This is a genomic window from Helicobacter bilis (genome assembly GCF_900198365.1).
GTDB lineage: Bacteria > Campylobacterota > Campylobacteria > Campylobacterales > Helicobacteraceae > Helicobacter_A > Helicobacter_A bilis_B.
In genome coordinates this window covers 1-48,383 of record NZ_FZMS01000072.1, presented here as the reverse complement: position 1 = coordinate 48,383, position 48,383 = coordinate 1, and the positions used below count along the sequence as shown (strand labels likewise).

Genomic DNA, 48,383 nt, shown 5'->3' with positions numbered 1-48,383 from the left:
TAGGATTCTTAAAAATGCGTCTGGGTTAAGAATACAGAATCTAAGCTAGGATTTCGAACAAACTGCTTAAGATTCTAACCTAAAAGCCATATTGAAAATCTAATCAACCACCACTCATAAATTGCAAAAGCTCTAGCTTATCATGTTCTTTCAAATACACTTGTGTCCATGTGTCTTTTTTAACTACATTTGCATTTAGAGAAATTGCTACGATTTTATCTTCTACTTCTAATTGCTCTAAAAGCTGTGTGATTGTGATGTTATCCGCTATATTTTGATGTTCGCCATTAATAGAAATTTGCATGATATTCTCCTAATAAAAAGATAAAAAACGCTTCATTGTAACATACTTCTGTCAAACTCACCTAAGATTCTATGTATATTTATAGCGATATGCGTTAAGTTACGATACAAAGTTACATTCTTATAGAATCTTAGAAAAATATCACGGGATTTTTGTGCTATCATTTTATAGAAACTAAACACATTAAAAAGCAAAAAAATGACAATTATTAATGATTTTACAATTAGAGAAGATGCCTTTTTTATAGCAGATTCACACTTTAAAGAAAATGATGTGAATCTTTTAGAATATTTTGATAATTTTCCCCCGCAACGACAGATTATTTTAATGGGTGATATATTTCATTTTCTTATCGGTAGCGTTCATAGTAGTTGCGTTGCAAATAGGGGGCTTATAGAAAAGATTGCCAAGCTAACTTTTAGCAATGAGATTATAATAATAGAGGGAAATCATGATTTTGGATTAGATTCTGTATGGAGAGGTTATGATTATAATGCCAAGAATCTAAAGATTTATGCCTATTGTATGCAGCCGCTTATCATAAAAGGCAGTAATGAGACAATATATATATTAGCCCATGGTGATTTATGGATTAATAAAAATTATGATTCTTATCGTAAGTTTATTACTAAACCTTATGTCTTATTTATTTTTCGGTTACTTGATACACTAAGTTGTGGTATAATTTACAAAGCAATTGCAGCTCGTATAAATCAAAAACTGATTGCAGAATTTTCATTTTTTCGCACTGATTTTCTACATTTTATGTCTGAAAGGATTGTAAAATATAAATCTCATGTTATTCAGAAATTAATTAATGATGGATTTGCCACAGGTATTACAAAGTTTTGTATTATAGAGGGACATTATCATTTAGGACAACATGTAAAGGAAGAAAATGTTTTTTATAACGCATTGCAATCGTGTTATTTTCACAAAGATTATCTTAGTTTTAAACAGGGCAGCTTGTTTATAGAGGTGGCGTATGGAACAGAAAAAAGCATATCAGACAAAAATATCCTCCAATGAAATAGAATTGGTAGATTTTAGAATCAATGAGCAAACTAATGGCGAAGTATATGAGGGTATCTATGGTATAAATGTCGCAAAAGTCCAAGAGATTATACAAATGCCAGAAACTTTTGAATTACCAGCTAGTCCAGATTATGTCATCGGTGTATTTGATCTTAGAGGCATTATTATACCGCTTGTAGATTTAGCAACATGGCTTAATATTAAGGACAGAGAGGCAGATTTGCCCCTACACAAAAAGCGAGTGATTATCACTGAATTTAATAATTTAAAGATAGGTTTTTTAGTGCATGAAGCAAAGCTTATTAGACGCATAGGCTGGGATAATGTCCAAGCAGCACAATTTAGCTCAAATAGCCATAATTTAGAACGCGGTAAAATCACAGGGACAACACGCATAGAAGATGGCAAAACGCTTTTAATCCTTGACTTAGAGGGCATTGTTGATGATCTCGATTTTTATAGTGATAAACAAGATAAAAAAGAGTTGCAAGAAGTAACTAAGAAGTTTAGCGGACATGTATTAATTGTAGATGATAGCACTATTGCTCGCTCTTTATTGAAAAAGAATCTCAAAAAAATGGGTTTTACTGTGATTGAAGCACATGATGGCGAAATGGCATTGCAAACGCTAAATGATTTGTATGTGGAAAAAAATGGAAATCTCACTTCATTTATACGCTTTATTATATCTGATATTGAAATGCCTAAAATGGATGGCTTCCATTTCGCAGAAATCATTAAAAGCGATGAAAGATTCCAATCTATACCATTTATATTTAACTCGTCTATCTGTGATAAATTTAGTGAGCAAAAAGGGCGAGATATTGGTGCGGATGCCTATTTAGTAAAGTTTGATGCACAGACTTTTTATGATGAAATTATAAAAATTTTGGAATAAACCAAAAATATTTTTTTTTATGTTATAATTGGCAGTTATGAAAAAGCATGGATAATGCAATACATATTTATAGTTATTTAGAGGTGTTAAATGAATGATGATATGCAAGAGATAATGGAGGACTTTCTGATTGAAGCCTTTGAAATGGTCGAGCAACTTGACCAAGATTTGGTTGAATTAGAAAACAACCCTGAAGATTTAGATTTGTTAAACAGGATTTTTAGGGTAGCACACACTATAAAAGGTTCAAGTTCATTCTTAAATTTTGATGTTTTAACACATTTAACACACAATATGGAAGATGTGCTTAATAAGGCTCGTAGGGGTGAGCTTAAAATCACACCTGATGTAATGGATGTGATTTTAGAATCAATTGATTTAATGAAAGCTCTTTTAAGCGTTATCCGTGATAATGGGACTGATGCAAATAGCGGTATTGATGTAAGCGATTGCGTGAAGCGTTTGCAAGCTATCTCAAAAGGTGAAGCGATCGATGAAGCAACCGCAGAATCTCCAGCTACGGAGGCAGCACCTACACAAGAAGCACAACAGGCTAATACAGAATCTAGTAGCACAGAGAGTGCAGAATCTGCGTCAGCAGATTCTGAAGAAGAGCCAGATTATGCTAATATGTCGCCAGAAGAAGTAGAAGCAGAAATAGCAAGATTGCTTGCAAAAAGACAAGAAGAAGATAAGAAGAGAAGGCAAGAGAAAAAGCAAGAAGAAGCACAAGCAAAAGCCACAGAACAAAGGGTGGCACCTGCTGCAGCCCCAGCCGCAAAGGCAGCACCTAAAGCGGAAGCAGGTGGGCAAAAAGCACCTTCTGTTGCAGTAGAGCCAACCGTGCGTGTAGATGTAAAAAGACTTGATCACCTTATGAATCTTATCGGGGAATTAGTTTTAGGTAAAAACAGACTCATTAGAATCTATGGTGATGTTGAAGAGCGATATGATGGGGAGAAATTCCTTGAAGAGTTGAATCAAGTCGTAAGCTCAATTAGCACTGTAACGACAGATTTACAACTTGCGGTTATGAAAACAAGAATGCTTCCTGTTGGTAAGGTGTTTAGTAAATTCCCAAGAATGGTGCGAGATCTAAGCAGGGAGCTTGGCAAAAACATTGATCTAATCATTAGCGGTGAAGAAACAGAGCTTGATAAATCCATTGTAGAAGAGATTGGCGATCCGCTTATCCACATTATTAGAAACTCATGCGACCATGGTATCGAAGTGCCAGATGTGAGAAAAGCAAATGGTAAAAGTGAAGTTGGTAAAGTCGAGCTTAAGGCTTATAATGAAGGAAATCATATCGTCATTGAGATTAAAGATGATGGTAAGGGGCTTGATGCTGAAATGCTGAAAAAGAAAGCTATTGAAAAAGGGCTTATTAATGAACGAGATGCTGAAAACATGAGTGAAAAGGAAGCATTTGGTATCATTTTTAGACCGGGCTTCTCAACTGCGGCAAGCATTACGAATGTAAGCGGTCGTGGTGTAGGCATGGATGTTGTGAAAACAAATGTTGAAAAGCTTAATGGTATCATAGAAATAGATTCTGAACTTGGCGTAGGCACGACACAGAAGCTAAAGATTCCATTAACACTAGCTATTATGCAAGCCTTGCTTGTTGGAGTGCAAGAAGAATACTATGCTATACCACTTAGCTCGGTATTAGAAACCGTGCGTGTATCACAAGAAGAGATTTACACGGTTGATGGTAAAAGCGTATTGAGACTAAGAGATGAGGTGTTAAGCCTTGTGCGATTAGCAGATATTTTCAAGGTAGATTCTGTTTTAGAAAGTCTTAATGAAGTCTATGTTGTTATCATCGGTTTAGCGGAGCAAAAAATCGGTGTAATTGTAGATTATCTCATCGGGCAAGAAGAAGTTGTTATTAAAAGTTTGGGCTACTATCTCAAAGGCACAGAGGGCATTGCTGGAGCAACTGTTAGGGGAGATGGTAAGATTACCTTAATCGCTGATGTTGCCGCAATGATGGATATGGCAAAAGATGTTAAGGTAAGTGTGAATAATCTTATTTCTCAAAGCACTGCGGCAAAAGCTAAAAACTCACCAAGCGATTACATTGTATTAGCAATCGATGATAGCACAACAGATAGAACAATTATGAAAAAATGCTTGAAACCTTTAGGTGTTACAGTGCTTGAAGCAAGCAATGGACTAGAGGGACTTGAGATTGTAAAAAGTGGCGATCATGACCTTGATGCTGTGCTTGTTGATATTGAAATGCCTAGAATGGACGGCTACACTTTTGCAAGTGAAGTAAGAAAATACAATCGCTTTAAAAACTTGCCACTCATCGCAGTAACAAGCAGGACAAGCAAAACAGATAGAATGCGTGGTGTAGAATCTGGTATGACAGAATATATTACAAAGCCATATACGCCTGAATATTTGTTGAATGTCGTAAAACGAAATATTAACTTGCAAGTAGATGGAGAATAAGAATGGATAATAACGCGTTAAAAGATGTATTTGCAAAACAGCAAAAGCAAAATGTGGGAGAAGAGTTGCATAGTGATTCTGAACATATCGTGCAATTAATTGGTTTTGTGGTAGGAACTGAAGAGTTTGCAGTGCCTATTTTAAATGTTAAAGAGATTATAAAACCTATTGATTTCACTCGTGTGCCGGGTACTCCAAATTATGTAATGGGTGTATTTAACCTTCGTGGGAATGTATATCCGCTCATTAATCTTAGAATGAAGTTTGGTATCCCACAAACAAAACAGGATAAAGATACACGCTATTTAGTTGTGAATCATAATGATGAAATCGCTGGTTTTGTTATTGATAAATTGACAGAAGCTATAAGAATTGATGAGAATCAAATCGATCCTATACCAGATACTTTCAATGAGCAAGAAAACTTATTATATGGCATTGCAAAGCAAGGTGATAGATTGACTACAATATTACGCGTTGATAATCTTTTGAAAAGAAACTTCTAAGATTCAAAAAATATTTGTTTCTTAATGAAATAAAGAATGATATATGCACTCTCGTTCTTTATTTGATCAAAAAGATGACATACCATTCATTTTAAGATATTAATAGATAGATCTAGGGACTTCATTTGGGGTGTTAGCTCAGTTGGGAGAGCACAACGCTGGCAGCGTTGAGGTCAGGGGTTCGAACCCCCTACACTCCACCAAAACCAAAAAAATGGCAATATGTTGTCGTAGTGCTTTTATATATTGGAGAGTGCGTGAATGCAAGTATGCTTGTAAGGTATATCCTGCAAAGAATAATCATATCAAATCCCCACCAATCATTCCCTCTCACTATCCAAATCACTTGAGAGCAATCAAGCAATAATAAAGATTGATAGAGTAATTGCATTTCCTCTTTTACATATTTGAATGAGATTGCAAGAAATCACACTCTTTGATAGCACAAAAGTAGGCAAAAATACACCCTACGCATACCTACACAACAGGAATCTAAGATCCCTACCATTTTCGCAATACGGAAAACACCAAGCCTAGATAAACCATGCTTGGCTTTTATAATACCAACACAGCAACCCTAATATTATAGCCCTACTTTTAAAAAACTAAGCTTCCATTCTTACTGTGTTCATGCTGGCACGGATACCTTTTAAGGTATCACAAAAATTATTAACACTTTATAGTTTAGCGAATTCATGTATTTTTTAAAATTTAAATTTACCTTAATTGGATATAAACATTGTATTTAGTGTCTATTTGACGCATTGTGCAACAAGGCTAAAGGGTATAACTAGAGGTTTTTTAGGCATAAATAATATATGCTGCCAACATATAAACCGCAAAAGAAATGTTAGTCTAACAGAATTATCATTACAAGCAATCAATAAGACAATACCAAAACTTATAGAAATAAAAATATTCTCATTTCGATCTTTGCAAACACAAATTTAGTATTTGCCAGAGCAAAAGCCACAAGATTCTATATTATTTGAAAAAAAAGGGAGGCAAGATAATGTCAAAACTATAATAGATGACATTATCAAGGTTATATTGAGAGAGCTATAAAAATTTTACAACACTATTTTAATAAGTTTCAAAAATCTTTGCAATAGCGTCTGTTTTGTTTGTTTTTGTCAAAGCAAGCATGAGTAAAATTCGTGCTTTTTGTGGATTTAGATCATGTGCGCCGATAAATCCAAGTTTAGAATCATCACTATTTGCAAGCACAATGCCAGAGCCAACTCTTGAGCTTTGCACGACTACTAAGCCCTGCTGCATAAGACTTTTTAGCACTTCTTTTTGATATTTATGGATACTACCAGCACCAGTTCCAGCTACAACAATGCCTTTTGTCCCAGCCTTAAATAAAGCCTTAGCTGCAACACCAGAGCCATCATTTGCATAAGAATACAATATATCAACTTTTGGCAAAGATTCTATTCTATCTATATTAAAGATACTTTTTCTTGTGTGTGGTTGCAATGGAGCGTAGTTAAAAAATACATTTCCATCAAGGATATAGCCCATATCGCCACTATTTGGGGACTTAAAAGTCTCAACATTTAGGGCATGTGTTTTTGTAGCACCTCTTGCACTCTGAATCCTATCATTCATAGCGATCATAACGCCTTTATTTCGTGCCTTTGGACTTGCAGCAAGGGCTACTGCATTATAGAGATTCTTAGGACCATCAGCACTCATTGCAGTGCTTGGTCGCATAGCACCTACTAGCACGACAGGCTTATCACTCTTAATTGTTAAATGCAAGAAAAACGCAGTCTCTTCCATTGTATCTGTGCCATGTGTGATAACGATACCATCTACATCAGGACTTGCTAAAAGGCTATTTACGCGTTTTCCAAGAGTTAGCCATATCTCATCAGTCATATCTGCACTATCGATATTTGCAATTTGCTCTCCTTTAATGTTGGCAAGATTCTTAATCTCTGGCACAGCATTAATCAATACATCAACACCTACAACACCCGCAGTATAACCAGTCGTTTTGATATTAGAATCAATCGATCCTGCAATAGTCCCACCTGTTGCAAGGATTACGACATTTGGCTTTTTTGAGACTTGTGCCGTCTCAATCGAGAACGCTTGTAACATCACTGCACTTCCTATCATCAGCAAAAAAAAGCATAGAAAAACTTCTTCATACAACACCTTTTAAAGTAAATTTGGAGTAAATCCATAAGGTATTATATCAAAATTTATAATTTTTAGTATGATAAAATTTAATACCTTTTTGCAAGTTTCTTCAATAACTCATGCGTATCAAGGACTATTGTAAGCATTTGTGTATTTGCGATCTTTGTATCTGTGAAATGGAATATAAAGCTAAAACGAGTAGAGCTATACGCATTTTTATACTCCCAATACATCTCCACTCTATCATAGAATCTTGCTTGATAAAAGGGTAATCCCCAATATAGCGACTCCCCATACTCGCTAAAATACTTCATTTGCCCCTGCCCATAATACAAGCTATTTTCAACGCCAAAGCCCTTATATTGTGCTTTTAGCATAAAGTCTAATCCAAGAGAGTTAGAAAAAGGAACAAGCCCACTAGAATGTCGTCTCTTACGCTCCACAGACCCAAGCACACCTAAACTAAGATTTATAGAATCCATATAGGGCATAAATCTCTTTTGCAAGTCAAAGCCAACAAAGGCGTTATAATACAATCTATCAAGCAGCCATACATCTTTTATCGTATTTAAAGGATTGAGTAATTCATCATTTTTTGTATGATAAAGCAGGAATGAAGCCCCAAGAAAGATATTATCATGCCACAAATTCTGCTGCAAGAAGCCTTGAGCTAAAAACTCATCGATTCGTTTTTGCAGATTCCCACCATACCAGTCAAATATAAATTCTGCGTTCAAACCTTTATTTTGATATTGCAGACCAAAGCCATTTGTCATAGGATTTTGCAGTAAAAAGTCCTTGCGATAGTAGAGATTAGGATATACGCCAATCCAGTGTTTTTTTGGAAAGATTCCAAAATAGCCACTAAAATTTTTATAATGCGTATCACAATATAAACTCAAACCTACATTTTGTGGAAATTGCGGGATTTTCTCACCCATATTCATAATGTAGTATCCGCCGACACGAAGATTCTGCCCATAAAAATGCAGTCCTATTTCAGGAAATATACTTGCTTGAAGCAGTGTGCGTGTATCCCAATACGGAAAGGAATCTTCTAAATTATCCGCAAAAAATGTAAAGTCAAAACCATATATGAAATGTAAATCATTAGGGATATTATTAGAATCTTTTTGTTGTGTTATGCTTTGTGTATGTGTAGTGTTAGATTCTTTAGTTTCTAATTGTTGTTTTATGGAATCTTTTAGGAATGTTGGGGGAGGGGTTAAAGATTCTGCATTATTTGCAATTTTTGTATTGTTTAGAGTTATGTCATTGGAATCTGTATCGCTAGATTCTATAAAAGCATACTCTTTTATCTGTTTTGCAGACACTAAGTTGATCGTAGTTAATACACATGAAAATATAAATAATAATTTATACATTATGTTGTCCCATTTAAATATTAAAATCTTTTTATCTCTAAGCTTCAAAGATACTAAAAGCTTGAGATTATACCCTACTTTTTATGCTTTATTGCCATTAGATTAAAATCTAAATTTAGTCTTTGTGGAGAAAAATATCTAAAAATCTCAATAAAAGTTTTACAATACACTACTAACAACACTCACACATTTTCATACAAACTAAATAAAGTTTATATACATAAACTCATATTGTATGCTATAATAACACTAAAAGTTTTACGAGGTATATATGGCAAAAAGTTTATATCAAACATTAAATATTAGTGAAAATGCAAGTGCTGACGAGATTAAAAAAGCATACAGAAAGCTTGCAAGACAATATCACCCCGATGTGAATAAATCCGCAGAAGCTGAAGAAAAGTTTAAAGAGATAAATGGTGCGTATGAGATTCTAAGCGATCCGCAAAAAAAGGCTGAATACGATCAATATGGCGATAGCATGTTTAATGGGCAAAATTTCAGTGATTTTAGCCGCTCTTATCAAAGTGCTGATTTAAATGATATTTTAAAAAATATTTTTGGTGCGCGTGGCAGGGGCTTTAATGGTAGTAATTCAGGGTTTAGCTCATTTAACTTTGGTTTTGATAATGGTATGGGTGATGGCATTGACTTAGACATTGAAGCAAGGGCGAGCATATCGCTTAAAAGCGCGTTGTTAGGCGATACTTTGCGTTTGCACTTAAATGGTTCTAGCTTTGAGTTAAAGATACCAGAGGGCATTACAAATGGTTCAAAACTTCGTGCAAAAGGTAAAGGTAAAAAACTTGGCAATATGGTCGGCGATGCGATAATCACCATTGAAATAACACCAGAGGAAGGGTATAGCATTGATGGTTATAATCTCACTCAAGTTGTAGAAGTGCCACTCAAAGCAATGCTTTTTGGAGATAAAGCGAGTATAAAAACACTGCGTGAAGAAATGATTATTAAGATTCCAGCAAATATGCAAAATGGAAAGAAAATGCGTATTAAAAACAAAGGTTTTAAAGATAGAAAGACGGGGCAATATGGAGATTTAATCCTGCAAGTGTATGCAAAATTGCCAGATTCTAATACGCTAAGCAATGAGTTAAAAGAGTTGTTGCAAAAAGAACTATAAGGAAAGGAATAGCATGGATGCAAGTTATGATGAACCGGTTTTTTTGATTAGCGTAGTAGCAAAGATACTTGATATTCACCCGCAAACTTTGCGGCAGTATGAGAAAGAAGGGCTTATTGAGCCTTCACGCACTGATGGGAAAATGCGGCTTTATTCACAGCGAGATATGGATAAGATTAAGACGATTTTAAAGCTTACTAGAGATTTAGGGGTGAATCTTGCGGGTGTGGATATTATCTTGCGATTAAAAGAGAGAATGGATGAGCTTGATAGTTTAAATGATGATTTGCGGAATAATTTGCATAAACAGCAAAGCACAAAGAGTGTATCAGGCGATTTAACGATTATCAAAAGCTCTTATGAGCTTGTTTTGCATTCCAAAAAGTAATGCAAAGAAGTGATGAATAGATTCTAATAAAAAGGATATACATGAAAACTTTATTTGGGAAAATTTTTGGCACTCGTAATGATAAGATTCTAAAAGGCTACAAAAATCGTGTGCGTAAGATAAACGCATTAGAAGCAGAGTTAGAATCTCTAAGCGATGAAGCTTTACAGCAGAGATTTCAAGCGATAAAAGATGAGGTTACACATAAGCTTGGTAGCTTAGATAGTAGTGATTTTTCTATTCAAGTGATAAATTCGCTTTTAGATTCTAAACTTGAAGAAGTCTTTTCTCTCACAAGGGAAGCAAGTAAGAGAATCCTTAATATGCGACATTTTGATGTGCAGCTTATCGGTGGTATGGCTTTGCATGAAGGAAAGATTGCAGAGATGAAAACAGGGGAGGGAAAAACGCTTGTAGCAACACTGCCAGTTATCTTAAATGCCTTGTCTGGTAAAAGCGTGCATGTTGTAACCGTGAATGACTATCTAGCAAATAGAGATGCAGCGACTATGCAGCCACTTTATAACTTTTTTGGCTTTAGTGTAGGCGTTATTACAAATGCGATACAAAGTGATGAAGAGCGTTTAAAGATCTATTCAAGCGATATAGTCTATGGCACAAATAATGAATATGGATTTGATTATTTGCGGGATAATATGAAGTATAACTTAGACCAAAAAGTGCAAAAACACCACTTTTTTGCTATCGTTGATGAAGTAGATTCTATCCTTATTGATGAAGCTAGAACGCCACTTATAATCTCTGGTCCAATTAATCGCAAAATGGAGAATTATCAATTAGCAGATTCTGTTGCAAAGAAAATGCAAAAAGAAACTGATTTTAGCGTTGATGAAAAAAATCGCGTGATTCTAACCACAGAAGATGGAATCAAAAAAGCAGAATCGCTTTTTAATGTAGAAAATCTTTATGCGATTGAAAATGCGTCTTTATCACACCACCTAGACCAAGCCTTAAAGGCGAATTATCTATTTGTAAAAGATAAAGACTATGTAGTCCAAAATGGCGAAGTTGTAATTGTAGATGAATTTACAGGCAGACTAAGTGAAGGCAGAAGATTTAGCGAAGGACTGCATCAAGCCCTAGAAGCAAAAGAGGGCGTAGCAATTAAAGAAGAAAGTCAAACACTAGCAGATATTACATTCCAAAACTACTTTAGACTCTATGATAAATTAGGCGGCATGACAGGGACAGCCCAGACTGAAGCCACAGAGTTTTTAGAAATATATAAACTTGAAGTTGTATCCATACCGACTAACTTACCGATACAGAGAAAAGATTTAAATGATTTAATCTATAAAAGTGAGCAAGAAAAATTCCAAGCAGTGCTAGATAAAATCACAGAACTATATAAAAAAGGGCAGCCAGTGCTTGTTGGCACAGCAAGTATTGAAAAAAGCGAAGTTTTGCATGAATGGCTAAAAAAGGCTAGAATCCCGCATAATGTATTAAACGCAAAGCAGCATGAAAAAGAAGCAGAAATCATCAAAAACGCAGGGCTAAAAGGTGCAGTAACCATTGCTACAAACATGGCAGGTAGAGGCGTGGATATTAAAATCGATGATGAGATACGAGAGTTAGGTGGGCTATATATCATCGGCACAGAGCGACATGAAAGCAGAAGAATTGATAATCAGCTAAGGGGTCGTGCAGGCAGACAGGGCGATCCGGGCGTTAGTCAATTTTATCTAAGCCTTGAAGATTCCCTGCTTAGAATCTTTGGAAGCGATAAGTTGAAAGGCGTTATGGGTAAGCTTGGTATGAAAGATGGTGAGAGTATAGAATCTAGCATGATTACAAAATCTATTGAAAAAGCACAAAAAAAGGTGGAATCTCTTCATTTTGAATCAAGAAAGCACCTACTTGAATATGATGATGTGAGTAACGAACAGCGAAAAGTCATATATAGATTCAGAAATGAGCTATTACAAAAAGATTTTAATATGGCAGAAAGAATCAAAGAAAACCGCGAAACAAGCGCGCATAATCTTTTAGAGAGAAGTCAAATATTACCACATGATGTGCCAGAAAATTACGATATTTCTGGACTTTTAGCCGTATTAAAAGAAGAGTATTTGCTTGAATTGAGTGAATCTTTAGAAGCAAAAAGCTATCATGAAATACAAGAGATTCTTATATCCGCCTTGCAAAATGAATATGACAAAAAGTTTGCAAATACAACACCAGAAATGCGTAACGAGCTTGAAAGAATCATTTATTTACAAGTGGTAGATAATGCGTGGAGAGAGCATTTATACTCAATAGATCATTTAAAAACAGGCATTAGTCTTCGTGGATATAATCAAAAAGACCCGCTTGTAGAGTATAAAAAAGAGAGTTACAATCTCTTTTTAGAGCTTGTAGAAAATATCAAAATTGAAGCCTATCGCACATTGCAAATCATTCAGTTTAATACACAAGATGTGCAGCAAGAAGAAGAAAAGATTCTATCAAACCTAGAGCATGAAAATGAAAATCTTGTGCTAAATCATAGCGGATTAGAAGAAGAGATAAGAGATAAAAAACCAGCAAGAAATGAAATATGCCCTTGTGGTAGTGGTAAAAAATATAAACACTGCCATGGTAAAAGCGGACCAAAACGAGGCGCCCTTGCAAAGCAAAGAGAAGATACCAATGCTTAGTTAAGCATTGGTTATAAGTAATTTTAGATTCTAAAGGTTTATTTTGGAATCTATACATATGCTACATACACCACAAAAATCACAGAATATTTTTTACACTTAACCCATAAAATGAAGTATTATAGCTTTAAATGAGACTATATGATTGTGGTAATGAATGAAAATTTAGAGATTTTAGTTCTGCTAAACATTCTCACTTCACTTTAACAAATCTTAATATAACTATGTCATAATCTAGGATTTATTCTAATTTAGCTTTAATTTTAATTACACATAAGGATACACAATGCAAAATATACGAAATATCGCTGTGATAGCACACGTGGATCACGGCAAAACTACACTAGTAGATGGGCTTTTGAGTCAGTCTGGGACATTTGGCGAGAGAGAGCAGGTTGATGAAAGGGTAATGGATTCTAACGATTTGGAGCGAGAAAGGGGCATTACAATCCTTTCAAAGAATACAGCCATAAACTACAAAGGCACAAAGATAAATATCATTGACACGCCCGGACACGCTGATTTTGGTGGGGAAGTGGAACGGGTGCTAAAAATGGTAGATGGCGTTTTATTGCTTGTAGATGCACAAGAAGGCGTTATGCCTCAAACAAAATTTGTCGTCAAAAAAGCCCTTAGCTTTGGAATCCGCCCCATTGTCGTGGTAAATAAGATTGATAAACCTGCCGCAGAGCCAGATAGGGTTGTTGATGAAGTGTTTGATTTGTTTGTCTCAATGGACGCCACAGATTCTCAGCTTGACTTTCCGGTGATTTATGCGGCTGCGCGTGATGGCTATGCGATTAAGGACTTAAATGATACTAAAAAGAATCTTGAACCATTGTTTGAAGCGATTTTAGAGTATGTGCCACTGCCAAGCGGAAGTGCTGATAATCCACTGCAAATGCAGGTTTTCACGCTTGATTATGATAACTATGTAGGCAAAATTGGCATTGCACGGGTGTTTAATGGACGCGTGAAAAAGGGTGAGAATGTAATGCTTGCAAAAAGCGATGGCGAGAAAGAAACCGGGCGTATCAGCAAACTCATCGGCTTTATGGGACTAGCAAGGACAGAGATAGAATCTGCTGAAGCGGGAGATATTGTAGCCATTGCTGGATTTAACGCCGTTGATGTGGGAGATTCTATTGTATGTCCTAATAATCCTATGCCACTTGATCCTATGCACTTAGAAGAACCCACAATGAGCGTGTATTTTGCGGTAAATGATAGTCCTTTGGCGGGATTAGAGGGCAAACATGTAACGGCAAATAAAATCAAAGATAGACTGTTAAAAGAAATGCAAACAAACATTGCTATGCGATGTGAAGAGATGGGCGAAGGGAAGTTTAAGGTAAGCGGAAGGGGTGAGCTACAAATCACTATTTTAGCGGAGAATCTAAGGCGTGAGGGCTTTGAGTTTAGTATCTCACGCCCCGAAGTGATTGTGAAAGAAGAAAATGGCGTGAAAACTGAACCTTTTGAGCATTTAGTCATTGACACACCGCAGGATTTTAGCGGGGCGATTATTGAGAAGCTTGGCAAGAGAAAGGCGGAAATGAAAGCTATGAATCCTATGAGTGATGGCTACACAAGGCTAGAGTTTGAAATCCCTGCAAGGGGGCTTATTGGCTATCGTAGCGAGTTTTTGACAGATACAAAAGGTGAAGGTGTAATGAATCATAGCTTTTTAGAGTTTAGGGCATTTAGCGGTGGGGTAGAATCGCGTAAAAATGGTGCGTTAATCTCTATGGAAAATGGCGAGGCGACAGGATTTTCACTCTTTAATATACAAGAGCGGGGTGTGCTATTTGTAGCCCCACAAACGAAAGTATATATCGGTATGGTAATCGGCGAACATAGCCGCGATAATGACTTAGATGTTAATCCCATTAAGGCAAAGCATTTGACAAATATGCGTGCAAGTGGGAGTGATGATGCCATTAAGCTTGTGCCACCACGAGAGCTGACACTAGAGAGAGCATTAGAGTGGATAGAAGATGATGAGATTTTAGAGGTAACACCGCAAAATATTAGAATCCGCAAGAAGATTCTAGAGCCAAATATGCGTAAGAGAGCAAAGGCTAAATAATTGCGTTGTTTAAATTTACATAAGGAGTAAGTGATGAATAAGTTTTTAGATTCTATATATTTCCGCCATTCGTGCAAACTTTTTGATGAGAATAAAAAGATTCCAAAAGAAGTGTTTGATGAGATTTTAGAAGTGGGCAGATTATCGCCAAGCTCCTTTGGGCTAGAGCCTACAAGATTACTTGTGTTGCGTAGCGATGAGGCAAAGGCAGCACTTCGTCCATTATGCTGGAATCAGCCTCAAATCACAACAGCAAGTGAAGTTGTAATATTTAAAAGTTTGCAAAATGACTTAGTCCCACCGAGTGAATACACAAAGCAAAATACCTTTAGACGCAAAATGGATTTGGGTGCGTATCAGGCATTTTGTGATCGTTTGGGTGGATACTTGAAAGAGCGGGGACTAGATTCTGGAGAATCTCTAGCACACTGGAGTAGCAAACAGGCTTATATTATGGCAACTTATATGGTAGCCTATGCGAGTTTCTTAGAGATTGATACTTGCTATATTGAGGGCTATGAGAAAAGAGCGGTAGAAAAGCTGTATGGGCTTGATCCATTTAAAGAGCAAGTGAGCATTATTGTGTGTTTTGGCTATCGTGGTAAGGAACAACAGCCTAGATATAGAATCTCGCTTGATGATTTGGTGGAATATAAATAAAGTTGAATCTGACTTATAAAAACATAAAGATTAAAGGCTTGTTATCCACAAGAATAGCACCTTAATATTTTATAATAATATGAACTTAAAGCTAGATTCTATAAATCTTAGTGAGTGGGTAACTACACTGCAAAAACATATTAGCGATACTGACTTGATAGTGCCAGTTATTGGTGTGTTTAGTGCTAGGAAAAGATCACTTTTAAACTCTTTTTAGGAAAAAGATACCTTATAAGTGAGGGCATAACCCCAGAGACAGCCCTAGCTACAGAGTTGCACTATAATACGAGCGAATACATTGAGGCAGTAAGGGAAAATGGCAGTGTAGAGAAATTTAGGCATAAATGATACTGAGATTCTAAAGGATAGGGCAAAGTGAGGGCAGATTCTGTAATTAATGATTTAATACACAGTTCCATTATCTGCGGAATTAAAAGATTCTATGGTGGATATTGCTAATGACATTACAAGCCGAATAGATTCTACTCTCAGCAGCATAAATACTAAGACAGGCAATACGACACAAAAATCAATAATTTATGTCGGTGGGACAGAACTGCCAAGAGGAGCAAAAAAGCGTCCTAAATATCGGTATAAAAATCTTAATAAAACATGGTGATTTGTAGGGGTCTATTGGCGGAGCATTAAGGTTTGCTCTGTCCGTGCTTAATCCTATCGCGGGAATCTTTGTGTTATTACTCCCTAACTTAATTATGGGTATTCTTGGCAGTAGTAAAAACCAGACGAACAAGATGAAATGCGACAAATTAAAAATACAGTCATTTCACAAGTTATACCAGAGAGTAAAAGTGAGTTAGACAAGCAAATATCAGAAATCTTTAATAATTAAGTAGAAGAGATGACAAAAAGAAATAAGTGCTAACCATAAAAACAGAATCGCACAAAAAGCGGTAGAATTAGCACAAAAAGAGATGGAATCTCAAAGCGCAAATATTGAATCTATGGTAGCTACATACAGGGAAGCAATAGATTCTACACAAAAAGAAGTTAAAAGATTATTCTAAGTTAGGGGCTAATATGGAATTTTTACAAAAGATAGCCGATAGACTAGCAACACAGGCAAATAGCTTATTGGCAAATCACGATTTAACAAGTGCTAAGATTCTAAAAAACATTCCACAAAATCCCATAAAGACCGATATTATAGAATCTACTTTTATAATTGCTGTGATTATAGCATAGCAGGGAGTTTGTTTTGAGAGCATTTCTTATCACACGCTGTATTTATTTTTTTAAAAGGTTTTGTTTAGTCTTTTCTGTTGGCTTTATGCTGTGTTGCAATGCAAATGCGTTTGAGAGGCTGACTGAAAAAGAATGGCACTATACATATAATTTTTGTATGCAAAATAATGCGAATGCGTGTGATTATCTCATTGATAATGGCTTAGTTGGTCCGCAAGAATGCCTTGATAAACAATGTGAGATTGTAGGCATGATATACACACTTGCAGGCAGACACGATGAAGCACTAGCCTATTTTGAAAAGCTATGTGAGAGTGGGAATGTAGCAAGTTGTGGTAATGTCGGCGATATTTATTATTTCCATTTACATGATTATTTTCGGGCAAGAGACTTTTATGAGCGTTCATGTAAGCAAAAAAATAGCGCAAGTTGCTATGGTTTAGGCATTATGTATGGTAATGGAGAGGGTGTGAGACAAAGCTTTGATAAGGAAGATAACTTTTATAAACAAGCATGTAATGGTAAGGAGCCGCTTGGCTGTTATAATTTGGGCGTAATGTATCAGCAAAAAACAGATATGAAAAATCATCTAAGCATAGCAAAAGAGTTTTATGGCAAGGCATGTGATTATGGCTATCAAAGCGGCTGTGATAAATACAGAGAGTTTAATGAAATAGGAATTAAATAGTCTTATTATAAGAGAAGCGTTTTGAGACAATATGTAAAAAAATATATCGATAAAAGCACTATTATTTATGGTGTAGTGGGGATTATTAATACCATTGTTGGCTATGGCATTATGTTTGGCTTAACCTTTATGGGTGTTATGCCAGAGGTTGCAAATGCACTAGGTTATGGAATCGCCTTTATAGTCTCATATTTGCTTAATAGGCGATTTACTTTTCAATCGAAGCATACGCATAGAAGAGATTTTACACGCTTTGTGATAGCAAGCACTCTTGCATATATAACGAATTTATTGACACTTATTATATGTTATAGAATCTTATCTTGGAGTGAATATATAGCACTCATAATTGCAAGTATAGTGTATGTCATTGTTGGCTATTTGTTGCATAAATTTTGGACTTTTCGCTAAGATTATAAAGATTAAAATTGCTTTTAGATTCTATATCAAATCTAAAATAAGCTAATAATCTTAGTCCATATAGAGTGAGGGAAAAAATATGCGAGTTGATTTACATAATCACACCATTTACTGCAATCATGCAAATGGCAGTATGGAATCTTACATGCAAAAGGCAAGTAGTCTTGGTATAGATATCTTTGGATTTTCATGCCATGCCCCGATGGGCTTTGATAAAAAATATCGCATGAGTTTTGCGGATTTACCAAACTATCTTGCACAGATTCCAAAATCTTATGAATCTATGGAAGTTTTGCGTGCGTTAGAAGTGGATTATATACTCGGTAGGGAAGATTTACTAGATAAATCTGTGCTAGATTCTAATGTGGATTACTTGATAGGTTCGGTGCATTTCTTAGATGATTGGGGCTTTGATAACCCAGAATTTATAGGTAAATGGCAAAAAATGGGCGTATTTGCCACTTGGGATAAATATCTCTCATCACTGCAAGGCATGGCAAAAACAGGGTATTTTCAAATAGTTGGACATTTTGATTTACCAAAGCTATTTGGCGATATTATGCCGCAGAATCTCTATGCAAAAATGGAAGAAACTCTATATATTATGAAAGATATGGATATAGTGCTAGAGGTAAATGCAGCAGGTTTGAGAAAAGATATAAAAGAGCAGTATCCTTCAAAAAAGATTCTAAAAAAAGCAAAGGAAATAGGACTTGATATAACGATGGGAAGCGATGCACACGATACTTGTCAAGTAGGCTTTGGTTATGAAGAATGTTTAAAGATTCTAAAAGATATTGGCTTTAACAAACTTGCAATTTTTCGTAAAAAACAGAAGTTTTTGGTTGATTTAGATTAATAAAAAATATCACTTGAAGTTTGCTATAATTCACTAAAAACAAGGCTATATAATGGAGAAAATTTCACTATTAAATAACGAACAAACAGAACGCATAATCGCTGGTGATAAAAAGACAATAGATTCTCAAAATGAAAATACCCTGCGACCTATATCATGGGAAAACTATATAGGACAAGACAAGATTAAGAAAAATTTGCAGGTATTTATTGAAGCAAGTAAGAAGCGTAATGAGTGTTTAGACCATATTCTATTCTTTGGACCACCGGGGCTTGGCAAAACTACGATTAGCCACATTATCGCACATGAAATGGGGGCAAATATTAAAGTCAGTGCAGCCCCCATGATAGAAAAAGCGGGAGATTTAGCAGCAATTATGACAAATCTTAGTCATGGCGATATTTTGTTTATCGATGAGATTCATAGGCTAAGTCCTGCTATTGAAGAGATTTTATATCCAGCTATGGAAGATTTTCGCCTTGATATTATCATAGGACAAGGGGCAGCCGCTCAGACTATAAAGATTGATTTAGCCCCATTTACTTTAATCGGTGCGACAACAAGGGCTGGTATGCTCTCAAACCCCTTGCGAGATAGGTTTGGAATCAGTGCGAAACTAGAATTTTACAATGAAGATGAGTTAGCCTTAATCATCACAAAAGCAAGCCTTAAACTAAACACAAAGATTAATGAAATGAGTGCAAAAGAGATTGCAAAACGATCGCGTGGCACGCCGCGTATTGCCCTGCGACTACTAAAAAGGGTAAGGGACTTTGCTGAAGTGCAGGATAAAAAGATAATCGATGAAGTCATCGCAAAACACGCATTAAATGAATTAGGGGTAAATGAGCTAGGCTTTGATGAGATGGATTTAGGCTATTTAAAGATTTTATCACAGGCAAATGGCAGACCTATTGGCTTAAACACAATCGCAGCGGCAATGAGCGAAGATGAGGGGACAATAGAAGATGTGATTGAGCCATACTTACTTGCAAATGGCTATATTGAACGCACCGCAAAAGGCAGAATCGCCACGCCTAAAACCTATACGCTTTTTCCGCATTATGCTAAAAACGATGGTTTAAGTTTATTTTAATAAGTAGGAAAATTGCTTTTATGCACATATTAAAATAAGTATGGTGAATCTTAATTGCAATTTATATTAAAATACAACAAGTTTCACAGCTTTATCTTAATAAAAAAGCGGTGATTTTATAATAAAAGTGTTTCTTAGAATCTGCCGATTTTAAATTTAGCTTATGATAAAGGGCAAAGTATGAAATCAGTTATTCTTTACACAGATGGTTCAAGTTTAGGGAATCCGGGGGCTAGTGGGTATTGTGCCCTGCTTGAGTATAAAGCCCCAAATGGTAGAGTTTTTCACACGCAAGTAAGTGGTGGTGAGGCATATAGCACAAATGGACGCATGGAGCTTAAGGCGGTTGTAGAGGGATTAAAAATGCTTACTGAACCTTGCCGTGTAGTCATTGCAAGCGACTCCAAGTATGTATGTGATTCTATCGAGCAGTATCTTCCAAATTGGCAAAAAAAAGGTTTTAAAGATGTAAAACACACGGATTTATGGGGAGAATATATACATGTAGGAGCAAAGCACACTATAACAACACAATGGGTTAAGGCACATAATGGACATCCACAAAATGAACACTGCGATAAAGTCGCAAGAGAAAATGCAAATCTCTATGCAGAGTAGAATCTTATTTCGTGCTGTAAAATCTCATAGAAAGCTTGAGTATATTAAAAATATCTTCCTTTAACATACATGAATTTTAATATTTTGCTCCCTATGTTATGTTTAAAGTAATTAAGATTTTATATCATTTAAAATCAAAATAAGGCATAAACACACAATGAAAAAAAATCTCACAGCCAAAAAACATACAGAATCCATAGATTCAAAAACAGAATTTCGCACAAAAATAAAAGCAAAAATGCAAAAGAGATTCTGCATTTATGATAAGCTTTGTGCAAAAAAAATATATACACACATAACAAGCTACAAAAAACCAAAAGCCTATAAGATAAAACGCAATAATAAACTTTTCTATATACAATCAAAAGCAAAAGAATGCAATGTCTTGCTCTACATTCCACTATCTACTGAAGTAAATATTACGCATATTTTGGCAAAATTAAAACAGGATAAAAAATATCAGGTATTTGTCCCAAAACTTGAAAAAACAAGCTTTAACATGGTAAAATATCGTTTTCCTTTGGTAAAAACCCATTGGCGACTTTATGAACCAAAAACTTGCAAGATTTATAAAAATATATTAATAGACATTGCTGTTGTGCCAGTGCTTGGCGTTGATAAAAATATGAAAAGAATAGGATTTGGAAAAGGTATGTATGATAGATTTTATGAAACTTTAAAGGTGCGACCTTATAGTATTTTTGTGAGCAGAATGCGGCATATTTCTAGTAAGTCATTGTGTGAATGGCATGATATACAAGCAGATATGTATGTGAGTGCGTATAAATGACTCCTATTGTTTTACTCTCATGCGGGGCGACCGCTATTTGTGTTGCATTTGTCACTTTCTTTGTTGCAAGGAAGCTTTCCTATGCCAAAATGCTTTTGTGTATTGAGCAAAATAATGCAAAAATTAAGGCATTAGAAACCGAAATAGAGCAGTTACTACACAATAAACATGTAAAAATGCAAGAAGAAGAGGAACAATTCAATAAAAAACTTGCAAAGCGTAAGAATGAGCTTGAAAAAATAATACAAGAACATGAGGAAAGCAATAAGATAATAAATCATGCAAAACAGGAAGTATTAAGGCAAAAAGAGGAACAAGCAAAAATATTAGAACGATGTCAGGAAGAAAAAATAAAGCTTTCATCTCTTTTGCAAGATTACACCGCCCTAACAAAAGAGGAAGGAAAAAAGATTCTATTAAAAAATCTAGAAGATGAGCTGATACAAGAGAGGGCTAGTCTTATCCGCCGCTATGAGACAGAGGCAAAGGCTGAAGCAAAACGCAAGGCAAACTATATTATCGCACAAGCGACTACGCGATTTGCCGGAGAGTTTGTCAGCGATAGATTGGTGAATAATGTGCGGTTAGTAAATGATGAGATGAAAGGCAAAATCATTGGCAAAGAGGGGCGAAACATTAAAGCCTTTGAGATGGTTTGCGGTGTGAATCTCATCATTGATGATACGCCTAATGAGATTTCACTTAGCTCATTTAGCCTTTATAGAAGGGCTTTAGCGACAAGGACACTTGAAATTCTCATGCAAGATGGCAGGATACATCCAAGTCGCATTGAAAAAGTGTATGAAAAAGTAAAGGCACAAGCAGAAGAGCAACTCTATCAAGAAGGCGATGAGATTCTATTGGAACTTGGTATAGGCTATGTGGAATCTGAGCTTAAAAAACTCATAGGAAAGCTAAAGTATCGTGCAAGTTTTGGGCAAAATGCTTTGCAGCATTCACTAGAAGTGGCACGACTAGCAGGGATTATAGCAGGTGAGTTAGGTGGCAATGTAAAGCTTGCAAGAAGAGCAGGACTCTTGCATGATATTGGCAAAGCACTCATAGATGAGCAAGGCGGCAGCCATGTGGATTTAGGTGCTGATATATGTTTAAGATATAATGAAGATCCTGTTGTAATTAATGCCATATACGCACATCACGGACACGAAGAGCCTAAAAGCATTGAATGCAGTGCAGTCTGCACGGCAGATGCCTTAAGTGCGGCAAGACCGGGTGCTAGAAATGAAGCAAATGAGAGCTATATCAATCGTGTGAGAGATTTAGAAAAAATTGCTATGGAGAAATTTGGCGTAAAACAAGCCTATGCGGTATATGCAGGTAGAGAAATACGAGTAATTGTAAGGGCTGATTTAGTAAATGATATAGAGAGTGTTGTATTATCTAGAGAAATCGCAAATGAAATCAAACAGCAATTACAATATCCGGGCGAAATAAAGGTTAATGTAATACGAGAAATGCGCGCTGTGGCGTATGCATGATAATATGCCTAGATGATATATAAGATTCTAAAATTTGTTTGGATTGGCAAAGTTATTTATTGCTTTTTATCACATAAAATTCACTTCAATAATATTAAATATTTTATTATTTGCGTCTGTATAATGCAGCATTGTTTTTACATAAAATCACATTTTTGTAAAAATAGCCCTTAAAACAATGCAGTTTTATAGGCTATTTGCCTAGATAATATAGTGTGATAATAGTTTTACACAAAGGATTTAATATGCTAACACTACGCAAGGCAAATGAAAGAGGGCATTTTAATCACGGCTGGCTTGATACTTATCATAGCTTTTCGTTTGCAGGATATTATGATGAGAGGTTTATGGGTTTTAGTGCATTGCGTGTGATTAATGAAGACAGAGTAGAGCCGAGCAAGGGCTTTGGGACACATTCGCACAAGGATATGGAGATCTTAACTTATGTGCTAAGTGGGAGCATCGCACATAAAGATAGTATGGGCAATGAAGAGCGTGTGCCAAGTGGGGAGTTTCAAATAATGAGTGCAGGCAGTGGCGTTACGCATTCAGAGTTTAATCTTTTAGACGAGCCGCTGCATTTTTATCAAATTTGGATTCAGCCAAATGAGCTAGGTATTAAGCCAAGATATGAGCAAAAAGCATTTGACACAAGCAAGGGCAAAACGCTTATTTTGTCCCCAAACGCCGAGCAAGATTCTCTAAAAGTGTATCAAGATATGCGGTTATGGCTGTATAGGGATATTGCGAGTGAGACTTTTAGCTTTGATAGTGGTCGCAAGGCGTATATCCAAGTGGTGCGTGGCAAACTAGAGATAGAATCTAGCCAAACCAAGCCCTTTATCATAGAAACAAGCGATGGTGTGATGTGCTGCTCTGAATCTAGCTTTATTCTCAAAGGTTTAGATTCTAGCAATGAAGTGCTGATATTTGACTTGCCTTAAATACAATTAGTCGTGACATATAATTGCATACCAACACAAACTCGTGATAAAATGCAATATAAACATTTTGTTGCTATGAAATGGCATTAATACAAGATTGGAATCTTTTATGCAAGTATTGTTGGTATGTTTGAATTATATGCAAACAAGGATATATGATCTCAAAGCATGAAATATGGTCTATGATAGATTATTACTTGTTGCATTTTGACTTTAAATGGCAAATAAACTAAACAACATATAATATTAATACCTAATATAAAGCCATTATCACCCAAATCTTCCCGCAATATAATCTTGTGTCTTTTTATCCTTTGGTTTTGAAAAGATCTTTTCAGTATCATCAAACTCTATCACTTCACCAAGCAAAAAGAATGCAGTTTTATCAGATATACGCATAGCTTGCTGCATATTGTGCGTAACGATAATAATCGTATATTCTTTTTTGAGCTTATTGATAAGTTCTTCTATCTTTAGTGTTGATATGGGATCAAGTGCACTTGTAGGTTCGTCCATTAGGATTACTTCAGGATTTACGGCTAATGTCCTTGCGATACATAGTCTTTGTTGCTGTCCGCCACTAAGGCTTAGGGCAGATTGCCTTAATCTGTCTTTAAGATCTCCCCATAAGCCAACATCTTTTAAGCATTCTTCTACGATAGAATCAAGCTTATCCTTATGCTTTATCCCATGTGTTTTTGGACCAAACACCATATTATCATAAATACTCATAGGAAATGGGTTTGGTTTTTGAAAGACCATGCCAACCTTTTTACGCAATATATTTACATCATATTTTTTATAGATATTAACTTCATCTAATAGAATCTTGCCTTTAATTTTACAGCCTTCTACTAAGTCATTCATACGATTAAGACTTTTGAGAAAAGTAGATTTACCACAACCACTAGGACCGATAAAGGCGGTTACTTTACCTTTTAGAATCTGCATATTAATATTTTTTAACGCATGAAAATCATTATAGTAAAGATTCATATCCTTAATACTAAAACATACTTTTTTATCCATTTTATGCCTTTGTGAGAGTTTTTGCTATGTAGTTTGATAAAAGATTGATGATTAGCACAATCACAATGAGAATCATTGCGGTGCTATATGCTTCATTGATATGATGCCCTTCATTTGATATAAGATACATGTGCATACTAAGAGTCCTACCAGAATCAAATAGTCCAGAAACTTGAGCAAATCCACCAAAGGTATAAAGCAATGCAGCACTTTCACCTACAATCTTACCAATGCTAAGAATGATTCCTGCTAAGATTCCGGGTGTAGCAGCAGGTAAAATAATCGCGAAAATAGTTCTAAGCTTTCCTGCCCCAAGTGCAAAACTTGCCTCTCTATACATTAATGGCACAGACTTTAATGCCTCTTGCGCGCTACGCAAAATCACGGGTAAAATCATAATAGTAATGGTAAGGCTGCCTGCTAAAAAGCTAAACTTTAATTGAAAAAATACGACAAATGCAAGGAAGCCAAAAAGCCCATATACGATTGATGGGATACATACAAGCGTTTCAGCTGCGGTTGTAATGACTGCAATGAGTTTATTTTTACTACTACTATATTCTGTGAGAAAAATCGCCCCAAAGATTCCAAAAGGCATAGCAATAGCAAGGGAGAAAAGTATCATATTAATGGTATTTATAATGGCTGGCATCATAGAGACATTTTCGCTATTATATTCCCATTCAAAAAGGCTTGGTGTGAGATAAACAACACCTTTTATAAAAATAAAACCAATTAAAATACAAAATATAGCAAGTGTGCTAAAAATAGATAGTCGCATACACCAAAATAATAGACTAGATAGCCCATCTCTTCTCATCTTTATCCCTTATTAGTCATTTAGAAAATTTGCTTGAAAGTGTAAAAAATGTATGTAAAATCGCAAAACTAGATTGTAAAATATTTGTAAATTATTGCTACAACTAACTCTTAGGGCATTAATTTTCTTGCTTTGATTCTAGGATACTTCATTTATTCTTTGAAATGTATTTTTACACCAAATACACGCTAAAAACATGAAATATTTATAGAATCACATACAAAAATATCTACAAAAACAAACATAAATATCATATAATTTTCATTATTTTTCACAATGTCTTATTAGGACAAAATAGCACAAGGAGTTATCGTGCGATTACATAAGATTCTCATATTTTCTGCACTCAGCCTTTCTATGCTGTATGCAAGACAGAATGAGATTGCAATCATGGAGCAAGAGCATAAAGACACAGAATCTACGATAGAGCAAGAAAATGGCGTATTTTTACATGGTGGTTTAGAAGTGTTTAATAAAACTGCATTTAGCACGAAACAAGCATTGCCAAATAATAGCTATGGCTATGCGTTAGGGCAATTAGGCGTGGGGTATAAATATAATGATTTTCAGGTTATGATTGGAGCGGTTGCCGCTGGGCTTACTTACGATTCTACAAAAGGGTTAGGATATAACTATGTGGGGGCATATCGGGGCTATCTCAATGATAAAGACGCAACAGCGGACAATACCCATAATGCGTTCGTGCATAATGCTTATATACACTATCAAATAGATTCTCTAAATATTAAAGCAGGGAGATTTGAGCAAGAAGATGATGATTGGTTTGATAGCTATGCTGAGGGTATAAATGCAGTGTATAAATTTGCGGATAACTTTCATGTAAAGCTTTTTGGCTCAAGCACAGTGGCACTTGTAGGGAATGGTTGGCTTACAGATTTTAGCACAACATATTCTACTTATGGAATCGTAAATGCTGAAGTCGGCTATAATAACGACTTTTTAGATGCAAAGGCTTATGTGTATTATGGTGCAAAAGAGTATGTTGCACCGGGGCTTAGCATAAATGCTAGTTTTGGCGATAAAGAGAGTATCAGCTATACTACAAAGCTAGTCGCACTTTTCCCTATACATGGTAAAAGCATTAATGATTTAGGTAATCACTTTTTCGCTGACTTTAAAGATCCCACCGGCTTTACTTCAAGCATTCTTGTGAGACAAGATATTGACATTTATGATACTTATAAAATCGCACTTGGAGTCTATAAAAATATAGGTAATGCAAATGCTAGAATGGGTATGTTTGGTAATCCTATCGGCATAGATATTTGGGATAATAGCGTGTATGGCACAGGCAGCTCGCTTAATGCCTCTGTAGCTCCAGATGCCCTTAGCGTATTGCTTTTCACAGAAGCTAGATATGAAAAGTTAGCAAAATTTGTAGAATCTTTGTCCTTTGGACTTGATGGGAGATATACCACTGCCCCGAGTGCGACAGAGTATTCATTGAAGTTTATTATTGATTGGCAGATTATAGATTCTGTAAGTTTGGGCTTAATTGCTAACTATTACACACATATCATGCAAAATGATGCGTGGAATGATTCTGATATTACAATCAGCGGTCGCCATGTCCTTGATAGAAGCTATCTTACGTCATCTGTAACCTATGCGTTTTAGTTTTTTTACTCTTTTTCCAGATTTAATTATGCCTTATTTTGGGCATAGCATTATGCGAAATGCTATACATAATAAAAAGATTGAAGTAGAATGTATAAATATCCGCGATTTTGCTTTCAATAAGCATAAAAAAGTGGATAATGCCCTTATTGGCGGTGGAGCGGGAATGCTACTTGATCCATTTGTGCTTGATTGTGCTTTACAACAGGCAAGAGATTCACGCATTATATTTCTTAGCCCTTGTGGTGCGAAATTTAGTCATAAAGATTCTGTCCGCCTTAGCAAATATAGCCATATTAGTTTTGTGTGTGGGCGATATGAGGGCTTTGATGAGCGAAGTATTGAATTGCATGCAACAGAGATTTTTAGCATAGGCGATTTTATCTTAAGTGGTGGCGAGTTAGGGGCATTATGTATGGCAGATTCTATTGCTAGGCATATACATGGTGTGCTTGGCAACGAGCTGTCTTTACAAGGCGAGAGTTTTGAATCTGGCTTACTTGAAGCACCAAATTTCACAAAATCAAAGCAGTTTGCTAAAAAAAATCAAGAAAATTTACCAACTTCAGCATATTTAAATGGAAATCACGCTATAATCAGCGATTTGAAACTTACCATGTCTAAGATGAAAACGCAATATTTTAGACCGGATTTATTACATCATAAGTGAGGAAATCATGAAAAATCGATATATCGAGCAATTTGAAAAAGCACAACTTGAGAATAAGTCTGTGCCACAATTTAAAGCAGGTGATACTCTGCGTGTTGGGATTAAGATAAAAGAGGGTGATAAAACAAGAGTGCAAAACTTTGAGGGTGTCTGTATAGCTATACGCGGTAATGGCGTGGATAGGACTTTTACTGTGCGTAAAATGGGTGCTAACAATATAGGTGTTGAAAAGATTTTTCCACTTTATAGCGACAGCTTAGAGAAAATAGAAGTGTTGCGTATTGGGCGAGTCCGCCGTGCAAAACTTTATTATTTGCGTAACAGAAGAGGTAAAGCCGCAAGAATTAAGGAATTAAGAAAAGAGTTGAATAAAAAAGAAGCATAATAGCTTTATTGTTTTCACACAATCTTTACTTCAATATGCTGGTTGTATTGTGTGGATCGTGCGGAATTTACCGCAAGATTCTAACACCTGAGATTCTAGAACTTTTTATGGATATTTAGAATCTGCCAACTCTCATCAAACACTTGAATACTTTATGTGGATAGTATTGAGATATTTTTGAAATAATCTTATACAAGTAGTTTTGTTATATGAATAGTAAAGAAACCAAGAATTTTCTCCTTTTGGTAGATACAGGCACATAGGGTGTAAAATGTGAAGTTTAGATTCTATAAGGGTTATTTTTTGTGTGTGTTTTTTTTGATTATTGTTTATAATAATTCCTGAGAAGACCATATGGAATCTAAAAGCCTATCAAACTCGATTTAATCTCGCAAATATTATTTAATATGATAAATAGATTCTACAAAATCTCTACTTTGTATTTTTTAAGCTTATATTTTTATATAGCAAGAAAAGATTCTAAATACACGCCACTAAAAACATAAAGAAATTGACAATCTCATTTCATTAAAGCAAAGTATGCTAAAATTAGCCACGCGATAATTAGCTTACACGATAAAACACATACAAAAGGATTAAATATGAAAACTTATGATTTTAAAGCAATTTTTATGCAGACTTTGCATGATGAAGGTAATGCGCTTTTAGCGTATAGTGGGGATTTGAGCGATTTAGATTCTATTATCAAGCTTATAATAAATATGAAAGGTAAGCTCGTGCTTATGGGAGTAGGCAAAAGCGGGCTAGTCGCACAAAAAATTTCAGCGACACTCTCAAGCACAGGCACACCAAGCATTTTTTTGCATCCCACAGAAGCTATGCATGGTGATTTAGGCGTATTGCAAAAAGATGATTGCGTGTTAGCGATTAGTTATAGTGGTGAGAGCGAGGAGATTGTAGCGATTTTGCCACATATTAGACGCATGGGGTTGCCTATCATTACTATGTCAAAGTCAAAAAAGTCGCGTATGTCTATGCTTGGCGATTATTTTCTGCCCTTAATTATAGAAAGGGAAGCATGCCCGTTGCAAACTGCCCCCACGACTTCCACGACGCTTACACTTGCCTTGGGCGACTCTCTTGCTGTGTGTCTTATGAGGGCTAGGGGCTTTAGTAAGCGTGATTTTGCAAGTTTTCATCCCGGTGGGAGTTTGGGTCGTATGCTTTTTATCAAAGTGAGCGATATTATGCAGACGCAGAATCTCCCCTTGCTTGATACTGCGATGAGTTTGCGTGATGCGATTAATGTTATGACAAATGGGCGTTTAGGAAATGCATTTGTTGTAGATTCTAATCATAAATTGCTTGGTGTGCTGAGTGATGGCGATTTAAGACGAGCTATGTTTGATAAGGATTTTAGCCTAGAATCTAGTGCTTTTTCTTATGCTACAAAAAATCCAAAAGCACTTTATGATAGCGGTATGCTTGCATTTGATGCTTTAAAAATTATTGAAGATTCTAAGATTCAGATATTACCTATTTTAACACAAGAGGGTGTGCTGGAGGGTGTTATTCATATGCATGATTTAATCCAAGCTGGGTTTTGTAAGTAAGTGTTATATGGGTTTAAGATGGTGGCTGTTTGTTAGAATTTTAGAATCCCAAATCTTGAAATAGAACTTTTTTGTTATATGGTATCCCGTAGTTTCTACCGATGAAATCATATCTGTCGAAAACATAGAATTGAAATACCACACAACATATAAAAAATACAATACCAAGGCAAAAGCCAAAGATGATTTTAAGGCTTGAGACTAATACAATAGACACATTAAGCTTAGGCATATTGCGGAAAAAAGCATCACACACAATACTTACTACAACAAAGCTTTCCCATATCACAAACCAAGGAATCATAAAAATTTGATTGCTTAAAGATAGAGTGGCAGGTAGCCCTGTGAGAGAAAAGGCAACAACAAGAGCAAGGCATACACCAAAAACAATCAGGTTTTGTCGCAATATGGGGATAAATACAAGAAAAAATGCAGGAAGATTCACAACAAAAAGATAAAAAACAAGGATAATTCCCCTTGATATAAGCTCAACAAAAGTATGTTCAAAAAGTGGTGCTTGTGTAACGAAATATCGGTAAGCTAAAATGCCAAGAATGCAAAGTATCACATAAAGCACAAAGAGAAAAGGCAAAGAGAGAAAGAAACTCTTTGTTTTTATATTATTATGAGAATCCATACATTATCCCTTAAAAATATCGACACACACAAAACATATATTAATGTTCTATTTCTATGTGATTAAAGATAATAAACAAACCTAAAACTGCTTTTTCTCTGCATCTTCAAGGATTTGTTCCGCTATCTCATGCACTGCTTGGCTAATCTCTTGTGAATGCCTTGCAACATCTGCACTTTGATGCGTGCTATCTTCAAGTTGTGTAACAGCTTCATTAATTTGGGCTACACTCTGTGCTTGTTCGTTTATGGTCTCTGCTACTTCATTTATACCTTGCGATAGAATGTTGGCATTTGCTTCAATTTCACTTAAGCTTTTTTGCGTGCGTTCTGCTAGTTTTCTCACCTCATCAGCAACGACTGCAAAGCCCCTGCCATGCTCTCCAGCTCTTGCTGCTTCAATAGCAGCATTTAATGCGAGTAGATTGGTTTGATTTGCAATATCATTAATGATAGCTACGATATTTTTAATATCTTCACCTTGTTGCAACACTTCATTCATACGCCCACGCATACTCTGCATTGAAGCTGTGATTTGCTCCAGTGAAGCGGCAGTTTGCGTTAGGGCTTGGGCTTGTTGCGTTGTGCCTTCTGTGAGTTTATTAACATTGTCTTCAAGCGAATTTGACCTATCGTTAAGACTTGTCGCAAAAGACTTAGAATCTTTTAGCATTCTTCTTATTTCGGCACCAAGTAGATTTGCAATGCTTTCGATATTGCCTTCTGCTTCAGGGATAGAATTGCGGAAGTCAAGGTTTTTATACTGCTCAAAAAGCTTTTGAATCTCATTCATGTTGCCACCGATTTTTGTTTGTAAAACCTCAAGTAAATTATTTAGAATCTCTTGCAACTTGACTAACTGCGGATTATATGGCTTCTCCGTCAAACGCACTCTTAGGTCGCCACGCTCTACCCTATCTACCACATCAATAGCATCAGTAATAGCGGCTTTATCCTGCAAACTATGATTCTCAATATCTTTTACAACTGCATTAATTTTCTGTGCCATTCGTCCAAATTCATCTTTTTTATGAATTGCAATGCTATCAACTTTATTTGTTTTATAGTCCAAAAATGCAAAGAAATTTTCTAAGCCAACATAGATTTTTTCAATATCGCTTTGTAAATAGAATTTTGCATAACCAATCGTAATTAAGGCGATAAATATTGTAAGGACTAACACGGTAATAATGATCGCATACCTTACCAAATAAAGTTCTTCTAGCACTTCATCATAGGGTGCAAAGCTTACCATCGTCCATACTACATTATCCCATATCTCAAATTTAAAGACACTTGCTAAACCTTTTGCACCACTCTTAGATTCTATCTCAATAACCTTTGTATTTTCTCTAGCCCCAGCGTCTGGATCATACTGCAACGCCATAATTTCTTGGGCTGCTTTAGAATCCATAACTGCTTCAAGGGATTCTCCAAGCATTTTTGTATCAGGATAGAGTGTCAAAGCATTGTAACTATTTATAAGAAAGCGTTCTGCATGTGCATATAAAGCGTGTTTTGGATTAAATACGATTTTTGAGAGACTATCCATATCAATTAGCGTTCCAAGCACACCAACAACCTCATCATTATTTGAAACGATTGGAAAAATCACGCCCACAGCTGATGTCTCCACATTATTGTAGAGTATGCGATAGGGCTTTGTTACTATCGGATCTTTTTTTGTGTATGCTTCTTTAATGTCTGGCATACCCTCAAAAATACTGCGTCCATCAGGCATTTTTATAACACCTTGCTTTGCTATCTCAATGCCCGTGTCGTATTCATTATTATTCGTGTCTATGAGAGCAAATTCTAAATTGCCGTTTGCATTATATAAATCTGCATTTGCCCTTCTACTACGAGAAAAAGAAGGATGTTTAATCTGTGTAAAAGTGGTTATTATGGCCGGATTATAATCTACAATGTAGCCTAGAAAGTGCATAAGAGAGTTATCGCTAAGAGAGCTAGTCCCCTCCTCCCAGTCTACATGGATTGCCTTTGTGATCGCCTCAAGATTCCCACCTGCAACATTGAAATAGTTCTCTACATCTCTAGCATCTTGAATAGCATTTGCAATAAGTGTTTTTTGTGCTTCATATTGCATACTATTTTCTAGTTTTTTAGAAACAATCACATAAAGCACACACATGCCTAGCACTAAGGCTGTTGTTAAAAGAAAGCTGATTTTCTTACCTATACTCATATCGCGAATAAACTGCATTTATACTCCTTGTTTTTCCTTTGTTTTTGCAGTGTAAAGTCGTTATTGTAGCCAAAATTACAAAAAGAAAAAAACATTTTTCATTATTTTTCATATTAAAGTTTAAAATTTTACATTTTTATATGCATGAATGCTTTGTGAGTGCTTTGATGTATATCTGATGGGTATGATAGGTGCCACTACTGATTAAAATTAATGGTTGTTGAGAGGCGAAAGAGGATCTCAATATTATCGATGAGAGTAGCACATTGCATACATTGCAGATATAAGACACCAACAAGATAGCAACCCAAAAACATTTTTTTTGCAAGATATGAGAAATTTAAGAAGACCTCCTTCTATGTGTTGCCGTCTAAAAAGTTCTCAAATTGAGATTAAATTGAAAGTTTCTTGTAGCATGTATGCTAGGTAACTAACTATGCTGCAATACAACAACGATCGTATTTAAAAACACGCGTTTAAATATAATGACAAACAGATTATTCGCTAATTCATCTTAAGCCAACACAAACAGCCAATCTCGAATCTACAACGGAATATCAACCTTTGATATAAGATAAAAAGTAACTGCACCAAAGATAGCTGATAGTGGCACGGTAATAAGCCATGAAGCAACAATTCTATTGATTGCACTTCGTCTAACTAGCTCTTGTTTGTAGGCTTTTTTCAAACTTTTACGCTCTTTTTTCTTCAATACGGGCAAATCGGCATTCTTCTTATCAGTTTTTGCAGCATTCTCTTTTAGCGATTGTAGCATCTCTTGCTTTTGCTTGATGTTTGCGCGTTCAAATTTTGTTAAGAATCTTTGCACAGCTTCTTCATTTTTACCCTTATGTGCCTCAATTATTTCTTGCTGCATAGTATAGTAACGCTTTTTTAGATATTCACGCAAAAATCCAACACCAAAAATCGCACCAATAGCAATGTGTGTAGAACTTACAGGAAGTCCTAATTGTGAAGCAATAAGCACGGTAATGGCGGCAGAAAGAGCCACACAAAAAGCACGCATTTTATCAAGGTCTGTAATCTCGCTGCCAACCGTTTTGATAAGTTTTGGTCCATAAAGGGCTAGTCCTAGCGAGATTCCAAGCCCACCAATAAGCATAATCCAAAATGGCACTTGTGCTTTACCGCCAAACGCTTCCATAGTAGTTTCTCTAATCGCTTCATAGATTCCAGCTAAAGGTCCAATAGCATTTGCCACATCATTTGCACCATGTGCGAAGCTAAGAAGAGCGGCAGAAAATATTAAAGGGAGTGTAAAAAGCTCATTAATATCCTCTTTTGTGTTTGACAGCGTATCAGCCTTTTTAATGATAAATGGACGAGAAATAAAGAAAATAACAATTGCAATAGCTAATCCAGCAAGTAAGGCAACACCAAAACTCAGTTTAATCATGCCAGTTTTTTGCACCAAATACACGCTAAATGACCATGACATAATAAGAATTAGTAATGGCACAACGCGTTTTGCCGCAGTCTTTTTATCGCTTTGATAGGTAATAGATCGCTTAATGATAAATAAAAATATCATGGCGATTAAGCCACCAAGACAAGGTGATACAACCCAACTTAAGGCAATCTCTCCCATAGCACCCCAGTTTGCTATGCCAAAGCCACCAGCCATAATGCCCGCTCCAAGCACACCGCCAACAAGTGAATGTGTCGTAGATACAGGCGCACCAAGCGCAGTAGCAACATGTAGCCAAATCGCCCCAGAAGTAAGGGCTGCAAGCATGACATAAATAAAGGTCTTACTATCTTGCAAACTAGCAGGATTAATAATGCCAGATTTAATCGTATCAACAACATCTTTTCCAGCAATAATAGCCCCCAAAGCCTCCGCAATCGCAGCGATGATTATCGCACCAACAAGTGTGATAGCATGAGACCCAACTGCTGGACCAACATTATTTGCCACATCATTTGCACCGATATTGAGTGCCATATAACCACCCACAACAGCAGCAAAGATAAGCACAACAGGACTACTGACAGGATAACCAAAAGTGATAGCAATACCAGCAATAACAATAAAAAATGCAAGCACAATGCCAATCTTTATAATATCCTTTTGCCCAAATGATGTAGCATTCTCAATCTTGTTAATATTTTGAATATCCATAAAACCTTCCTTAAGACTTGAAATGGCACAAAAACCTTTTCATTATAGCTTAATATCTCACTCTTTGCTTTGCGAATTAGTGCAAATATGTCATTCATAGGTCACAAATGCATAGATTCTAGTATAAATAAACACATACAATTACAAATCCCATAACATTATCAACATATCACACATAGCCCATAAAAGACAATATGTAAGAAATCAACTTAGAATCTTCTCTCCAATATTGTGATTATCGCATTACATTTTCACATATATATTTGTGTATTTTTGATAGAATACAAGCTTTTTAATTTTGTAATTTTTGGTAGAGAAAAAGGGAAAATATGGGACAAAATGACAATATCACAATCATAGGTGCAAAAGAAAATAATCTAAAAAATATAAATCTCTCTATCCCAAAAAATAAATTAGTCGTATTCACAGGTGTGAGTGGTAGCGGTAAAAGCACGCTTGCATTTGATACCTTGTATGCTGAGGGGCAAAGACGATATATAGAATCTCTCTCAAGCTATGTGAGACAATTCCTTGATAAAGTAGGTAAGCCAAATGTAGAAAAGATAGAGGGGCTAACTCCAGCTATTGCCATAGACCAAAAGACGACTTCAAAGAATCCACGATCTACCGTTGGCACTATCACAGAAATATATGATTATTTGCGACTTTTATATGCTAGAGTTGGTATGCAACATTGCCATTTATGCGGGGAAAAGATTAGCTCTATGTCTTCAACTGATATTATTAATGAAGTCTTAAAATTGCCAAAAGATTCTAAACTCATTATTTATGCCCCCATTGTCAAAGAGAAAAAGGGAAGCTTTCAAGATAAATTAGAATCTTTACGCACAAAAGGCTATGTAAGAGCAAAGATTAATGGTGTGATGACAAGACTTGATTCTGAAATCACACTTGCAAAGACTAAAAAGCATAGCATTAGTATCGTTATGGATAGAGTGGTGCTAAATGAAGAAAATCATGCAAGAATAGCTTATGCGATAGAATCTGGACTAAAGGAATCTTATGGCGAAATTGAGGTTGAGATACTACAAGATTCTAAAGATCAAAGGGATTCTAAAGAACATAATGAAATAATCCACTTTAGCGAACATTTAGCTTGTTTTCAATGTAAGGTAAGCTTTGAAGAGCTAGAGCCTGTAAGCTTTTCTTTCAATTCTCCAAAGGGTGCATGCAGAGATTGTGGTGGCTTAGGTGTGAAATACGCCCTTGATATGAATAGCATTATTACACAGCATGAGCCGCTTAATAAAGGCGGGATAAAGTTTATTTTTGGATTCAATAAAAGCTATTATTACGCACTTTTTGAGGGCTTTTGTAATGCCTATGATATAAAGCCTAGTAGCACTTTTGCAGAACTTTCTAAAGATAAGCAAAACGCACTTTTATATGGCAGCACAAAAGATATTATGGTAACTTGGAAAAATAGCACGATAAAGCAGACTTGGCGAGGTGTCATGCAAATAGCCCTTGATGTGCTAAAAGATGATGCAACAGATTATATGGTAGAAAAAACTTGTAGTGGTTGTAATGGCAATAGACTAAATCCACAATCTTTAAGTGTGAAAGTCGCAGATAAAGGGATAGCAGAAGTGATCAATATGCCAATTGAGCATTGCTATCATTTTTTTGATACAAAAGAGAATTTTTCCTACCTTAGCACACAGCAAAAGCAAATTTCAGATTCTATACTTAAAGAGATACGAGAGAGATTATTCTTCCTTTATGATGTTGGGCTAGGCTATCTTACACTGCATCGTGATGCGCGTAGCATTAGTGGAGGGGAGAGTCAGCGAATACGCATCGCAAGTCAAATCGGCAGTGGGCTAACAGGTGTTATGTATGTGCTTGATGAGCCAAGCATAGGACTACATGAGAGAGATACGCTAAAGCTTATTAAAACGCTAAAGTCATTGCAAGAAAAGGGTAATAGTGTCATTGTTGTAGAACATGATAAAGAAACTATTATGCGTGCAGATTTTATAGTCGATATAGGACCGGGTGCTGGAATCTATGGGGGTGAAGTCGTATTTAGCGGTAAGGTTAAAGATTTATTAAAAAGCAAAACGCTATCCGCACGATATCTAAATGGCACAAAAAAGATTGACTATAAGTATAATAGAAAGCAAGAGACATGGCTAAGTATGCGAAATGTTACTTTGCATAATCTCTGTAATGTCAGCGTAAAGATTCCATTAGCAAACTTTGTGTGTGTAACGGGCGTTAGTGGCAGTGGCAAAAGCTCACTTATTTTACAGACACTCTTACCCGCCGCACAAGAATTGCTTAATCACTCAGAACGCATTCAAGCAAATAGCGGTGTAATTATTGAGGGCTTAGAGAATCTTGACAAAGTAATTTATCTAGACCAAAGTCCAATAGGCAGAACCCCAAGAAGTAACCCAAGCACTTATACGGGATTAATGGATGATATACGCCATCTTTTTGCAGAGACAAAAGAGGCAAAAATACGCGGTTATAGTGTCGGTCGTTTTAGCTTTAATGTCAAAGGTGGCAGATGTGAAAAATGTCAAGGTGAGGGCGAAATAAAGATAGAAATGCACTTTCTACCCGATGTCATGGTGAAATGTGATGTATGCAAAGGTGCGAAATACAATCCACAAACACTAGAGATTACCTATAATCACAAGAATATAGCAGAAGTCCTTGCTATGAGTGTTGATGAAGCATGTAGCTTTTTTAGTAAGATTCCAAAGATTTTTAATCGTCTTAAGACATTACAAGCCGTAGGGCTAGGCTATATTACACTTGGGCAAAGCTCACTTACACTAAGTGGTGGGGAAGCCCAAAGGATTAAACTTAGCAAGGAATTAAGCCGTAAGGATACAGGCAAAACGCTGTATATCCTAGATGAGCCTACAACGGGACTTCACTTTGCTGATGTGGATAAACTTACAGGCGTGCTGCATCATCTTGTTAGTCTTGGAAACTCTGTCGTTGTGATTGAGCATAATTTAGATGTGATTAAAAACGCAGATTATATCATTGATATAGGACCAGATGGTGGCAGCGGTGGCGGACAGATCGTAGATTGTGGTAGCGTAGCTGATATTATAAAAAATAAGGATAAAAGCGGGAGCTACACCGCACAATTTTTAGCAAATGAAGTGTTGTGATGATTTTTAATGATTTTAAAAGATTAGTTATCGTTTAATATAACAAAGTGGGGGTTAAACACTAGCGCTTGGATTTCATTCTAGGCTTAGACGCACAACTTATTTATTCATGTCTTGTCGCCACAAACACCTCTTTGGGATCTAATCCTTAATAAGCTAAGATGTGATAATTCTAGATAAACTTGCGTTGCTTGGTGTTGCAATATAAAATAAAATTCTGTAAAATACTTTACAAAAATTTATAGCCATCACTCATAAAAAAGGAAAATCATGCGTTTTTCAACTTTCTTTGCACCAACACTTAAAGAAGCACCAAAAGATGCAGTGTTAAAAAGTCATATCTATTTGCTTAGGGCAGGTTACATTCATCAAATAGGCAGTGGTATTTACAACTTTCTGCCATTAGCACAAATTGTAATGGATAAAATCAAAACCATAGTAAGAGAAGAGATGAATAGGGCTGGGGCAAATGAAATCACTATGGGATTTTTAACGCCAACAAGCCTTTGGGAGCAAAGCGGAAGATATGAAAAATATAGCGAATTAGCCCTTTTTACCGATAAAAAAGGGGCGTCTTTTGTGCTTGGTCCAACACATGAAGAATGTGTAACAGAGATAGCAAAAACCTATATCAAAAGCTATAAGCAACTGCCACTTAATCTCTATCAAATCCATTTAAAATTTAGAGATGAGTTGCGTCCTAGATTTGGGCTTTTACGCGCTAGAGAGTTTGTGATGAAAGATGCGTATAGTTTTCATGATTCTTTAGAATCTTTGAATAAAGAGTTTGTGAATATGCGTGATACTTATGTGAGAATCTTTAGGCGTTTGGGGCTTGATTTTCGCATTGTTGAGGCGGATTCTGGTGCGATTGGTGGGAGTGGTAGTCGTGAGTTTATGGTGCTTGCTGAATGCGGTGAAGACACGATTGTAACTTGTGCCAAATGTGATTATGCTTCAAATATTGAAGCAGCAGTGCGTAAGCCAAAAACATGCGATGAAATTGCCCCACAAGCTACAAGCAGTTATCATAAATTTGAAACGCCAAATGTAAAAACCATTGATGAGTTAAGCAAGTTTTTTAAAGTCAATCCATTCTACCTTATGAAAGCGGTTGTAAAAAAAGTGATTTTTAAAGATAGCGTTGATATTGCTATATTTTTTATGCGCGGTCAAGATATGCTAGAGGATACTAAAGCATTAAATGCACTTCAGGCGATTGATCCTTCCGTGCTTGATATAGCCGATGCGGATACGGCATTTTTAGAATCTTATAAGTTGCCACAAGGCTCTATTGGTCCTATACATTTGCGTGCTTTGACAAATTCTCGTTTTATTGTGTTTGATAAGGAATTAGAGAATGGAGAGGATTTGATATGTGGGGCAAATGAGCATGGTTATCATTATGTTGGTGTGCAATTGGAGGAATTTGATGATTTATATTATCGCGATTTAGTGGCTGTGCAAGAGGGTGATTCTTGTGCTAAATGCGGTGGGACTTTGCGTTATAGTAAGGGCATTGAAGTAGGGCATATTTTTAAGTTAGAGGATAAGTATTCAAAGCCTATGCAGGCTAATTTTCTTCTTTCAAATGGCTCTAGTATGCCTTTTACTATGGGTTGCTATGGGCTTGGTGTAAGCAGACTAATATCAGCGATTTTAGAGCAAAAGGCAGATGAAAAAGGCTGTGTGTGGGAAGCTGTCGCACCATTTAAGCTTGATATTATCATCTCAAATATGAAAAATGAAGAAGAGGTGCTTTTTGCTACAAATCTTTACACACGACTACAAGAGAAGGGCATTGAAGTCATACTTGATGATAGGAATGAAAGGTTTGGAAGTAAAATCGCTGATTTTGAGTTAATCGGCTTTGAATATGCCTTAATTGTAGGTAAGAGACTTGCTGAAAATAAGTTAGAATTAATAAAGCGAGATGGACTCATAAAGACAGAATATAGCAGCGCAAATATCTTAGAATCTTTGCTTGGGATTTTGTAAATAAAGATTCTATAAATGCAGTTGTAGATTAGATATTAGATAGTCTAAATTCCACACAGAAGATAAAGAAATTGCTGATCTCATTTAAAGTGTAAGATAGTGTGCTTACAGGCAGTAAATGCACTAATAATAAAAGTTTTAACGGGTTTTGATTTATTCATAATGTTAAATCATAACATCGGACATATTGGAAAGGTGGTTGTCTATTTACAAGAAATATGCCTTAAGAGAGTGATTCTAAATAATTTATGATTTAAGGTCTTAACACTTGCTAGACTCTAATTTTAGAATCTTTCAGGCTTTAGTCTAAAAGAATTTTTGTAAAATACAGAATCTTTATCTTAATTTAAAAGGACAAATATGTTACTAAAAAGTGTGTTAATGGGTTTTCTTTCATTTCATAGTATAGATACAACCATGCTAAAAGAATGCAAAAGCGAAGAAGACAAAATAAGCGGTTGTGTAAATAGATACTATTATGAGAGTGGGAATCTAAAGATTGAAACACCATATAAAAATGATGAAAAAGAAGGCATGTTAAAGTGGTATTATGAAAATGGGAATCTAAAAGCCAAAACGCCATGCAAAGACGATAAAGCACAAGGTATTGCAAGATTCTACAACAAAAATGATGATATGATCATGAAAGTTTTATACAAAGATGATGAGATACAATCAATAATATGCGTAAATGGCAAACAATTTACTAGCGAACAATTAGCCAGAATACAACATGCCAACAATCACATTGATGAAGCAATACAAATATACAATGAGTTATGATGAAATAGATATTGGAATTTTATTTATAAATTTAACCAGCTATAAACATTGGAATGCTTGAATCTACTACGATATTTTGAAGGCAATTTGTTAGCCCCAGTAACTATATGTATTTCCCCTGTGCATTCATCAATGTTCTTTGCCACATTATGCGACAAGGAAACTATCCAATTTATTTATTTTTAATACCTTATCCCATGTGAATTGAGTTTGCAAATCCATTAAAATTAAATTTTATATTTACTTTAAGTTGTTTTTAATATTTATTTTAGTAGAATTACTTCTTTTTATTGATTAAACTTAAAATGGCTCGATAGCTCAGTCGGTAGAGCAAAGGACTGAAAATCCTTGTGTCGGCAGTTCGATTCTGCCTCGAGCCACCATCTTCCTTTGTATTCAGTTATCATTTTTATTCTTTCGCGAAATTTAGTGGTTTTTGTCTATTGCATGAAGTATTGGAAAGATATATTGTTTTAATTATTTTTAAATTTTAAAAAACCTTATGGTATCAACTTGAAAAATATCGCAAAAATCAAATTTTATACACTATTTGCTAAAAAATCATCACACATTATGTATAATTGAGGTTTTGTAATTTAATAGCTATAGAGTTTATATTATGAATTTTTGGAATGAAATCTATTCTCATTTTAGTCCCATTGCCTTTAGCGCGTTTGGCTTTAATATCCATTGGTATAGCTTGGCGTATGTGTCGGCTTTGCTTATTGGTTTCTTTCTTGCGAAGTATTTTGTCAAAACTATGCCGCGTTTTTCACACATAGATTCAAAGATTATAGATAGTTATTTTATATGGGTTGAGATTGGGATCTTGCTTGGGGCGCGTTTTGGCTATCTTTTTATTTATACAGATTCTGCTATGTTTTATCTCACACACCCTTGGGAAGCTTTCAACCCCTATGTTGATGGGCGATTTGTAGGTATTGCGGGTATGAGCTTTCATGGTGCTGTTTTTGGCTTTTTACTTGCTTCATTTCTGTTCTTTTATGTGAAAAAGGCAAATATTTTTGCTTTGCTTGACATAGTTGCTTTGAGTGTGCCGCTTGCCTATGTGTTTGGGAGAATTGGGAATTTTTTAAATAAAGAGCTGTATGGTAGGGTGATTGAAGAAGATTCACTAAAATTTATAGGAATCTATGTGGAAGGGGTATTGCGTTATCCTAGTCAGCTGATTGAGGCATTTTTAGAGGGCATTGTTGTCTTTATTATAGTGTGGATTGCTTCTAAAAAAAATCAAACTGAAGGTATGCTTATCGTTATTTATGCGTTTGCATATAGTCTTGCACGATTTATCGCGGAATATTTTAGGGAAGCTGATGTGCAGATGGGCTATTACTTCTTAGGGCTTAGTATGGGGCAGATTCTAAGTTGCGTTATGATGGGAATTGCATTGTTTTTATTATGGATTATAAAAACTCGCAAAAGTGATATTAAGTAGAAATGATATTAAACAGAAAGGAAAGTTATGGGATTTGAAATATTTGGAAAAAGAGTGTTTGACTTTAGTATGCCTTTCTCGCATTTTGAAGCATGGAGCACAATCCTTATTGTAACGGGCAGTGCGTTTATAATCTTTCTTGTGCTATCAAAAAAAGCAAAGCAATATAGAGATTCTAAAAAAGGTAAATAAGGGTGAATCTTGCTATTTTTGGTGGGAGTTTTGACCCGCCACACAAAGGGCATGTAGGCATTATTGAGAAGGCTTTGAGTGCATTAAAGCTGGATTTATTAATCGTGCTTGTAGCCTATCAAAATCCACTTAAAGCACATTTTAGAATCTCCGCACAAAAACGACTTGCATGGATAAAAAAAGTATGTGAAAAATATGATAAGATTCTATGCAGTGATTATGAAATATTACAAAACAAACCTGTAACGACAAAAGAAAGCATGGAATATTTCAAGAATCTTTATAAGCCATCTACTCTGTATTTTATCTTAGGACAGGATAATTTTTTGCAGTTACCACAATGGAGCTACTTTGAGGTTTTAAGAGAGAATCTTTGCTTTATAGTCTTTAACCGCGTAACTAAAGAGTGCTTAAATACAAATAATGAAGCTATATGCAAAGCATTCGCACAAAAGCACAATCTCAACATGCAGTATCTACACTTTTCATACCCTTATGCTTCAAGCCTTATCATTCAAAATTTAGAGTATTATAAAGATGAGATTCCAGAAAATATTCGATATGATGTGATAGAATCTTATAAGTTATTGATTTAAACTAGGAAAGGATATATATGACAGAAAATTCATTGCCTAACGCACAGAATCTAGCCCAAGCGGTAAAAGATATTTTAGATTCCAAAAAGGCAGAGTCTATTGAAGTGATTGATGTCGCAAATAAGGGCTATTTATCGCAGTTTGTAGTCGTGGCTACTGCTATGGCAGGGAAACACGCGCTATCTTTATTGCATTATCTTAAAGAAGATCTTAAAGCAAAGGGGGTAAGATTCTATGCGATTGATGAAGAGAGTGAAGACTGGATTATCATTGATTTAGGCGAAGTTATCGTGCATATTTTCACAGAAAATCACCGCAAAAAATATAATATTGAAGAATTTTTGATAAAGACTTTTGGAGAAGTGGCAAATACTCAAGCCTGAAAATAGGATAACAGAATCTATTTTAAGAAACTTTTATTCAAACCTAGATTCTAAAAAAGATTCTTATTGCAACAATATCTTCACGCGATGAGACTTCTTAATTAAGAATATATGCTTTCTAATCTAATTTCATTGTAACACAATGAGAGTTGTAGCCCCCTACCCTTTCACATCAAGCAAATGTGTTTCTGGTCGCATAAGCATTTCATCTTCTGTAATCACTCTATCATCTTTCTTTTTCTTTGGGGCTATTGCTGCATTTTCCATTTGCTCTTGAAAGTCCTTGCTCTCTTCTTCTTTTTCTTCAAACTCTCGTTTAGCACTACCCTCTCTATCATCTGTTTTATGCATTTCTTCTGCGGGTCGCACTTCCTCTACTTTTTGCATTTGCTCGTGAAAGATGGCGTGATTAAGCGGAGTTTGGTGTGGCATATTGTTTGCATGCAAGGCTGATGTCGCACTACTTGCTTGATTGATATAAGTCATATTTCCAATAGTATTTAAAGCCATGTGTTACTCCTTATTTAGCTGTAAATGTAGCTTATTTTCTTTCGCATAGACTACATGTGCGCCTTGTGTCAGTCTCACAAACCTGCGTTTTGTATAGTCTATCACAATTTTGTTATCTTTTATGCCACAAAGTTTTGCAAGTAATATCCCAGCATATTCTAGCACTTGATCGCTTACTTTATTTGCATGGATAATTAAATGTGATGATGGAATATCGCATATATGTAACCATAAAAAATCCCCCTTAGAATCTTGCAAAAGCCTGATATTTTCTCGCTCATTCCTACCTATGCTGATTTTTATCCCATCGATATAAAAACTTGCATAATGGCTTTTTTGTAACTTCTTTGTATTGTGTTTTTTTGGTGCGAGTATGTCTAGAGATTGACTATTTGCATATTTTGCAAAATCGATTTGATTGTTTAAAAAAGTGATTTTAGATTCTAGATTTTCTTGTTGTTTGTGTATATGTTCTATTTTTTGCTTTAGCTTCTTTGTTTGTTTGAAAAGCTTATCACTTGCTAGGCTTGGCTTATTCATACATGGGATTTCATAGGTTATGTTGTCAATGCTTAGGCTTGTCGCATAGTTTGGTATAGAATCTAAATGCGTTAAAATATAGTTTGCAAGCATAAAGCTTGTTTCTCTCTCTTGTGTGAGTGTGTCAATATCTGGCAGAGATTCTAAGAGTTTGGTAAGCTTTGCTTTTTTTGCTTCTAGATTCTGTAAGACTTTTTCTCGTTTTTGGTCCAATAAGCTTTTTTGCATAGTAATATATTCTTCTCTAAGCATTTGCAATGTATATTCAGTGCTATTATCAGTAAAAGTTTTTAGAAAATGTGGTTGGTCTAATGGTGCAAGTGGCATTTTAGGTAAGATTGCTCTTTTTAAAGAATCACTAAATCGTAATGCAGATATGATTCTATCATCTTGCACAATGATCGCATTTGTGGCACGATTTATGAGTTCGATTTGAAAAAGTGTTTCAATGCTTTTATATGTGCTTTTATATGTGCAATATAGCTTTAGAATCTTATTCATACCATCGAGTTTGCATGTCTTAATGTTGGCTTTATAGATATATTTGTTCATAGCGACATCAAATGGTGCATTATAGTGTTTTGTTTTTAATATGTTCTCACTGCTATATATTCTTGGATTACCCTTATTTAAATCGATAAAATAATTTATGCTATCAAGTCGTATATGTATCACATTATCACCAATCCGTGCGATATAAGTAATCATTTTATGAGTGCAAAATAAGCGTACAATATCATGTAAGAGTTGGAGTTTCATGCTTTTAATCCTTAGTGTATTATAAAAATAGTGTAAATATGGAATCTAAAAATATTTCATATTGAAACGCAAAAAATAATAACATAGATTCTGTATTATAGCCTATCCTTACAAGCGTATTTTTATGAAGCAAAATTAAAAATATATAAAATATTATATTTCTAGTTACAAACTAAGTTATAATAAAAGTCTTTTGAGATGAAATCATAAAAAGGATAAGCATGTTATTATCATATCTAAAACCGCTAGATTGTATTGTAAGATGGAATAGAATATTTAGCATTCTCGCACTTTGTGCTATATTGTTTAGCATGACACATATAAATGCTGCAAGCTATGTTCCCATAAAAGATAGAGAGGGTAATGGGCTTGCTATGACAAGCAGTCCGTATGCAAACGCTGTTGGTAAAGCCGTGCTAGATAGCGGTGGGAATGCCATTGATGCGGCGGTTGCAGTGAGCTATGCCCTAGCAGTTACTCACCCTGCGGCAGGAAATATCGGTGGTGGTGGATTTGCCCTTATCCATTTAGCAAATGGAGAAGACATCGCCCTTGATTTTAGAGAAGTCGCACCAAAGGCGGCTAGTCGCGATATGTTTTTAGATTCTAAAGGCGAGGTTATCCCAAATGCCGCTGTTACAGGCTATCTCTCTGTTGGCGTCCCGGGTAGTGTAAAAGGCATGAGTGCCATGCTTGATAAATATGGCACAAAAACGCTTAGTGAGCTTTTAGAACCATCAGTTATGTTAGCAGAAAAAGGCTTTATGGTAACGCAAAGACAGCAAGAGACTATGCAGGAAGTCCAAAGTGATTTTGCAAAGTTTGAATCTTCTTCTAAATACTTCTTAAAAGAGAATGGCGAAGCCTATAAAGACGGCGATATACTCATACAAAAAGATTTAGCAAGGACTTTAAGAATCTTGCAACAACAAGGGGAAAAGGCATTCTATGAAGGCGAAATTGCAAAAGCTATGGTAAGTGATATTCAAAAAGGTGGTGGCATACTCACACTGCAAGATTTAAAAGATTATAAGGTAAAATGGCGAAAGCCTTTACGCGGGACTTATCGTGGATATGATATTATCACCATGCCTCCACCTAGCAGTGGTGGGGCGCATATCCTTGAGATTCTAAACATTATCGAAAATGCGGATATGGCTAAACTCGGCTTTGCATCATCAAAAAGCATTCATCTCTTAACAGAAGCCATGCGACAAGCACAAGCTGATAGATCTAGCTTTATGGGCGATCCAGACTTTATTGATTTACCCCTAGATACGCTTTTAAGCAAAGAATATGCAAGAGAAGTCTATCGCTCCATAAAGACAAATAGAGCGACACCAAGCGATAGGATAATCCCGGGTTTAGGCAAAATAAAGCAAAATAATAATCCAAACCTGCATGAAGGCAGTAATACCACGCATTTTTCTGTGGTTGATAAATGGGGAAATGCAGTCAGCGTTACCTATACACTCAATAGACGCTATGGCTCTGGGGTGGCTGTGAGTGACTATGGCTTTTTACTTAATGATCAAATGGAAAATTTCTCTATTAAGGTGGGTTATCCAAATCGACATGGTATGATTGAAGGCACAAATAATGCTATCGCACCAAACAAACGACCGCTAAGCACGATGAGTCCTACTATGATTCTAAAAGATGGCAAGCTATATGTTGTGCTTGGGAGTCCAGGAAGTGGGAAGATTATAAGTGTTGTAGCACAAGTGATTGTAAATCTCATTGATTATAAAATGGATCTTGTAACCGCCGTAGAATCTCCACGCTTTCATATGCAATGGCAGCCAGATACGCTAGATATTGAGAAGTTTTCTATCAATAAAGACACGCAAGAGATTCTAAAAAGAATGGGATATAAAGTAATTGAAACCGACACAATGGGCGATGTCAATGCTATCTTAATTGACCCAAAAACGGGTATTATTTATGGCACACTAGACCCTAGAAGGAAGATATAATGCGATCAATATTGTTTCAAACTTATATACCGCAGAGGTTTAATATCTAAAATAGCAAAGGTTTGAGATCTCGTGTTGTATTTGAGCAATTTATAGATTTTTAGTGTATTTACCAATACATTATTTTAACAAATTACCAGCATAAGATTTTATATAAAAATCATACAATAAGGTTTTACACATGTATGGCAGACATCTATGATTCTCAGTCTTAGTGAGATCTTTTAGAAGTTCTTTAAATATATTACTAGAATCTTAGACAAAGATTTAACTCACTTTCTCCACTGCATTGATAAAGAATTTTGCCATTAATTCATCGCGAAATATGAGGCTTTTGTCGGACTTCACATTTCTTAAATAAAGTGTTTTATCCTTGCAAGCACTCTTTTATAATTCTAATGTCTTTTGCTTTGTAATACTCATTTAGTTGATTTTTAAGTTTTTCCTTCAAGTCTTCTTATGTCTCATAGCGAATTTGTTGATACCCACTTAAATCAAATCTCTCTTCTTTGCTCTTCTAGAGTTAAGAAAAATTTTAGCGTTTTGATGTTTTTTGGTAGCATGGGGGGGGGGGGGTGCAAGTGAGCATTTTGCTGAAAAGAGGGAATTTGATTATAATGCAATCAATGACTTTTTGCTTTCCAAGTTTATGCTTTATGTGTTATCAAGAGTTTTCTATCATAAGATTTTTTAACCCATAAAAGTTAGAATTTTTCAAGCAAGAATATGTAAAACTAAACCTAGAAAATATAAAACGCGAATTACTCCTCAAAGCATTTTGGTGATAAAGTTTTTAGTGAAAATAATTCTTTAATTATTTGGTTATGTACATGATATTGGATTATCTTTTGAAACAAAAAGTGATCAAATCTCGAAAGCAAATTTTCATATATTTTCAAGATCAGTTGCAATATCTTTAAGTATTTTTCATAATTTTATAGCCTCGCATTTGAATAGAAATCAAAAATTTATCGTCAATATGCTTAAGTTTATATTAAAAAAATCATTAAAAATTAACAAAAAGTAACAATAAAATATAAAAGTATCAAATTTTTGCATATTTTTTTTGTAAAAATCCGTTTTTTTTTTTTTTGAAAAGTCGATAGACTTGCAAGAACCTAACTTGAATTT

42 protein-coding genes and 2 tRNA genes are annotated in these 48,383 nt (G+C 35.5%); 33 read left to right on the top strand and 11 right to left on the bottom strand.

The genetic code is table 11. The features are described 5' to 3' along the window. Positions 1-103 precede the first annotated feature (103 nt). On the bottom strand, positions 104-304 hold the full coding sequence (thiS, locus tag C6H08_RS09150; protein ID WP_034564104.1) for a sulfur carrier protein ThiS: 201 nt from the start codon (positions 302-304) through the stop codon (positions 104-106). A gap of 198 nt (positions 305-502) precedes the next feature. Between thiS and C6H08_RS09145 the strand changes: the two genes are divergently transcribed. The 5 genes from C6H08_RS09145 to C6H08_RS09125 all read left to right on the top strand — a co-directional run bounded on the left by C6H08_RS09145 (position 503) and on the right by C6H08_RS09125 (position 5,412). Beyond that, positions 503-1,333: a metallophosphoesterase gene (locus tag C6H08_RS09145; protein ID WP_034564102.1), complete on the top strand. Its 831-nt coding sequence runs from the start codon at positions 503-505 to the stop codon at positions 1,331-1,333. Next, positions 1,290-2,237, top strand: coding sequence for a chemotaxis protein CheV (locus C6H08_RS09140; RefSeq protein WP_005218354.1), 948 nt, complete (start codon positions 1,290-1,292; stop codon positions 2,235-2,237). The genes C6H08_RS09145 and C6H08_RS09140 overlap by 44 nt, the downstream gene beginning before the upstream one ends. Positions 2,238-2,327: 90 nt before the next feature. Next, positions 2,328-4,703 carry a hybrid sensor histidine kinase/response regulator gene (locus tag C6H08_RS09135; RefSeq protein WP_034564100.1) on the top strand — a complete coding sequence of 792 codons (2,376 nt, stop codon included), beginning with the start codon at positions 2,328-2,330 and terminating at the stop codon, positions 4,701-4,703. Between the two features lie 2 nt (positions 4,704-4,705). Further along, entirely contained in the window at positions 4,706-5,209 is a 504-nt protein-coding gene (locus tag C6H08_RS09130; RefSeq protein WP_005218356.1) for a chemotaxis protein CheW, read from the top strand. A gap of 127 nt (positions 5,210-5,336) precedes the next feature. Further along, positions 5,337-5,412: transfer RNA gene (locus C6H08_RS09125), tRNA-Ala, on the top strand. On the opposite strand, the gene C6H08_RS09120 is transcribed toward C6H08_RS09125, so the two are convergent. The 3 genes from C6H08_RS09120 to C6H08_RS09110 form a co-directional block, all read right to left on the bottom strand. Next, the gene (locus C6H08_RS09120) at positions 5,400-5,600 is read right to left on the bottom strand and encodes a hypothetical protein (protein ID WP_080732180.1); all 201 of its coding nucleotides are present in this window, start codon (positions 5,598-5,600) and stop codon (positions 5,400-5,402) included. The two genes, C6H08_RS09125 and C6H08_RS09120, sit on opposite strands and share 13 nt — an antisense overlap. Positions 5,601-6,292: 692 nt before the next feature. After that, positions 6,293-7,321, bottom strand: coding sequence for a type II asparaginase (locus C6H08_RS09115; RefSeq protein WP_052092860.1), 1,029 nt, complete (start codon positions 7,319-7,321; stop codon positions 6,293-6,295). Positions 7,322-7,449: 128 nt separating this feature from the next. Next, entirely contained in the window at positions 7,450-8,748 is a 1,299-nt protein-coding gene (locus tag C6H08_RS09110) for a hypothetical protein (RefSeq protein WP_034578895.1), read from the bottom strand. 271 nt (positions 8,749-9,019) lie between these two features. Between C6H08_RS09110 and C6H08_RS09105 the strand changes: the two genes are divergently transcribed. The 15 genes from C6H08_RS09105 (at position 9,020) to C6H08_RS09045 (ending at position 23,803) form a co-directional block, all read left to right on the top strand. Continuing rightward, positions 9,020-9,889, top strand: coding sequence for a DnaJ family protein (locus tag C6H08_RS09105; RefSeq protein WP_034564096.1), 870 nt, complete (start codon positions 9,020-9,022; stop codon positions 9,887-9,889). A gap of 13 nt (positions 9,890-9,902) precedes the next feature. After that, positions 9,903-10,277: a heat shock protein transcriptional repressor HspR gene (locus C6H08_RS09100; RefSeq protein WP_004087982.1), complete on the top strand. Its 375-nt coding sequence runs from the start codon at positions 9,903-9,905 to the stop codon at positions 10,275-10,277. 41 nt (positions 10,278-10,318) lie between these two features. Then, on the top strand, positions 10,319-12,937 hold the full coding sequence (gene secA, locus C6H08_RS09095; protein WP_034564093.1) for a preprotein translocase subunit SecA: 2,619 nt from the start codon (positions 10,319-10,321) through the stop codon (positions 12,935-12,937). A gap of 286 nt (positions 12,938-13,223) precedes the next feature. Next, complete coding sequence (typA, locus tag C6H08_RS09090) at positions 13,224-15,026, top strand: translational GTPase TypA (RefSeq protein ID WP_034579471.1); 1,803 nt, start codon at positions 13,224-13,226, stop codon at positions 15,024-15,026. Between the two features lie 33 nt (positions 15,027-15,059). Then, positions 15,060-15,686 carry an NAD(P)H-dependent oxidoreductase gene (locus C6H08_RS09085; RefSeq protein WP_034579469.1) on the top strand — a complete coding sequence of 209 codons (627 nt, stop codon included), beginning with the start codon at positions 15,060-15,062 and terminating at the stop codon, positions 15,684-15,686. A 442-nt stretch (positions 15,687-16,128) separates the two neighbouring features. Continuing rightward, positions 16,129-16,305 (top strand): hypothetical protein, encoded by a 177-nt coding sequence (locus C6H08_RS11355; protein WP_158656854.1) that lies wholly within the window; start codon positions 16,129-16,131, stop codon positions 16,303-16,305. Between the two features lie 419 nt (positions 16,306-16,724). Next, positions 16,725-16,889: a hypothetical protein gene (locus C6H08_RS11350; protein WP_158656853.1), complete on the top strand. Its 165-nt coding sequence runs from the start codon at positions 16,725-16,727 to the stop codon at positions 16,887-16,889. Between the two features lie 13 nt (positions 16,890-16,902). Further along, positions 16,903-17,577: a tetratricopeptide repeat protein gene (locus C6H08_RS09080; RefSeq protein ID WP_034579466.1), complete on the top strand. Its 675-nt coding sequence runs from the start codon at positions 16,903-16,905 to the stop codon at positions 17,575-17,577. Positions 17,578-17,598: 21 nt separating this feature from the next. Further along, positions 17,599-17,988 (top strand): GtrA family protein, encoded by a 390-nt coding sequence (locus C6H08_RS09075; RefSeq protein WP_080732179.1) that lies wholly within the window; start codon positions 17,599-17,601, stop codon positions 17,986-17,988. Between the two features lie 88 nt (positions 17,989-18,076). Continuing rightward, positions 18,077-18,856 (top strand): histidinol-phosphatase, encoded by a 780-nt coding sequence (locus tag C6H08_RS09070; protein ID WP_034579465.1) that lies wholly within the window; start codon positions 18,077-18,079, stop codon positions 18,854-18,856. Positions 18,857-18,908: 52 nt separating this feature from the next. After that, positions 18,909-19,952, top strand: a complete 1,044-nt coding sequence (gene ruvB, locus C6H08_RS09065; RefSeq protein WP_004088103.1) for a Holliday junction branch migration DNA helicase RuvB — start codon at positions 18,909-18,911, stop codon at positions 19,950-19,952. 180 nt (positions 19,953-20,132) lie between these two features. After that, on the top strand, positions 20,133-20,570 hold the full coding sequence (locus C6H08_RS09060) for a ribonuclease H family protein (protein WP_034564081.1): 438 nt from the start codon (positions 20,133-20,135) through the stop codon (positions 20,568-20,570). A gap of 157 nt (positions 20,571-20,727) precedes the next feature. After that, complete coding sequence (locus C6H08_RS09055; RefSeq protein WP_034564079.1) at positions 20,728-21,360, top strand: 5-formyltetrahydrofolate cyclo-ligase; 633 nt, start codon at positions 20,728-20,730, stop codon at positions 21,358-21,360. Next, positions 21,357-22,859: a ribonuclease Y gene (gene rny / locus C6H08_RS09050; protein WP_052092858.1), complete on the top strand. Its 1,503-nt coding sequence runs from the start codon at positions 21,357-21,359 to the stop codon at positions 22,857-22,859. The genes C6H08_RS09055 and rny overlap by 4 nt, the downstream gene beginning before the upstream one ends. A gap of 245 nt (positions 22,860-23,104) precedes the next feature. After that, positions 23,105-23,803, top strand: a complete 699-nt coding sequence (locus C6H08_RS09045) for a pirin family protein (protein ID WP_034579462.1) — start codon at positions 23,105-23,107, stop codon at positions 23,801-23,803. Positions 23,804-24,073: 270 nt separating this feature from the next. On the opposite strand, the gene pstB is transcribed toward C6H08_RS09045, so the two are convergent. Then, complete coding sequence (pstB, locus tag C6H08_RS09040) at positions 24,074-24,832, bottom strand: phosphate ABC transporter ATP-binding protein PstB (RefSeq protein ID WP_034579460.1); 759 nt, start codon at positions 24,830-24,832, stop codon at positions 24,074-24,076. Between the two features lies 1 nt (position 24,833). Further along, positions 24,834-25,652, bottom strand: coding sequence for a phosphate ABC transporter permease PstA (pstA, locus tag C6H08_RS09035; protein ID WP_034579457.1), 819 nt, complete (start codon positions 25,650-25,652; stop codon positions 24,834-24,836). Between the two features lie 312 nt (positions 25,653-25,964). Between pstA and C6H08_RS09030 the strand changes: the two genes are divergently transcribed. From C6H08_RS09030 to C6H08_RS09015, 4 genes are all read left to right on the top strand, one after another. Then, on the top strand, positions 25,965-27,290 hold the full coding sequence (locus C6H08_RS09030; RefSeq protein ID WP_034565389.1) for an outer membrane family protein: 1,326 nt from the start codon (positions 25,965-25,967) through the stop codon (positions 27,288-27,290). After that, the gene (gene trmD, locus C6H08_RS09025; protein WP_034565387.1) at positions 27,280-27,960 is read left to right on the top strand and encodes a tRNA (guanosine(37)-N1)-methyltransferase TrmD; all 681 of its coding nucleotides are present in this window, start codon (positions 27,280-27,282) and stop codon (positions 27,958-27,960) included. The genes C6H08_RS09030 and trmD overlap by 11 nt, the downstream gene beginning before the upstream one ends. A gap of 7 nt (positions 27,961-27,967) precedes the next feature. After that, a complete protein-coding gene (gene rplS, locus C6H08_RS09020; protein ID WP_004088603.1) occupies positions 27,968-28,345 on the top strand; it encodes a 50S ribosomal protein L19 in 378 nt (125 codons plus the stop codon). A gap of 602 nt (positions 28,346-28,947) precedes the next feature. Beyond that, complete coding sequence (locus C6H08_RS09015) at positions 28,948-29,919, top strand: KpsF/GutQ family sugar-phosphate isomerase (RefSeq protein ID WP_034579453.1); 972 nt, start codon at positions 28,948-28,950, stop codon at positions 29,917-29,919. A 40-nt stretch (positions 29,920-29,959) separates the two neighbouring features. Here the strand turns inward: C6H08_RS09015 and C6H08_RS09010 are convergent, their stop codons facing one another. The 3 genes from C6H08_RS09010 to C6H08_RS09000 all read right to left on the bottom strand — a co-directional run bounded on the left by C6H08_RS09010 (position 29,960) and on the right by C6H08_RS09000 (position 34,904). Further along, positions 29,960-30,556: a hypothetical protein gene (locus tag C6H08_RS09010; protein ID WP_034565383.1), complete on the bottom strand. Its 597-nt coding sequence runs from the start codon at positions 30,554-30,556 to the stop codon at positions 29,960-29,962. Between the two features lie 81 nt (positions 30,557-30,637). Then, positions 30,638-32,779 (bottom strand): methyl-accepting chemotaxis protein, encoded by a 2,142-nt coding sequence (locus C6H08_RS12635; RefSeq protein ID WP_104686175.1) that lies wholly within the window; start codon positions 32,777-32,779, stop codon positions 30,638-30,640. Between the two features lie 526 nt (positions 32,780-33,305). After that, positions 33,306-34,904 carry an inorganic phosphate transporter gene (locus tag C6H08_RS09000; protein WP_034565381.1) on the bottom strand — a complete coding sequence of 533 codons (1,599 nt, stop codon included), beginning with the start codon at positions 34,902-34,904 and terminating at the stop codon, positions 33,306-33,308. A 329-nt stretch (positions 34,905-35,233) separates the two neighbouring features. On the opposite strand from C6H08_RS09000, the gene uvrA reads away from it, so the two are divergent. From uvrA to rsfS, 8 genes are all read left to right on the top strand, one after another. Continuing rightward, the gene (gene uvrA / locus C6H08_RS08995) at positions 35,234-38,059 is read left to right on the top strand and encodes an excinuclease ABC subunit UvrA (RefSeq protein WP_034579449.1); all 2,826 of its coding nucleotides are present in this window, start codon (positions 35,234-35,236) and stop codon (positions 38,057-38,059) included. 270 nt (positions 38,060-38,329) lie between these two features. Then, positions 38,330-40,057, top strand: a complete 1,728-nt coding sequence (locus C6H08_RS08990) for a proline--tRNA ligase (protein WP_034579446.1) — start codon at positions 38,330-38,332, stop codon at positions 40,055-40,057. Positions 40,058-40,417: 360 nt separating this feature from the next. After that, the gene (locus tag C6H08_RS08985; protein WP_034565374.1) at positions 40,418-40,840 is read left to right on the top strand and encodes a toxin-antitoxin system YwqK family antitoxin; all 423 of its coding nucleotides are present in this window, start codon (positions 40,418-40,420) and stop codon (positions 40,838-40,840) included. Between the two features lie 307 nt (positions 40,841-41,147). Further along, positions 41,148-41,223: transfer RNA gene (locus tag C6H08_RS08980), tRNA-Phe, on the top strand. A gap of 236 nt (positions 41,224-41,459) precedes the next feature. Beyond that, positions 41,460-42,296 carry a prolipoprotein diacylglyceryl transferase gene (lgt, locus tag C6H08_RS08975; RefSeq protein ID WP_034565371.1) on the top strand — a complete coding sequence of 279 codons (837 nt, stop codon included), beginning with the start codon at positions 41,460-41,462 and terminating at the stop codon, positions 42,294-42,296. A gap of 27 nt (positions 42,297-42,323) precedes the next feature. Next, positions 42,324-42,488: a hypothetical protein gene (locus C6H08_RS11555; protein ID WP_004084278.1), complete on the top strand. Its 165-nt coding sequence runs from the start codon at positions 42,324-42,326 to the stop codon at positions 42,486-42,488. 2 nt (positions 42,489-42,490) lie between these two features. Continuing rightward, the gene (gene nadD, locus C6H08_RS08970) at positions 42,491-43,084 is read left to right on the top strand and encodes a nicotinate (nicotinamide) nucleotide adenylyltransferase (RefSeq protein ID WP_034565369.1); all 594 of its coding nucleotides are present in this window, start codon (positions 42,491-42,493) and stop codon (positions 43,082-43,084) included. A gap of 17 nt (positions 43,085-43,101) precedes the next feature. Next, entirely contained in the window at positions 43,102-43,467 is a 366-nt protein-coding gene (rsfS, locus tag C6H08_RS08965; RefSeq protein WP_034565367.1) for a ribosome silencing factor, read from the top strand. Positions 43,468-43,626: 159 nt separating this feature from the next. On the opposite strand, the gene C6H08_RS08960 is transcribed toward rsfS, so the two are convergent. Both C6H08_RS08960 and C6H08_RS08955 read right to left on the bottom strand, forming a co-directional pair. Continuing rightward, positions 43,627-43,977: a hypothetical protein gene (locus C6H08_RS08960; protein WP_034579443.1), complete on the bottom strand. Its 351-nt coding sequence runs from the start codon at positions 43,975-43,977 to the stop codon at positions 43,627-43,629. A 3-nt stretch (positions 43,978-43,980) separates the two neighbouring features. Continuing rightward, positions 43,981-45,276: a DUF814 domain-containing protein gene (locus C6H08_RS08955; RefSeq protein WP_034579440.1), complete on the bottom strand. Its 1,296-nt coding sequence runs from the start codon at positions 45,274-45,276 to the stop codon at positions 43,981-43,983. 221 nt (positions 45,277-45,497) lie between these two features. On the opposite strand from C6H08_RS08955, the gene ggt reads away from it, so the two are divergent. Beyond that, positions 45,498-47,252 (top strand): gamma-glutamyltransferase, encoded by a 1,755-nt coding sequence (gene ggt / locus C6H08_RS08950; protein ID WP_034579437.1) that lies wholly within the window; start codon positions 45,498-45,500, stop codon positions 47,250-47,252. Positions 47,253-48,383: the final 1,131 nt, after the last annotated feature.

What these genes read in the sequence shown, in the direction of transcription:
- C6H08_RS09140 (WP_005218354.1), top strand. Translation starts at nt 1,290, where the DNA reads ATGGAACAGAAAAAAGCATATCAGACAAAAATATCCTCCAATGAAATA.
- C6H08_RS09115 (WP_052092860.1), bottom strand. Translation starts at nt 7,321, where the DNA reads ATGTTACAAGCGTTCTCGATTGAGACGGCACAAGTCTCAAAAAAGCCA.
- C6H08_RS12635 (WP_104686175.1), bottom strand. Translation starts at nt 32,779, where the DNA reads ATGCAGTTTATTCGCGATATGAGTATAGGTAAGAAAATCAGCTTTCTT.
- ggt (WP_034579437.1), top strand. Translation starts at nt 45,498, where the DNA reads ATGTTATTATCATATCTAAAACCGCTAGATTGTATTGTAAGATGGAAT.
- C6H08_RS08955 (WP_034579440.1), bottom strand. Translation starts at nt 45,276, where the DNA reads ATGAAACTCCAACTCTTACATGATATTGTACGCTTATTTTGCACTCAT.
- C6H08_RS09100 (WP_004087982.1), top strand. Translation starts at nt 9,903, where the DNA reads ATGGATGCAAGTTATGATGAACCGGTTTTTTTGATTAGCGTAGTAGCA.
- C6H08_RS11555 (WP_004084278.1), top strand. Translation starts at nt 42,324, where the DNA reads ATGGGATTTGAAATATTTGGAAAAAGAGTGTTTGACTTTAGTATGCCT.
- C6H08_RS09120 (WP_080732180.1), bottom strand. Translation starts at nt 5,600, where the DNA reads ATGCAATTACTCTATCAATCTTTATTATTGCTTGATTGCTCTCAAGTG.
- uvrA (WP_034579449.1), top strand. Translation starts at nt 35,234, where the DNA reads ATGGGACAAAATGACAATATCACAATCATAGGTGCAAAAGAAAATAAT.
- C6H08_RS09110 (WP_034578895.1), bottom strand. Translation starts at nt 8,748, where the DNA reads ATGTATAAATTATTATTTATATTTTCATGTGTATTAACTACGATCAAC.
- C6H08_RS08985 (WP_034565374.1), top strand. Translation starts at nt 40,418, where the DNA reads ATGTTACTAAAAAGTGTGTTAATGGGTTTTCTTTCATTTCATAGTATA.
- C6H08_RS11355 (WP_158656854.1), top strand. Translation starts at nt 16,129, where the DNA reads ATGGTGGATATTGCTAATGACATTACAAGCCGAATAGATTCTACTCTC.
- C6H08_RS11350 (WP_158656853.1), top strand. Translation starts at nt 16,725, where the DNA reads ATGGAATTTTTACAAAAGATAGCCGATAGACTAGCAACACAGGCAAAT.
- C6H08_RS09060 (WP_034564081.1), top strand. Translation starts at nt 20,133, where the DNA reads ATGAAATCAGTTATTCTTTACACAGATGGTTCAAGTTTAGGGAATCCG.
- trmD (WP_034565387.1), top strand. Translation starts at nt 27,280, where the DNA reads ATGCGTTTTAGTTTTTTTACTCTTTTTCCAGATTTAATTATGCCTTAT.
- C6H08_RS09045 (WP_034579462.1), top strand. Translation starts at nt 23,105, where the DNA reads ATGCTAACACTACGCAAGGCAAATGAAAGAGGGCATTTTAATCACGGC.
- C6H08_RS08960 (WP_034579443.1), bottom strand. Translation starts at nt 43,977, where the DNA reads ATGGCTTTAAATACTATTGGAAATATGACTTATATCAATCAAGCAAGT.
- pstB (WP_034579460.1), bottom strand. Translation starts at nt 24,832, where the DNA reads ATGGATAAAAAAGTATGTTTTAGTATTAAGGATATGAATCTTTACTAT.
- C6H08_RS09135 (WP_034564100.1), top strand. Translation starts at nt 2,328, where the DNA reads ATGAATGATGATATGCAAGAGATAATGGAGGACTTTCTGATTGAAGCC.
- C6H08_RS09130 (WP_005218356.1), top strand. Translation starts at nt 4,706, where the DNA reads ATGGATAATAACGCGTTAAAAGATGTATTTGCAAAACAGCAAAAGCAA.
- C6H08_RS09085 (WP_034579469.1), top strand. Translation starts at nt 15,060, where the DNA reads ATGAATAAGTTTTTAGATTCTATATATTTCCGCCATTCGTGCAAACTT.
- C6H08_RS09015 (WP_034579453.1), top strand. Translation starts at nt 28,948, where the DNA reads ATGAAAACTTATGATTTTAAAGCAATTTTTATGCAGACTTTGCATGAT.
- secA (WP_034564093.1), top strand. Translation starts at nt 10,319, where the DNA reads ATGAAAACTTTATTTGGGAAAATTTTTGGCACTCGTAATGATAAGATT.
- C6H08_RS09070 (WP_034579465.1), top strand. Translation starts at nt 18,077, where the DNA reads ATGCGAGTTGATTTACATAATCACACCATTTACTGCAATCATGCAAAT.
- lgt (WP_034565371.1), top strand. Translation starts at nt 41,460, where the DNA reads ATGAATTTTTGGAATGAAATCTATTCTCATTTTAGTCCCATTGCCTTT.
- C6H08_RS09105 (WP_034564096.1), top strand. Translation starts at nt 9,020, where the DNA reads ATGGCAAAAAGTTTATATCAAACATTAAATATTAGTGAAAATGCAAGT.
- C6H08_RS09010 (WP_034565383.1), bottom strand. Translation starts at nt 30,556, where the DNA reads ATGGATTCTCATAATAATATAAAAACAAAGAGTTTCTTTCTCTCTTTG.
- C6H08_RS09000 (WP_034565381.1), bottom strand. Translation starts at nt 34,904, where the DNA reads ATGGATATTCAAAATATTAACAAGATTGAGAATGCTACATCATTTGGG.
- typA (WP_034579471.1), top strand. Translation starts at nt 13,224, where the DNA reads ATGCAAAATATACGAAATATCGCTGTGATAGCACACGTGGATCACGGC.
- thiS (WP_034564104.1), bottom strand. Translation starts at nt 304, where the DNA reads ATGCAAATTTCTATTAATGGCGAACATCAAAATATAGCGGATAACATC.
- C6H08_RS08990 (WP_034579446.1), top strand. Translation starts at nt 38,330, where the DNA reads ATGCGTTTTTCAACTTTCTTTGCACCAACACTTAAAGAAGCACCAAAA.
- rplS (WP_004088603.1), top strand. Translation starts at nt 27,968, where the DNA reads ATGAAAAATCGATATATCGAGCAATTTGAAAAAGCACAACTTGAGAAT.
- C6H08_RS09055 (WP_034564079.1), top strand. Translation starts at nt 20,728, where the DNA reads ATGAAAAAAAATCTCACAGCCAAAAAACATACAGAATCCATAGATTCA.
- rsfS (WP_034565367.1), top strand. Translation starts at nt 43,102, where the DNA reads ATGACAGAAAATTCATTGCCTAACGCACAGAATCTAGCCCAAGCGGTA.
- C6H08_RS09145 (WP_034564102.1), top strand. Translation starts at nt 503, where the DNA reads ATGACAATTATTAATGATTTTACAATTAGAGAAGATGCCTTTTTTATA.
- pstA (WP_034579457.1), bottom strand. Translation starts at nt 25,652, where the DNA reads ATGAGAAGAGATGGGCTATCTAGTCTATTATTTTGGTGTATGCGACTA.
- rny (WP_052092858.1), top strand. Translation starts at nt 21,357, where the DNA reads ATGACTCCTATTGTTTTACTCTCATGCGGGGCGACCGCTATTTGTGTT.
- ruvB (WP_004088103.1), top strand. Translation starts at nt 18,909, where the DNA reads ATGGAGAAAATTTCACTATTAAATAACGAACAAACAGAACGCATAATC.